43 protein-coding genes and 2 riboswitches (2 of these 45 running past the window's edge) are annotated in these 57,671 nt (G+C 40.7%); of the genes, 13 read left to right on the forward strand and 30 right to left on the reverse strand.

All coding sequences use genetic code 11. From position 1 onward, the window contains the following. The 4 genes in view from HQQ94_RS19640 to HQQ94_RS19650 are tightly spaced (at most 14 nt apart) and all read right to left on the reverse strand, a layout consistent with a single transcriptional unit that may run on beyond the window. On the reverse strand, positions 1-1,229 hold the 5' portion of the coding sequence (locus HQQ94_RS19640) for a LutB/LldF family L-lactate oxidation iron-sulfur protein (protein ID WP_173296007.1). The gene continues 217 nt to the left of window position 1, outside the view; 1,229 of the gene's 1,446 nt are visible here — the first part of the coding sequence; it begins with the start codon at positions 1,227-1,229; its stop codon lies off the left edge, out of view. A 1-nt stretch (position 1,230) separates the two neighbouring features. Beyond that, the gene (locus HQQ94_RS19645; RefSeq protein WP_173296008.1) at positions 1,231-1,983 is read right to left on the reverse strand and encodes a (Fe-S)-binding protein; all 753 of its coding nucleotides are present in this window, start codon (positions 1,981-1,983) and stop codon (positions 1,231-1,233) included. Between the two features lie 14 nt (positions 1,984-1,997). Beyond that, on the reverse strand, positions 1,998-2,186 hold the full coding sequence (locus HQQ94_RS22745; RefSeq protein ID WP_254304110.1) for an L-lactate permease: 189 nt from the start codon (positions 2,184-2,186) through the stop codon (positions 1,998-2,000). After that, the gene (locus HQQ94_RS19650) at positions 2,110-3,702 is read right to left on the reverse strand and encodes an L-lactate permease (protein ID WP_254304111.1); all 1,593 of its coding nucleotides are present in this window, start codon (positions 3,700-3,702) and stop codon (positions 2,110-2,112) included. Before HQQ94_RS19650 ends, HQQ94_RS22745 begins: the two co-directional genes overlap by 77 nt. A 334-nt stretch (positions 3,703-4,036) precedes the next feature. On the opposite strand from HQQ94_RS19650, the gene HQQ94_RS19655 reads away from it, so the two are divergent. Both HQQ94_RS19655 and ppiC read left to right on the forward strand, forming a co-directional pair. Then, on the forward strand, positions 4,037-4,939 hold the full coding sequence (locus tag HQQ94_RS19655) for a LysR family transcriptional regulator (RefSeq protein WP_173296009.1): 903 nt from the start codon (positions 4,037-4,039) through the stop codon (positions 4,937-4,939). 70 nt (positions 4,940-5,009) lie between these two features. Beyond that, on the forward strand, positions 5,010-5,288 hold the full coding sequence (ppiC, locus tag HQQ94_RS19660) for a peptidylprolyl isomerase PpiC (RefSeq protein WP_173296010.1): 279 nt from the start codon (positions 5,010-5,012) through the stop codon (positions 5,286-5,288). A gap of 25 nt (positions 5,289-5,313) precedes the next feature. Here the strand turns inward: ppiC and HQQ94_RS19665 are convergent, their stop codons facing one another. Continuing rightward, positions 5,314-6,195 carry a LysR family transcriptional regulator gene (locus tag HQQ94_RS19665; RefSeq protein WP_173296011.1) on the reverse strand — a complete coding sequence of 294 codons (882 nt, stop codon included), beginning with the start codon at positions 6,193-6,195 and terminating at the stop codon, positions 5,314-5,316. A gap of 108 nt (positions 6,196-6,303) precedes the next feature. Here HQQ94_RS19665 and HQQ94_RS19670 point away from each other — a divergent pair, with 108 nt between their 5' ends. Further along, positions 6,304-6,915 (forward strand): LysE family translocator, encoded by a 612-nt coding sequence (locus HQQ94_RS19670; protein ID WP_173296012.1) that lies wholly within the window; start codon positions 6,304-6,306, stop codon positions 6,913-6,915. 13 nt (positions 6,916-6,928) lie between these two features. Here the strand turns inward: HQQ94_RS19670 and HQQ94_RS19675 are convergent, their stop codons facing one another. From HQQ94_RS19675 to prfB, 8 genes are all read right to left on the reverse strand, one after another. Further along, on the reverse strand, positions 6,929-7,303 hold the full coding sequence (locus HQQ94_RS19675; RefSeq protein ID WP_173296013.1) for a PH domain-containing protein: 375 nt from the start codon (positions 7,301-7,303) through the stop codon (positions 6,929-6,931). A gap of 184 nt (positions 7,304-7,487) precedes the next feature. Beyond that, entirely contained in the window at positions 7,488-9,134 is a 1,647-nt protein-coding gene (locus HQQ94_RS19680; protein WP_173296014.1) for a M20/M25/M40 family metallo-hydrolase, read from the reverse strand. Between the two features lie 135 nt (positions 9,135-9,269). Next, complete coding sequence (locus HQQ94_RS19685) at positions 9,270-11,219, reverse strand: M4 family metallopeptidase (RefSeq protein WP_173296015.1); 1,950 nt, start codon at positions 11,217-11,219, stop codon at positions 9,270-9,272. Positions 11,220-11,712: 493 nt separating this feature from the next. Next, positions 11,713-12,393 (reverse strand): nitroreductase family protein, encoded by a 681-nt coding sequence (locus HQQ94_RS19690; protein WP_173296016.1) that lies wholly within the window; start codon positions 12,391-12,393, stop codon positions 11,713-11,715. A 15-nt stretch (positions 12,394-12,408) separates the two neighbouring features. After that, positions 12,409-13,200: a glucosamine-6-phosphate deaminase gene (nagB, locus tag HQQ94_RS19695; RefSeq protein ID WP_173296017.1), complete on the reverse strand. Its 792-nt coding sequence runs from the start codon at positions 13,198-13,200 to the stop codon at positions 12,409-12,411. 297 nt (positions 13,201-13,497) lie between these two features. Beyond that, on the reverse strand, positions 13,498-15,738 hold the full coding sequence (amt, locus tag HQQ94_RS19700) for an ammonium transporter (protein ID WP_173296018.1): 2,241 nt from the start codon (positions 15,736-15,738) through the stop codon (positions 13,498-13,500). A 205-nt stretch (positions 15,739-15,943) separates the two neighbouring features. Beyond that, positions 15,944-17,449, reverse strand: coding sequence for a lysine--tRNA ligase (lysS, locus tag HQQ94_RS19705; RefSeq protein ID WP_173296019.1), 1,506 nt, complete (start codon positions 17,447-17,449; stop codon positions 15,944-15,946). Positions 17,450-17,515: 66 nt separating this feature from the next. Beyond that, positions 17,516-18,614, reverse strand: a protein-coding gene (gene prfB, locus HQQ94_RS19710) for a peptide chain release factor 2 (protein ID WP_173296020.1) whose coding sequence is annotated in 2 segments (ribosomal slippage) — positions 17,516-18,538 and positions 18,540-18,614 — 1,098 coding nt in all. Because the reading frame shifts where the segments join, the coding sequence is not laid out codon by codon here. A 221-nt stretch (positions 18,615-18,835) separates the two neighbouring features. On the opposite strand from prfB, the gene HQQ94_RS19715 reads away from it, so the two are divergent. Beyond that, positions 18,836-19,819 (forward strand): ion channel, encoded by a 984-nt coding sequence (locus tag HQQ94_RS19715; protein ID WP_173296021.1) that lies wholly within the window; start codon positions 18,836-18,838, stop codon positions 19,817-19,819. Between the two features lie 9 nt (positions 19,820-19,828). Here HQQ94_RS19715 and chrA read toward each other — a convergent pair whose 3' ends face one another. Next, entirely contained in the window at positions 19,829-20,992 is a 1,164-nt protein-coding gene (gene chrA, locus HQQ94_RS19720) for a chromate efflux transporter (RefSeq protein WP_173296022.1), read from the reverse strand. 497 nt (positions 20,993-21,489) lie between these two features. On the opposite strand from chrA, the gene HQQ94_RS19725 reads away from it, so the two are divergent. Both HQQ94_RS19725 and HQQ94_RS19730 read left to right on the forward strand, forming a co-directional pair. Next, complete coding sequence (locus HQQ94_RS19725) at positions 21,490-21,882, forward strand: hypothetical protein (protein ID WP_173296023.1); 393 nt, start codon at positions 21,490-21,492, stop codon at positions 21,880-21,882. Between the two features lie 106 nt (positions 21,883-21,988). Next, complete coding sequence (locus tag HQQ94_RS19730) at positions 21,989-22,186, forward strand: cytoplasmic protein (protein WP_173296024.1); 198 nt, start codon at positions 21,989-21,991, stop codon at positions 22,184-22,186. 140 nt (positions 22,187-22,326) lie between these two features. On the opposite strand, the gene HQQ94_RS19735 is transcribed toward HQQ94_RS19730, so the two are convergent. The 4 genes from HQQ94_RS19735 to HQQ94_RS19750 form a co-directional block, all read right to left on the reverse strand. Beyond that, positions 22,327-23,946, reverse strand: a complete 1,620-nt coding sequence (locus HQQ94_RS19735; RefSeq protein WP_173296025.1) for a methyl-accepting chemotaxis protein — start codon at positions 23,944-23,946, stop codon at positions 22,327-22,329. A 384-nt stretch (positions 23,947-24,330) separates the two neighbouring features. Beyond that, a complete protein-coding gene (gene ahpF, locus HQQ94_RS19740) occupies positions 24,331-25,899 on the reverse strand; it encodes an alkyl hydroperoxide reductase subunit F (RefSeq protein WP_173296026.1) in 1,569 nt (522 codons plus the stop codon). 184 nt (positions 25,900-26,083) lie between these two features. Continuing rightward, the gene (ahpC, locus tag HQQ94_RS19745; RefSeq protein WP_173296027.1) at positions 26,084-26,653 is read right to left on the reverse strand and encodes an alkyl hydroperoxide reductase subunit C; all 570 of its coding nucleotides are present in this window, start codon (positions 26,651-26,653) and stop codon (positions 26,084-26,086) included. A 196-nt stretch (positions 26,654-26,849) separates the two neighbouring features. Further along, entirely contained in the window at positions 26,850-27,593 is a 744-nt protein-coding gene (locus HQQ94_RS19750) for a spermidine synthase (protein WP_173296028.1), read from the reverse strand. Positions 27,594-27,713: 120 nt separating this feature from the next. On the opposite strand from HQQ94_RS19750, the gene HQQ94_RS22920 reads away from it, so the two are divergent. Next, positions 27,714-27,845 (forward strand): hypothetical protein, encoded by a 132-nt coding sequence (locus tag HQQ94_RS22920; RefSeq protein WP_302051859.1) that lies wholly within the window; start codon positions 27,714-27,716, stop codon positions 27,843-27,845. Between the two features lie 1,270 nt (positions 27,846-29,115). Here HQQ94_RS22920 and HQQ94_RS19755 read toward each other — a convergent pair. Then, positions 29,116-29,364 carry a hypothetical protein gene (locus tag HQQ94_RS19755; RefSeq protein WP_173296029.1) on the reverse strand — a complete coding sequence of 83 codons (249 nt, stop codon included), beginning with the start codon at positions 29,362-29,364 and terminating at the stop codon, positions 29,116-29,118. Positions 29,365-29,599: 235 nt separating this feature from the next. Beyond that, positions 29,600-31,777: a winged helix-turn-helix domain-containing protein gene (locus HQQ94_RS19760; RefSeq protein WP_173296030.1), complete on the reverse strand. Its 2,178-nt coding sequence runs from the start codon at positions 31,775-31,777 to the stop codon at positions 29,600-29,602. A 222-nt stretch (positions 31,778-31,999) separates the two neighbouring features. On the opposite strand from HQQ94_RS19760, the gene rluA reads away from it, so the two are divergent. The 3 genes from rluA to HQQ94_RS19775 all read left to right on the forward strand — a co-directional run bounded on the left by rluA (position 32,000) and on the right by HQQ94_RS19775 (position 37,608). After that, the gene (gene rluA / locus HQQ94_RS19765; protein ID WP_173296031.1) at positions 32,000-32,677 is read left to right on the forward strand and encodes a bifunctional tRNA pseudouridine(32) synthase/23S rRNA pseudouridine(746) synthase RluA; all 678 of its coding nucleotides are present in this window, start codon (positions 32,000-32,002) and stop codon (positions 32,675-32,677) included. 164 nt (positions 32,678-32,841) lie between these two features. Beyond that, positions 32,842-33,303, forward strand: a complete 462-nt coding sequence (asnC, locus tag HQQ94_RS19770; protein ID WP_173296032.1) for a transcriptional regulator AsnC — start codon at positions 32,842-32,844, stop codon at positions 33,301-33,303. A 207-nt stretch (positions 33,304-33,510) separates the two neighbouring features. Then, positions 33,511-37,608, forward strand: coding sequence for a S8 family serine peptidase (locus HQQ94_RS19775; protein ID WP_173296033.1), 4,098 nt, complete (start codon positions 33,511-33,513; stop codon positions 37,606-37,608). Between the two features lie 356 nt (positions 37,609-37,964). Here the strand turns inward: HQQ94_RS19775 and HQQ94_RS19780 are convergent, their stop codons facing one another. Together HQQ94_RS19780 and lysC are read right to left on the reverse strand one after the other, a co-directional pair. Next, entirely contained in the window at positions 37,965-39,071 is a 1,107-nt protein-coding gene (locus tag HQQ94_RS19780; protein WP_173296034.1) for a succinylglutamate desuccinylase/aspartoacylase family protein, read from the reverse strand. Between the two features lie 16 nt (positions 39,072-39,087). After that, positions 39,088-40,443: a lysine-sensitive aspartokinase 3 gene (gene lysC, locus HQQ94_RS19785; RefSeq protein ID WP_173296035.1), complete on the reverse strand. Its 1,356-nt coding sequence runs from the start codon at positions 40,441-40,443 to the stop codon at positions 39,088-39,090. 135 nt (positions 40,444-40,578) lie between these two features. Next, positions 40,579-40,755, reverse strand: a riboswitch (Lysine riboswitch). 885 nt (positions 40,756-41,640) lie between these two features. On the opposite strand from lysC, the gene arcA reads away from it, so the two are divergent. Beyond that, entirely contained in the window at positions 41,641-42,360 is a 720-nt protein-coding gene (arcA, locus tag HQQ94_RS19790; RefSeq protein WP_173296036.1) for a two-component system response regulator ArcA, read from the forward strand. Positions 42,361-42,433: 73 nt separating this feature from the next. Here the strand turns inward: arcA and HQQ94_RS19795 are convergent, their stop codons facing one another. Then, on the reverse strand, positions 42,434-44,740 hold the full coding sequence (locus HQQ94_RS19795; RefSeq protein ID WP_173296037.1) for a S9 family peptidase: 2,307 nt from the start codon (positions 44,738-44,740) through the stop codon (positions 42,434-42,436). Positions 44,741-45,031: 291 nt separating this feature from the next. Here HQQ94_RS19795 and HQQ94_RS19800 point away from each other — a divergent pair, with 291 nt between their 5' ends. Beyond that, positions 45,032-46,021 (forward strand): class 1 fructose-bisphosphatase, encoded by a 990-nt coding sequence (locus HQQ94_RS19800; RefSeq protein ID WP_173296038.1) that lies wholly within the window; start codon positions 45,032-45,034, stop codon positions 46,019-46,021. Between the two features lie 204 nt (positions 46,022-46,225). Here the strand turns inward: HQQ94_RS19800 and HQQ94_RS19805 are convergent, their stop codons facing one another. From HQQ94_RS19805 to HQQ94_RS19835, 7 genes are all read right to left on the reverse strand, one after another. Then, a complete protein-coding gene (locus HQQ94_RS19805) occupies positions 46,226-47,449 on the reverse strand; it encodes a dicarboxylate/amino acid:cation symporter (RefSeq protein WP_173296039.1) in 1,224 nt (407 codons plus the stop codon). Positions 47,450-47,864: 415 nt separating this feature from the next. After that, positions 47,865-48,743, reverse strand: coding sequence for a hypothetical protein (locus tag HQQ94_RS19810; RefSeq protein WP_173296040.1), 879 nt, complete (start codon positions 48,741-48,743; stop codon positions 47,865-47,867). A gap of 29 nt (positions 48,744-48,772) precedes the next feature. After that, positions 48,773-50,014: a hypothetical protein gene (locus tag HQQ94_RS19815; protein WP_173296041.1), complete on the reverse strand. Its 1,242-nt coding sequence runs from the start codon at positions 50,012-50,014 to the stop codon at positions 48,773-48,775. Beyond that, a complete protein-coding gene (locus HQQ94_RS19820) occupies positions 50,014-50,637 on the reverse strand; it encodes a hypothetical protein (RefSeq protein ID WP_173296042.1) in 624 nt (207 codons plus the stop codon). The genes HQQ94_RS19815 and HQQ94_RS19820 overlap by 1 nt, the downstream gene beginning before the upstream one ends. Then, positions 50,637-54,332 carry an ATP-binding protein gene (locus HQQ94_RS19825; protein WP_173296043.1) on the reverse strand — a complete coding sequence of 1,232 codons (3,696 nt, stop codon included), beginning with the start codon at positions 54,330-54,332 and terminating at the stop codon, positions 50,637-50,639. Before HQQ94_RS19825 ends, HQQ94_RS19820 begins: the two co-directional genes overlap by 1 nt. 201 nt (positions 54,333-54,533) lie before the next feature. Beyond that, the gene (locus HQQ94_RS19830) at positions 54,534-55,925 is read right to left on the reverse strand and encodes a sodium:alanine symporter family protein (RefSeq protein ID WP_173296044.1); all 1,392 of its coding nucleotides are present in this window, start codon (positions 55,923-55,925) and stop codon (positions 54,534-54,536) included. 191 nt (positions 55,926-56,116) lie between these two features. Beyond that, positions 56,117-56,259: riboswitch (glycine riboswitch) on the reverse strand. Positions 56,260-56,598: 339 nt separating this feature from the next. Then, complete coding sequence (locus tag HQQ94_RS19835) at positions 56,599-57,300, reverse strand: DUF3581 domain-containing protein (protein WP_173296045.1); 702 nt, start codon at positions 57,298-57,300, stop codon at positions 56,599-56,601. Positions 57,301-57,625: 325 nt separating this feature from the next. On the opposite strand from HQQ94_RS19835, the gene HQQ94_RS19840 reads away from it, so the two are divergent. Continuing rightward, on the forward strand, positions 57,626-57,671 hold the 5' portion of the coding sequence (locus HQQ94_RS19840; protein WP_173296046.1) for a porin. Its footprint extends 1,142 nt past the window's final position; the window shows 46 of its 1,188 coding nt (coding positions 1-46); the start codon lies at positions 57,626-57,628; the stop codon falls past the right edge of the window.

Genomic DNA, 57,671 nt, shown 5'->3' on the forward strand with positions numbered 1-57,671 from the left:
GCGCCAGAGGCTTGACCCTTCAACGGCATAATATCTGCTTTAGGAGGATTTTTAGCGTGGGTACGTAGTCGCTGCAACATCTCAGGAATAGGAATACGTACTGGGCATACTTCACCACAAGCGCCACACAAGCTAGACGCTGTCACCAAATCTTTGGTTTTCTCTAATCCCATTATATGTGGCGAGATAATTTGCCCAATAGGGCCAGGATAGACAGTCCCATAAGCATGCCCACCGACACGAGTATAAACAGGACAATGATTCATACACGCTCCACAACGTATACATTGCAAGGTTTTACGCATTTCTTCATCTTGATAAGCCTGACTACGGCCATTATCTAATAAGACAAGATGCACCTCTAAGGGGCCATCTAGCTCGCCATTTTTGCGTGGAGAACTGATCATATTAAAGTAGGTGGTCACTGCTTGTCCTGTAGCTGAGCGAGTTAATACATTGAATAATGGGGGGACATCAGCCAAAAACTCAACCACTTTCTCTATCCCAGTAATGGCGATATGCACCTTAGGTACTGTGGTACACATGCGACCATTGCCTTCATTCTCTACCAGACAAAGAGTACCGGTTTCGGCAACGGCAAAATTAACCCCTGATAAGCCAATATCAGCATCATGAAATTTTTGTCTAAGATGGGAGCGTCCAGTTTGAATTAGCTCATCCACATCCACAGTCGGTTCAAAGTCATCTAAATGCAGCGCAAAGGTATCGCTCACCTCCTGCTTATTTTTATGAATAGCTGGCATGATAATATGGGAAGGTTTATCACCATCAAGCTGAACAATATACTCCCCCATATCACTCTCAAGACATTCAATTCCCAGCTTGGCCATCTCATGATTGAGCTCAATTTCTTCACTCACCATAGACTTACCTTTCACAATACTTTTTGCGTTATGCCTCTGAGCAATGCTGGCAATAATATCATTGGCTTCTTTATCATTTTCCGCCCAGTGCACCTCAATACCGTTTCGAGTACAGTTTGCCTCTAGTTGCTCAAGTAGCTGTGGGAGTTTACTCAAACAACGTTGACGGATAGCTGCAGATAGATCGCGTAGTTGCGCTTCTTCTACCGGATCAAAAAAAGCACTTTTTCGTTTGTCTTGCAGATAATCCATCGCGCCGCGAAAGTTTTGTCGCAGCTGCGGATCGCCAAGTGCAGACCGAGCTTGAGCATGAAAGTGCTCAGGACCCGCTGATGAATGACTCATTTTACTTGCCTCCTATGCGTTCAAGTAAAAAGCTAGCAAGATGACGCCCTTTCATCGACTGTCCCTGATACTCTAAGGCACCATTAATGTTTAATAAACAGCCCCAATCTGCACTGACTAACGCCACCGATTTAGTCTCTAACAAATGATGCGTCTTATCCTCCACCATGGCCTGACTGATAGCAGGATGACGTACGGCGAAAGTACCGCCGAAACCGCAGCACTCGCTCTCGTAAGCGTGCTCTTGAAGCGCAACATTGCATAATTGATTGAGTAACTGAGTCGCCGTCACATGGACATTCATTTCACGGCGTGCTGCACATGAAGTGTGCATCACCACAGAGGTGAGATCTCCCTTATCTTCGAGCTTAATACGACACACATTGACTAAAAACTCGGTCAACTCAAAGACACGATCGCAAAATTGCTCTACGTGTGATTGAATATTATCGCCTTGAAACATACGTCTATAATGGTGATGCATCATGCCACCGCAAGATCCCGATAATACAATCACAGGCCAAGGCTCTGTAAAGAGTGCCATTTGACTTGCTGCAACACGTTTCGCTTCATTCGTATAACCAGAGCTATAAGCAGGCTGGCCACAACAGGTTTGTTTTTCAATAAAAATAACCTTCAGACCTTGTAGCTCAAGTAAGTGGATGGCATCAAGCCCTGCCTCGGGATCAAACATATCTACAAGGCAGGTGCCATAGCAGTACACCGTATGAGGTTTGGCCGGATAAATGCGCATAGAATACTCACTCCTTAGCGGACTTGTTGGCTAACCATTAATGCATCGGTAATATGGAAACCATAGATCATTATCAACCCAATAATGCCAGTGAGCACAAGGTAATAGAAAGTGGGAATGACCGTTTTACGTAAAGTGGCCCCTTCTCGGCCTAACAAGCCTACCGTGGCTGAAGCTGCCACAATATTGTGGATAGCAATCATGTTTCCTGCGGCGGCCCCCTACCGCCTGTAATGACACCATGGCTGCACTCGACACAGCGAGAGTATGAGCAACCTCAAACTGAAATTGACTGAACATCATGTTAGATATCGTATTCGAACCTGCAATAAATGCTCCCAGAGCGCCAACTCCGGCACTAATTCCAGGAAAAAAATCACCCATTAAACCTGAAACGAAATTAGCGGTTGCTACTGGCATACTGGCTAAATCTCCGGCGTTAACACCTGAGTTGATGAAAATCCGTACCATGGGAATGGTAAACATCAGTACAAAGCCTGCACCTAATAAGGTTTTTCCCGACTCACCAAACGCACTGGTCATTGGCCTTACGCTGCCAGATTGCAGTAGCGCGGCCAATAAGGCCACAAGCATCAAAATACCACCAGGCAGATAAAGTGGCTGAATAGCCGCACTTAATCCGGCCTCCCCAAGAATATTATCAAAAGATAAACTCACCCCTTTCAATAAAGTTTTTAACTCTGAACTCACACGACTAGCAACCAAAAGGCATGCCAACAGGACATAAGGAGTCCATGCTAACATCAGGCTCATCGGCTTACTATTTTCTGTAAACTCCATCTTTAATGAACCTAACCACTCTCGTGGCCAATTAGCTTCATCTTCAAAATCCCATGTTTTTTTGGGAACAAATAAGCCTTTCTTCGCTGCAGACACCACAATAAACAAACTCACTAAACCACCAATGAGAGAAGGAAATTCAGCCCCTAGGAACATGCCAGTTAATGCATAGGGTATGGTGAAGGACAAACCTGCAAATAGCGCAAAGGGCAAAATATCTAATCCTTCGGTCCAGCTTTTTTTCTGTCCAAAAAATCGAGTCAACATCATGGCCATCAACACAGGAATAAAGGTGCCAACTGCAGCGTGAATGAAAGCTACATTGGTCGTGATTTCTTGTAGATAAACATCCCAGTTTTCACCACCAGCGACGAGTACTTCAGTAATATTCTGACTATCAAGCCCTTTATTTACACCAACAATAATCGGAGTTCCAATCGCACCAAATGAGACGGGTGTAGATTGAATCATCATCCCCATCAATACCGCCGCCATAGCAGGAAAACCGATCGCCACTAAAAGAGGTGCAGCGATAGCCGCAGGCGTACCAAATCCTGATGCCCCTTCAATAAACGAGCCAAAGCACCAAGCAATAATAATGGCTTGAACACGTCTATCCGCTGAGATACCTGTAAATCCATTTCGTATCGAACTTATCGCCCCAGTATGTTTCAAGGTGTTGAGTAAAAAAATAGCGCCGAAGATGATCCATAACACTGAAAACGTAATGGCTATACCTTGCAATGACGAAGCCAAAATACGGTTCACTGACATGTCCCAGCCAAATAGCGCGATAATAACTGTCGTTATAAAAGCAACGGGCATGGCTCGTTTTGCCGGCCAATTAAAGACGAGGAGAAGTACTCCTGCTAACACAATAGGGCTAAACGCAATTAATGCGAGTAGAGTTTGATTCATACTAATCTATCCTTTCATCTAACTATTGACCTAAGGAGCTATACTAAAACTGCCCCAAGATACTGGATCCAGTCAGTGGAAGTCGTTCAGGTATGAATGTCTATTTTGAGATCACAACACTAGGATCTGTTTATCATTCGAACTTAAAACTTATTCAATTTCAATTAATTGCGTTCAAGGTATCCTAGAGTGAGGATTAATGAGTTAAGTCAAGCGCGCACTGTTTCAATTAACGTATTCCCCCCTTTAAAAACACAAAGAAGTAACATTAACGCTTTATTTTTTAATGATATAGAGAAATAATGAAAAACATTATCTTCAAAATTGAACTAATATGACCAGAATTGATGACTTAATCTTATTCGCTCAGGTGGTTGAACAAGGGTCCTTCAGTCGAGTTGCTGAACAAAATGCTCTTAGTCATTCAGTGGTGAGTAAAAGAGTCGCGCGATTAGAGAAAGATCTTGGTGTCCAATTACTTTATCGAACGACCCGTAAATTAACACTCAGTGAAGCGGGGAATAAACTATACAAAAGCGCAACTAATGTTCAACAAGCAGCGACAGAAGCGATTAATACAGTCTCTGGATTTGGCGACAGCATAACGGGTCACATAAAAATGTCGGTACCGACAATTTCTGGCGATCTGCTGTTGGCTGATGCAGTAGCCGAATTTTGCTTCTTGTACCCAGGAATGACGATCGATATGTCACTTGAAAATCTATTTGTCGATCTTATAGAAGATAATTATGATCTCGTGATCAGAACAGGCTATTTAGACAATTCAAGTTTAATCGCTCGCCATATTCTTGAATCACAGTGGATTATTTGTGCGGCTCCAAATTACATCAAACGCCATGGTCAACCAACAGAACCGGAGGCGCTAATCACGCATAATTGCTTACAGTATGCCTATCAGACAAGGGGGGCGAGTGAATGGGAGTTTAAAGGTGACGAAGGAAACTATACTCTTAAGATTAAAGGTAATTTTAAGACTGATAATGCCGCCGCACTAAGAAAAGCGGCATTAGGTGGATATGGCATCGCCTACGTACCCCGCTGCTTGGTTTACCATGATCTGTTAAAAGGTGATTTAGTCGATATAATGCCGAATCGTGTCGCCAAAAAACTCGGTATTTATGCCGTTTACCCCTTCACTCGCCAACCACCTAAAAAAATCCGTTTATTGATAGAGCATATACGTCAACGCTATTTAGCCATTAGCGAGTATTTTTAATGAAGAGAATATGAATTTCCTCGGTATAATCTTTAATAAGCATTTATCTAGTCATTAAGAGTGAACCCATATGGCAAAAACCGCTTGTGCACTGCACATTTTAGTCAAACACAAGGAAGTGGCCGAAGACATTATCCAACAGCTCAATAAAGGCGTTAAGTTTGATGCGCTTGCTAAAAAGCACTCCAGTTGCCCATCGGGGAAAAAAGGCGGCAGTTTAGGTGAGTTTAAGCGAGGTCAAATGGTGCCAGCCTTCGATAAAGTGTGCTTTTCTGGCGAACTTATCACGCCACACTTAGTCAAGACAAAATTCGGCTGGCATGTGATTAAGATTTTATACCGGACGTAAACAATAAATAATCATTTATAAAAAACTAGATTTTCCTGAGTGACTCTTGAGGAACACATTCAGCCAATGCATTTTGCAGCCAAGTGGTAAACTGATCTTCTAACAGAGTCGACTCTCCTTCCTGCTTCAACAGAACATAGTCATGATCTGATCGTATAAAACCAAACGGTGCCACTAAGCGGCCTTGCTTTAAGTCATCGACGACCAAAGGATAAGATCCCATAGCAGCACCTAATCCATCGATTGCAGCCTGAAAACAAAAGTAAAAATGATCAAAAAACTGTTCATTATGACCAAAATCTAAATGAGAAGCTGCAGAGCCTAACCACGTCTTCCAAGCCGCCCTCCTGCTTTCACTGTGCAGTTTAACGATTTTACTATGATCTTGGTTAACACTCTGCCAATACTTAGGAGCAAAAACAGGACCGACCCACTCTTCAACCAATTTAATTTTTTGATGAGCATGATGTAATTCAAAATCATCACGACGAATGGCCATAGATAATCCTGTGACGCCTAAGATCACAGGACCACCCGCAGTAGATAACCTAACATCGCCATGAGTGGTGCGATGAAATTCAGACAAACGCGGCATCAACCAACGCATGGTCAATGTGGGCTCACAAGAGACCTCTAAGCATTGCCTATTTTCATGACGTACTCGCTCAACTCCTTGCTCGAGGATCTGAAATGCCTGTTCGGTATAACCCTTCAGCAGCTCACCTTCCTTAGTCAAATAGACATTCCTCCCTTGTCGATAGAACAAGGGCTGGTCCAGATAACTTTCTAGCACCTTGATCTGCTTACTCACAGCGCCATGGGTAATAGAAAGCTTGTCTGCTGCTTCTCTATAGCTCGTCGATGCTGCTGCAATATGGAAAGTATAAAAAGCTTTCAGATGTCTCATTGGTGAAAATAACTCACGTATTAGAAGAGATTTAATCGATTATAGCTAGCATAAAAACTCGCTACAATATTTTTATTAAAACACATTAACGAATCAGGAATACATAAAATGGAATGGTTAAGTATGGCTGTATTAGGGCTATTAATAGTCATCAGTCCTGGAGCTGACTTTGTATTAGTCTTAAGAAACAGCTTACATCAAGGACGAACAACAGGTCTTTGGACTGCTATAGGAATAAGTTTAGGGATCACAGTACACATCTGTTACTCCACACTTGGAATTGGCTACTTAATTTCACACAATGAATTATTATTCAATGTGATTCGTTACGCTGGAGCAGGCTATTTGATCTATTTAGGGATAAAAGGGTTATTATCAAAAAAGCATGCTATCGATATATTAAACACCCCCAGCCAAAGCAGTACTAAGTTCAATGCCATGGCGCAAGGTTTTTTCTGTAATGTATTAAATCCAAAAACCATGTTGTTTTTTTTGAGTGTATTCAGCCAATTACTCACACTAGATAAAACGAGTCAATTTGAGGCTCTTCTCTATGGGCTCTATATGGTTATATTGCACGCTTGCTGGTTCGGTATCGTGGCAATTCTTTTTACATCAAGGCCACTACAAAATCAGCTAAACCGAATGCAGCAGAAGATAAACCAAGCTTGTGGTGCAGGCCTCGTTATCTTCGGTATTGTATTAGGGTTGAAAACTTAATAGCAAAATAAGATTAAAGGGAAAAATTAGCAATTGTCTTTTGAATGCCAATCACATCGGTTCCCTTTTTAAGTTCTTTAATCAGTGGATCTTTTTGACCTGAGATCCACAGCTTCAGCTCTGAATCCATATCGAACCGCCCCGCTGTTTCGACTTCAAAATGCGTAATTGCCTTATAAGGAATGGAGTGATAGCTAACTTTTTTGCCTGTCACACCCTGTTTATCAATCAAAATAAGTCGCTTATTAGTAAACACAAACATGTCTCGAATGACTTTATACGCTAAATGTAACTGCTCATTATCACCCAATATTGGGCTTAACTCTTCTGTTAATTCATCTAAATTAACTTCCGATGCATTACCCATCAACGAATCTAATAATCCCATTTATTATCCTTAAATCATCAAATACTAAATCTACAATGAATGTATTCTAAAATAGCATAAGCTTACAGCAGCTTTAAGACATTATGGTTAGAATCCGAAGAAAAGTCTTGATGTTCAAAGTTTATCTGAACACCAATTACATTAAATAAGCCTAAGCATACTCAAGCTAAACTCAATTTTCACTCTAATGTTTAACCATAAAGTCAGCTGGGCATCTAGCCCCTTTACGCCATACGTTGGTATAAATAGCAGGCGATGCACCAGTTGACCACCAAATTGCTTTGTACTGATAGCCTTCAAAGGCAACCTTATCACCCAACCAATAACTCACTGATGCATCCCACTTAGCAAGATCTCCACATGTGCCCCCTGCTGACACAGAAATATTTTGGCTTTCACTATCCGAAGTGCCATTGCTATCACTGACAGTCAGCATCACTTGATATTGGCCTGCTGCAGAGTAAAGATGACTCGGTGATACCTCCGCACTAACACTACCATCACCAAATTTCCATTGGTAACTTGTCAATGCTCCTCTAGAGGTTGATGAATCAAATTCACACGTTAATTCATTGCATTGCGAAGTAAAATTTGCCACTGGATCAGCTGGTTCTCCACCCGCATCAGGATTACCCATTTCGATAGCAAAACTCAATGCTAAACGAGCAAAAGGCACCGAATTAGCCGCTTCACTATCGCTATTTAATAATGTGTCATGACGAGAGTGGATATTCGAGTTGGAATCATTAAAACGTGATTCAAATGGCATTGTTGCTGGGTACCCTTGATTGTACCAAGAGGCATGATCTGAACAAGCATAGCCGCATCTGTCATTGCCATAAACTATCGTCGGTTGATAAGTATCAAGCAATTGCTTCATATAATCAGTAAAACCAGTATCAACATAGTCGGTCATAAACACCATATCTTCAGCCGAGCCATGATAATTAGTCATGTCTAACTGCAGTGCAGCTAACACTTTTTTACCGCTCCCTTTATAAGCCGCTGCAATTTCTTTTGATCCCCTTAAACCGACTTCTTCAGCGGCATAACCTATGATGTGAATGCTGCGCTGAGGTTGTTCGCCATTACTAAGCAACACATTAGCGACACTCGTCAGTGACGCGATGCCAGAGGCATCATCGTCAACACCAGGTGCAACAGTACCTTCACGTGTTCCCCGACCTGCAGTGGAATCAAGATGGCCACCCATGACTAAAATATCATCAGGATACACACTACCTGTGATTTTTAATATCACAGAGTCTTGCCCCCAACCGCCATGATTATAAGGCTCGACACTTGCCCAGCTATGTTGACTGGCAAGTTGCCCCCAATGGCTCGCTAACCAATCTGCTGCCTGCTCGCCAGTATCAGTGGTGTAATAGCGATTAGTAAAGTTGCTCAGCGACTGAATGGTCGCTTTAATATTGCCAGCCTGAATTTGTGGCAGCAATGCATTTACTTTGATCCTTTGCTGAATAGGAGGTGCTACAAAAGCTTGAATCACCTTTGGCCCCTGTAAGGCATCCATTGCCTCTTGGTAACTGCTATGAACAATATAACCCCCGCAGCGATTTTTCTCTTCATGCATTAACTGAGTTAAATGTTGCAGCTGTGATTCATCTGCTTGATAGATAAGCACTGGAGTATCTGCAGTATTGCGCCCTTGTAATGCTGGCGCTAAAGTTGCACCCACTTGAGACACTTGAAGCGCAGCATCATTACCAACAGTGATCCATACTTTTTTATCCTCGGCACTAACAATAGGCGCTGCAATTAAGCAAGGCAGTAAAAAATGAATGGCCAACTTTTTTGAATATGTGTACATAGCAAACATCCTTTTAGATTTAAGAATTAAACATCTCCGACGTTCTAGACATAACTTGCCATCGATAACGCTATTGGTAACGACAGACTTGTTAGCCTTATTGATCGAAGCGCCATTGACGCTTCTACTAAAAACTTAGCCTCCTGAACACTTAGCTCCTTTAGCCCACACATTAGTGTAAAGTGCAGGTGATGCCGCCATTGACCACCAAATGGCTAAGTACTGGTAACCTTCAAAGGACACCTCGTCACCTATTTCATAGAGAGTTGCAGTATCCCAAGCAATTAAACCATCACAATCTGTTGGTACTTCACCACCGCCAGTGATTGATAGCGGTAGCGTCTTAACATCACTTAGCCCTTCAGCATCTTTCACCGTCAGTGAAACCATGTAAGAACCTGCTACTGTATAACTGTGTAATGGACTCTTACTCGTGGATGATGTGCCATCCCCAAAGTCCCATTCATGGCTCACAATACCTTTATCATCGGTTGATGAATCGGTAAAAGTAACCATGAGTTCATTTATTGAATAACTGAAATTAGCATCAGGGTTTCGATTCCCCACCCCGCCACAACCAGAACCGTCTTTAACACCACTATTGTTTACCCCTACAGCTTCAAGTGATGCCAACACATCATCGACACAATACCCTAAATCTTTGGCTGCGTTGTAGACACCACGGCCTGCAGAATCAAAGCTCGAATTCGCATTCCAATAAAGCTGATTTGCTTTAACATAAATGTCAAAAGCTTGCCGTATATTCCAGCCTTGAGTGGTCGACAACACATAAAATGCCTTGTTATAGATCCCAGAGCTGAAATGCACATTCATCCCTGAGGTATAATCTTGAGTATGATCGATTGAACGGCCATCCTGTGGGGGATTATCCATATATCGCATAGCACCACTGCCTTTCTTTATCCTGTCTCCTATCTGCCAACTAAAGCGACCTTCGAGATAATAACTGGCTGCTGCCGCTGCAATATCAGAAAAAGATTCATTAAGGCCACCTGATTGATTTTCATAGGCTAAGTTTGAATTTTGCTGAGTAAAACCATGACTCACTTCATGAGCAACAACGCCTAATCCAACCAAAGGATGGAACGTGTTTTTCCCATCACCAAATGTCATTTGTGTTCCATCCCAAAACGCATTTTCATAATTGCGATCATAATGAACACGCATCTTAAGCTTTTGGGTAATAGGAGATTGACGATACCAATTCTGGTACATATTAAAGATAACTTGACCAAAAGCGTGTGCATCATTCAACGCTGAATAGCCACCATTAACTTCACGAGAAGTATTTTCAAAACAAGGGAAAGTATGAATGCTACCACCAAATTTTTGATGGTTCATATCATGTGTTTCAACATTGGCACTATCAAGGCGACAAGTATTACCACTCTCCATCACTTCAAAAGCCGGGTACTTATCACCGTAAATATATCGACCAGTTCTATCATTACCACCAGGGCCAGTAGCCTGAGCAAACGTCATGCCTTCCCAATGATGTAACACTTCACCGCTATGGGCATCGATAAACTGATAAGGACGACTTGGTTGTTCTCCATGGGTATCAACATAAGAAATCAACCAGACAAGATGAGCCTTATTTTTCTTATCTAACCAGATATAAAGCTGACTATCAACGTTATAAGCCTGTTCTTGAAGTCGTTGAAATTCGCCTCGCTCAAATGCAACTTTCATTGCTTCATCAAGAGAGAAGCTTGGTTTCACCGAAATGACATCGCTGTCAATCTGGGCGATATGCATACCAAATACATCATAAAATACATTCATTGCTGAACGACTTGCTACCACACTGGCACCAAAAACAGGTACGCCTTGATAGAATTGTTGATAACGAGCACGAATATCACCACTGGTTGAGGTAGCAGTAGCTGTGACTTGATATGTATTAACTTGGGTGGCTGAAAGTAGGCTCTGAGCTGTTAGCTCGCCACTGGAAAAACTCATCATTTGTTGAAAATCGATTTGCTCAGCTGAAAGTGCATTTCCACTCAAAACTGCCGTGACTGAAATTGCGCACATTAATATATTTTTATTAGTTGTAAACATTTTTAGTGTCTCCATGTCTCTGTTGGATAATTGATATAGCAATTAATCCCGACACGATGAACAACATGTAATTCACAAAAATACAGTTACAACTCAGCCAGTTAAAATATGACCACCCTATCTACAACAATGAATAACATAAACATTGTGTCGACAAAAAATAACTACAGCATTGAACGTTCTCTTCTATTGAGGGAACTTATTATATTGTTAGTATAGTGCGTATGAACTTTTTAACCATGTGAGCAGAGTTAAATATTCATAAAAAGTTCATAAAAACATTTATACTTTATAAATCAATATTTAATGAAGAAACATTTAATAAGATAAGACAAATCACTTCCCGTTTAACAACAGAAAATAGGATAAAATTACAGCTTATGTTGATAGGCGAACAAACATATTTTTCGGCCGACATTCGCTATGCAGCGCAAAAAATTAAGCGTGTATAAACAATACTCTCGACAAGTACATACTCGATTATTTTTATCATTTACATAAAAGTACAGATATCTTGCATCGACTTCTTCTTCAACGCATGGGCTGGAACACTTGCTCCAACATCAGGGTAGCCTGTAACAATCAACATATAGGGGCGATCGATATCGTTATCACGACCACAAATCTTACTTAGAAAAGACATGGGTTTAGGTGTGTGAGTTAACGTTCCTAAGCCCGCTTGATGCAATGACTGAAGTAGAAATCCTGTCGCAATCCCCACAGACTCATGCACATAATAATTAGCTTTATTATCATCATGTTCTATACCACCGCGCTTTTGTGAAAACACCGCGATAAGCCAAGGAGCACGTTCTAGATAAGACTTATTAGCATTCGTGCCTAATGGCTTTAATGCCTCTAGCCATTCCTTACCGCCACGTCCGTCATAAAATGAATGCTCTAACGCTTCGGCTTCATGACGTATTTGCGACTTTACATTAGGATCGCTTATCGCCACAAAATGCCAAGGCTGATGATTAGCACCACTTGGAGCCGTTGCGGCAGTTTGAATGCATTGAGCAATAATAGCTTCAGAAACGGATCTATCTGAGAACTGTCGAATACTGTGACGACGCTTAATCAACTGATAATAAGCTTGCGCTCTGGTCAGCATCTCCTCTTCACTGTATTCAATAAAATCAATGAGGGGAAAGTGATCTTCAGTTTCTATCATAGCTATCCTTATTGTCTATTGTGCTAAGTGAGCTCTCAATTTTTGATTTTCGATTTCAATGTGTTTATAAAAATCACGGTTTGATAATTTGGAAGCCGCCGCGTCATCAATAACCAACACGACATTTTGATGAAACTGGAGTGCCGACGCAGGACAAGAGGCGGTTAATGCTCCCTCAACTGTGGCTAAAATGGCATCTGACTTACTCTCCCCCGTAGCTAACAGTACCACCTTCTTAGCATCTAAAATAGTTCCTATTCCCATAGTAATAGATAAATGAGGTTGATACTCATCAAGCGTAAAGAAACGGGCATTATCTTCAATCGTCGCTTTAGTTAAGGTTTTAACTCGAGTTCGAGACATTAAGCATGATGAAGGTTCGTTGAAACCAATATGCCCGTTACGACCAATGCCTAACAATTGAATATCTATTCCACCTTTCGCTAAAATCATATTCTCATAATCTAGACATGCATTAATGGGATCTAGAGCATCTCCTGATGGCACAAAGGTTTGTTCTTTATTGATATCTAAATGGTCAAACAGCTTTTCATTCATAAAGTACCGATAACTCTGCGGATGACTCCCCTTTAAACCTAAATATTCATCTAAATTAAAGGTGGTAACATCTTTAAAAGAAACATGATGAGCTTTATTCGCCTCAATTAAACATTGGTACAGAGAAAGAGGAGTCGAACCAGTAGCTAAACCTAAGACTGAATTTGGCTTATTTATTAATTGCTTAATAAAAATATTAGCACCGTATTTTGCAACTTCAACGCTGTCTTTTAAGATAACAATTTGCATAATGTTAAACTCATCCACTCATAAATTAATGACACTAGAATCAACCAAGCCTTGTTTAATAGCACTTACATTTTTAGCAGTACTATCCACACAATGGTATAAATTCAACTCAGGATTAGACGTATGCCTATCACTCTATAGTATGACTATACCCACTTATGACAACGCTGTCATTAGTGGGTGTAGTAAAAAAATAAATAATCAAGTCCATGAAGTGTTGGCCTTTATTCTATTACAATATCGTAGAAAAGCGCGTACTGGACACTCATATACCTAAGAAATGACTTGCTAGTGCCTTCAATCAGCGCGGGGAGTCACGGGGAAAGTGAGAGTGAAAAGTGTACAAACATTGGGTTCACTTACACATTTAATATCTCCACCAAGTGTTTCTGTGGCTAAATTATAAACAATGTGTAATCCTAAACCACTGCCACCTTTCCCATGCTTGGTTGTATAAAATGGTTCAAAAACATGCTCTAAATTAGTGGCAGAGATCCCTGAGCCATTATCTTGATAAGTAATACAAACTGTACCAGCTTCTAAGCTAGCTTTAATCTCTATCATGCCCTCATTTATCTCTTCAAATCCATGATGAAGTGAGTTCATTAAAAAGCTTGAAATGATCTGAGACAAGGCCCCTGGATGACTAAAAATAACAATACCTTCAGGGCAAGAGACATTAATCTGGTGTTTGGTTTGCCGGAATTTTGGCTGAAGACTCATTAATATTTCATTAATATAATTTTTTAAATCAAACTCTCGATATTTATCTGATGATTGATCCACTGACACTTTTTTAAAACTCTTAACTAACTCTGTCGCTCTATGTAAGTTTAGTAATATGATCTCACTCCCTTCTTTCGCACCAGCAATAAATTTTTCAATACTGTCTTCAGATAATTCACCCTCTAAATACTGAGCTTCGAGCAAACTAACCTCGTCTTTAAGAAATGAAGAGGCTGTCAAACTAACCCCTAAGGGTGTGTTAATCTCATGGGCGATACCTGCAACCATACCGCCTAAAGATGCCATTTTTTCAGACTCAACCAATTGTAACTGCGCATCTTGTAAAAGTTTAAATGAGTTCTCGAGATCTATATTCGCTTTATTACTATTTTCCATCTCTTCAGTCACAATAGACAAGACTCGATTGTACTCCTTGGCTATCTGACCCACTTCAGTATGAGGCTCCTCAATAACTCTTTCATCAAAATCACCTTTCTGTTTATGTTTTTCCATCGCTTCAAGTAATTCAACAACTTCATTGTTGGCGCCGTGCTCTGAAATATTTAATCCTCTAATTTCATCCTCTGATGTCACTCTTAATGGGATAACTCTATTGATGAGTTTTAGAAATAAATAAGTGGGGAAAAAAGCCCACGTAAAACAAATAACAATGCCAAAAATTTGTACTGTGATTTGCTCAGAAAAACTAAGTCCAGTGTTCAAAATATCAGCGCTACCAAAAAGTGCAACACACAATGTTCCCCATGCACCACACAAACCATGAACAGGAACCGCCTTCACCACATCGTCTATCTTAAAATGCTCCAATGCTCTGCAACCCGCTAAATAAATAGCACCTGCAAATAGACCAATAATAACAGCTTGGTAGCTACTCACTGAATTACAACTAGCTGTAATACTAACCAAACCAGCGATAGCACCATTAAGCACATGTAAAACACTTGGTTTCTGTTTACGAGAGCCTGTAAGTATTAACGTTGCTATTGCACCACAACTGGCTGACAAGGTGGTATTAATAAGAATAAGTGGAATTGTGTCATCGAATTTTAGTGCACTGCCACCATTAAACCCAAACCAACCAAACCAAAGGATAATGGTTCCCACAGTGGCCATCGGGATATTATGGCCCTGAATCGGTGGCAATTCTTTAACAAAACGACCAATACGTGGTCCTATCACCATTACTGCGGCTAGCGAAGCCCATCCACCGACCGAGTGCACAACACTGCTTCCAGCAAAATCAACAAAACCTTGTTGCTTTAACCAACCGAGATTAATGCCTTCAAACCCTCCGTTCCAAGCCCAACGCCCAAAAACAGGATAAATAATACTAGAAACAAAAAAAGCAATACATAAGTAACCCACAAAGGTGGTTCGCTCAGCCACAGCACCAGACATAATAGTCGCTGCAGTACCACAAAATACCAATTGAAAAACAAAAAATGTCAGCAGCATAGGGGAATTATCCCCTTGCAAAAATAAATAATCATAATTAACAAGCTGGTCAGCTGAACTGTACATAACAGCAAAACCAACCGCCCAGAATAGGGCCGAAGCTAAACAAAAATCACAGAAGTTTTTAACAGCAACATTAATACTATTTTTCGATCTAACTGAGCCAGCTTCTAGAAAACAAAAACCAGCTTGCATAAAAAGCACACTACCTGTAGATATGAGTATCCACATGATATTTTGCGTCTCAATAACTTTTGCTAACTCTAGTTCCAATGGAACACCATAAATAGTCTCTACACAATAAAGGTTAAAATAAGCACATGGCCATAAAGACATTGCACTAATACTTTATGTACGATCTTGAATAATGTTCAATTGCCTATTAGGCACACTTGATCATACGAACAAGTAAATTATAGCTCAAACATTTAACTTTCTACTGAACAAAAAAAAACCAGCATAATCGCTGGTTTTTTTAATAGAGAAGTAAAACAACTGCCGAATAAAAGTCAGCATGCAATTGCCATTACAAATCAGAGACTTATGCTTGGGGCCGCATAGCTGGAAATAAAATAACATCACGAATTGTATGGGTGTTTGTGAATAGCATCACTAAGCGATCAATCCCAATACCTTGGCCCGCAGTAGGAGGTAAACCATGTTCTAACGCTCTGATGTAATCAGCATCATAAAACATCGCTTCATCATCACCTGCATCTTTGGCGTCAACTTGCGCCTTAAAACGGTTATCTTGATCTTCTGCATCATTAAGCTCAGAGAAACCATTTGCAACTTCACGACCACCAATAAAAAACTCAAAACGGTCAGTGATAAAATGGTTATCATCATTACGACGTGCAAGTGGTGATATGTCAGCTGGGTAGCCAGTGATAAAAGTAGGCTGCATCAATTGAGTTTCAGCTGTTTCACCAAAAATTTCTTCAAGAAGCTGACCACAAGTCCAGAACTTTTCAATGGTCATACCAAGACTTTTCGCCAGTTCACGCATAAACTCAACATCTTTAACTTCTTCATAAGTCATAGACTGAATCGTCGCATTATCAGGATTATACTTTTTAATCGCATCAAGCATACTAAGGCGCGCATATGGGCCACCAAAATCAACAGTATGCTCACCATACGGAAGCTGTGGAGAACCACATAGTTCAGTAGCAATAGAACTTAACATCTCTTCCGTTAAATCCATCAGATCATTAAAATCAGCATACGCCATATAGAATTCCATCATAGTGAATTCAGGGTTATGACGAGGAGATAATCCTTCGTTACGGAAGTTACGGTTAATTTCAAACACACGTTCAAAACCACCAACAACCAAACGCTTCAAATAAAGCTCAGGTGCAATACGCAGATACATAGCAATATCAAGTGCGTTATGATGTGTCTCAAAAGGACGAGCCGATGCGCCACCAGGAATACTGTGCATCATAGGAGTTTCGACTTCCATGAACTCTTTTTTTACCATAAAATGACGAATAGCTGAAACGACTTTAGAACGCATGATGAACGCATTACGAGAATCTTCATTCACAATCAAATCAACATAGCGTTGTCGGTAACGAGTCTCTTGATCCGTTAAACCATGGAACTTCTCAGGCAGCGGACGCAAGGCTTTCGTCAATAACTGATATTCTTCCATATTGACATACAAATCGCCTTTACCTGAAAGATGAAGTTGACCAGTAACACCTATAATATCACCAATATCAAGGCCCTGAAATTTATCTTTAAGATCTTTTTGAACATCTTTACCCGCATAAGCTTGAATACGACCGCTGACGTCTTGCAGCACCAAAAAAGGGCCACGCTTTGCCATAATACGGCCAGCAATACTGCGCTGAATGCCCATACCTTCGAGATCTTGTTTAGTTTGGTGACCAAACTCTGCCTGAATATCTGCTGCTTTATGTTTACGGTCAAAATTATTTGGGTGACCATTTGCAGGACAATGGGTTCTAATATGCTCCAACTTAGCACGTCGCTCTGCAATTAATTTATTCTCATCAGGTAATACTTGTTCAGTCATTTTCTTTTCTCATCAATGTGACGGATCACACGTTAAAATTAATTCGCTTGCTTAACTCAAACATACTTATAAACCAGACTTTAAGCTGGCCTCAATAAACTTATCTAAGTCGCCATCAAGCACGCTCTGAGTATTTCTATTTTCAATGCCAGTACGTAAGTCTTTAATACGCGCATCATCCAGCACATATGAACGAATTTGGCTGCCCCAACCTATGTCTGATTTCGCATCTTCAGCCTGCTGTTTGTCAGCATTTTGTTTAAGCATTTCTAATTCATAGAGTTTTGCTTTCAACTGCTTCATCGCTGCGTCACGATTCTTATGTTGTGAGCGATCATTTTGACACTGCACTACAGTATTGGTTGGAACATGAGTAATACGGATCGCTGATTCCGTTTTATTGACATGCTGACCACCGGCACCTGAGGCACGATAAGTATCAATTCTCAAATCTGATGGATTGATATCAATCTCAATAGAATCGTCAATTTCAGGATAAACAAACACTGAACAGAATGAAGTATGACGCTTACCCGAGGAGTCAAAAGGAGATTTACGTACTAAGCGATGCACTCCCGTTTCGGTACGTAATGAACCGAATGCATATTCCCCAGTAAACTTAATTGTTGCACCTTTAATGCCTGCAACGTCACCATCAGTCACCTCAATAAGTTCAGGCTTATAGTCATGTGCATCGCCCCAACGCAAGAACATACGTAGCACCATGTTGGCCCAATCTTGTGCTTCAGTCCCACCGGATCCTGATTGAATATCTAAATAACAATTTGCAATATCATGAGGCCCTGAAAACATGCGGCGGAACTCAAGCTCTTGAAGGCGTTTCTCCAAATCATCAAGTTCACGACTGGCATCAGTAAAAGTGTCTTCATCAGCTTCTTCAACAGCAAGCTCAACTAAACCTTCGATATCTTCAAGACCAGAATCCATATCGTCAATTGTTTTTACCACTAACTCTAAAGCAACGCGCTCTTTACCTAACGCTTGGGCATTTTCTGGATCACTCCATACTTCAGCACTTTCAAGCTCTGCACAAACCTCTTCTAGACGCTCTTTCTTAGCATCATAGTCAAAGATACCTCCGCAGTAGAAGGGTACGCTCTGCAAGGTCTTTGATTTTAAATGTAACCGGATTTACTTCAAACATGACGCTTCTACTCAAATTAGGTTAGATGTGATTGCAACCCGCTATTTTAACCCAATAGTCATATTTCCACTAGAGCTACAACATGATGAATTGCGGTTATTTCAACCTTTTTTTACCCCAATTAAGCTTCATAGTGATGATCCTAATCACTGCTTATTTACCCTTTTTATCAAAAAGTAATAAAATTCACAAATTTCACACCTCATGTCTATACTTTCAACATGAATGAAAAAACACCCACATGTTGCTATCACGAAGATGAGGGCTTCTCTTGCGATGAGCCAGCTGAAGCCTCTGGCTTATGTTATTGGCACGATCCTCAAATCACCAAAAATGGCCCTGATGATGCGAAAAAGCTTGAGAAATTTGCACGTGATGGTGGCATGTTACGGGGAATATCACTTAAACGAGCCAAATTAACTGGAATTGATCTTGTCAGACATCATCAAAAAGTCGGTTTTGATATGACTCACGCTGAGTTATATAGAGCAGATCTCCAAGGCGCTCATCTTTTCAACCTCAATTTAAGCAATGCAAGTCTGATGAAAGCGGATCTCAGAGACTCAAACGTTCACTGTGCCAATTTATTAGGTACCAATTTACTGGGCATAAAGTGGGGAGGAGCAAAAATTGAGAACATCACAACAGGTAAGAAAATCAAACAAGAAATACAGGCGTTAGAAGCTGAGCACTTAGGTGAGCGAGAAATAGCGAATGATTATTTTGAACAAGCCGAAGAAATCTATAGAGATTTACGAAAAGCGGCTGATCGAGAAGGGTTATTCGCCATGTCTGGCGAATATATCCGCAAAGAGCTCACTATGCGGCGTCATCAAATGCCTCAGTACAGCTACCCACGAGCCGTCTCTAAGGTAATCGATATTTTCTGTGGTTATGGCGAAGCCCCAATGCGCGTAATAGGGTTTTCTATGGGGCTTATTATTGCCTGTGCAATTCTCTATTTTTTCACCGGTTTACGTTATGGTACGCAGTTACATCAATTTCAAATGAGCAATGACATCTTGACTAATTTTTATTTATTTTTCAACTGTATATACTATTCAGTTGTAACTTTCACAACGTTAGGATATGGCGATTTTACCCCAGTAGGATTCTCTAAAGCCATCGCTGCAATAGAGGCCTTTACCGGTAGCTTTACCATTGCTCTTTTCGTGGTGGTTTTTGTTAAAAAGATGACCAGATAACCCCATCCCCTATGCAAATACTCCTCCAGCAACACCAAAACTCAATACCAAGAAAAAGACATTTGGCTTTATTATTTTAAATAAACCGAAACCTATAACAACCAGTACCATATCGATATTATCGATCACCGCACTAGTAAAAATGGGATGATAAAGGGCCGATAACAAAAAGCCAACCACAGCAGCATTCACTCCAGCAATGACTGATGTGATTCCTGGGCTAGCAATTAACGTATGCCAACTTTTTAGGGCCACCAACATCAATAAAAAACCTGGAAGGAAGATAGCTAACGTGGCAACCAAAGCCCCTACTAAAGGTTGAGTGACCCATATCTGTGCACCTAGATAAGCAGCAAGCGTAAACATAGGACCGGGAATGGCTTGAGCTAACGCATAACCCGTTAAAAATTGATCATTACTGATACTATTACCCACGCTCGATTGCAACAGCGGTAAGACTACATGACCACCACCAAACACCATACTTCCAACTTGATAAAACTGACCAAAAAGCTTTAATAAACTAGGCTGCTGAATGAACACGTTCTCTGAAATAGCAAAAATAGAGCCTGCAAAAAGTAAAGTAAAAAGACTCAACCAAAAATAATTAAGGTTAATCCTCGGTGTTGTCGATGCTAGGGTTTCAGGAATACTCGATAACCAATATCTACCGACAATAGCCGCCAAAACCAAGAGACAAAATTGTATCCATATGCTGGGAAATAATAAGACTAAAGAAAAACTTAACAACATTATTAGTATGGCAGGAGGGCGCTTGCAAAATTGATTAAACATGCTCCAAACCGCATCCGTAACCACCACGACTGCCAATAATTTAAGCCCATGAATAATCCCCTGTACCAAGGGATAATCAAACCACTGATAACTGGTTACTGCAAATAAAAATAGCAAGAGAAATGAGGGTAAAGTAAAACCCAAAAATGCCATTAATCCACCAAGTAAACCGCCTTTATGATAGCCAATCGCAAAACCTATCTGGCTCGAACCCGGCCCAGGTATAAACTGACTCAAAGCCACCAAACTGGCATACTTCTTCTCATCTAGCCAAGCTAATTCTTTAACGAATGTTTGTCTGAAATAACCAATATGCGCAGCGGGTCCACCAAAAGAAATCAAACCTAATGAAAGAAAACGGATAAAAATTTGCAGCATAAAATAGCTTACTCATAGCAAAATGTGAACGGATCATAACATCTAAAAATGACGCTTAGATGAATTTTCATGGTTAAAATTCAACCTAAAATTAATATTTCAGATCAAATATTAGCGCTATACTGTATTTCATCTGGAATTGTAACCATTATATATTTTTAGTTAGTCGCTTTTTTAAAAAGATGTCACACTCACTTCTCCATTACCCAGTAACACTAACATCACTAAATGTTGAGAATAGGATAGGTAAAATAAGCTCATTAAGTAAAGTGAGAGGATCGCATTATAGCATTAGTGGGCATCAAATTATTATGAGTGTGGGTATAATCAAAAAATCGACAACCAGTCACTCAAACTTAGTATTATAATCAACAGAGTAGCAATTTTCGTCGTTGATTTTAACTCTGTATTATCTTGAATTGACAATAAATTCCAAACATAAAATTCAAAAAAAGCTGTTTTTAAAAGTACGTTAAAAATTAAGCAGGGAGTCGATAATGAAAGTGATAATAGCTGCCATATCGATATTGGCAATAGGTAACGCTACAGCTATTTGTGATCCAAGCGTCCACATGCTAAACATTCCTTACCCTAAAAATAGTTCACACTTCCCCAATACCTATTCCATTAAATTAGATGCTATAGGTCAACAACATAAGAGTAAAACTGGATATCTGCTATTAGAATTTCAGGTCCAAAAAGAACAAATAAGTGATGAGTTGAGAACATATAATTTATGGCTAGCACAGCGCCGAATTGATAGAGTAAAAAATCACTTAATTAATTCAAATTTCTCAGCCCCTGTGATTACAAGGATTTTTACTGAAAGTTTATCCGAACAACGAAACATTAGCATAAGCTGGTGCTCATTGAATCAACCAAAAATCTAATGAATACTGCTCAGCTTACAATAAAATGTAAAAAATAAACTATAATAATGACTCAAGTTCATCGCACTGCAGCCGATAAATAACTGAACCAACATAAGGAGTAGTTATGCCAATTACAGTAGGTACATCTAACCTAGAACCAAATTTAATCAATGGTAATATTGGGGTCAGAGTGGCTCAAATAGCCAAAGACCAACAAAAAGTTGAAGGAGAAATTGCACTGCAGTTAGTTACAGCAACAAATGAAGCACCTCAAAGTAGACCGATAGGTAATAGTGGGCACAACATTAACACTAGCGCCTAAATGCTATTCAACATAAAAAAGCCTTCTTATTGAAGGCTTTTTTATGTTGAATAAAGCTTTTTTCTTTTAATATCGTTAAGCTAGCAACAACTTATCGAAGATAAAAAAGTATAAAGAGCCCCTCCCCTAAATGATATCGACTACAACCTAAACTGTGATGTTGAACGCTTTAAATCATCAGCAAAGTTAGATAGCCCTTCTGAGACATCAGTAACTTCTGATAAAATTAACAACGTTTGCTCAAAAGAAGCATTCATCTCAACGACATTATCTACCACTTGTGACGCAACTGAGGATTGATCATCTGTTGCCGTCGCTATCTGGGTATTCATACTATTAATATTAACAATATGCTTTTGTATAGAGTCTAGCGCTTCACCTGTATTTTGTGCATTCGCTTCGTTCTCGCTAGAACGATTCATTGCATTATCCATCATAGTAACTGATGATTCTGCAGCAACTTTTAAACGAGATAACACCTCTCTAATTTCCTTTGTTGCATCTGCAGTTTTTGAAGCAAGTGCTCTGACCTCATCAGCTACCACAGCAAAGCCTCTTCCCTGCTCACCGGCTCTAGCCGCTTCGATTGCCGCATTTAGTGCTAATAAATTTGTCTGTTCAGCAATCGAGGTGATCACGTTTAAAATGGTATTAACACTTTCAGTATCTTTAGCTAATTCATTGATAGCCCTAGAAGCTAATTCTATTTCCTTGTTTAATTCTTGGGAAATATTGATGGTTTTTTTAACAACAGACATCCCCTCTTGCGCTTCACCTTCAGCTATCTGAGCTGCATCCGCTGCTTGATTAGCATTATGAGATATTTCCATAACAGAATGCTTCATTTCTTCCATTGACTGCTGAACAACACCAGCATCGCGACTTTGATTTTGTGTTGCTGTTGAAGCTATTTCCATTTTATCTTGTAAAGTATGGGCACTTTTAAGCAGAGGCTCAGTCACATTAACCACTTGCTTTATGGAACTGGCTAAAAGATTCAAAAATCGGTTAAAGTTATTAGAAACTTGTCCTAATTCATCATTACCTAAAACAACCAATTGATGTGAAAGATCCCCTTTACCATCTGCAAGTTCGGCTAAAGAATTAGCAACACTTTTTGCTGAATGGCTAATAACCCTTGCTATCACAGTGGTAACCCCCCCCATCACACACAAAAGTACAACTCCTATGGAAATGGTTAACCATAAGCTTTGTTCAGAACGTTCGCTAGCTTCATTTATCGCATCTTTGAATTCTTTAACTTTGTCTTTTTTATAAGCTTTGACTTTTATCAGGGTTGATTCATACGCCTCAGTTTTATCTTGGATAATCTGACCTATATTGGCCATATCGATTGTACCTTCGAGCATTCCTTTGGCTAAATTTAAGGTAATATTGTTATAAATATTTAATTCTTGGATGAGTAACTCTAACGAGCTACCGCTAGCAAGATCTAGTTTTTGCAGTTTTTGCATGTTGGCGGATAATGATTCATAAGCTTCGATGGCTTTTGTTAAAAGATCTTCATCAGCTAAAGACACAGATTGAGTATATATTTCATCAAGCCTTTGAATAAACATGACATTTTCATTAGCAAGCTCAACTCGTTGATAAATTTTATCTCCCATGTAAGTGAGCGTTTCCCGATTTTTATTGATGGAGACAATACTAATACTCAAAGTAGCAACAAATATGATGACAGAAAGGACAAAAACGGCCCCTACTTTTTTAAAGATGGAAACATTATTAAACCATTTCATTCTCAACCCCTGTTCAGACTAGAGCGCCCCAGCCTTCAAGCTTATCTCAATTAACATGCCTTCTCAGTTCAACCTGTACGTTAACGCTGTCGTTTACTCTATTAATAATAGCTAATAAATTTAAATTAGATGTCACAGACTGCATTACTTGCCAATTATTTTAAAAAATCGACCTTACTACCTCTAAAAATTGATATTTTTAGGACTTCGCAGGTTTAATGTTTACCTAAGGATGAAATGGCCTTGTAGCAAGAGTTTTACAGAAAATAAGGTTGGCAATACGATGGATAATCATGGTCTAGCAACATGCATATCTAGTCAATCTCAATAACGACAAAGCCAGTCTGATGACTGGCTTAATAAAAGAGGGAAATACGCAATAAACTAAGCTGCCACTCGTTTTTCCTCTGGCACACTGTGTCTAATGAGATAATCAAAAGCCCCTAAAGACGCTGTAGCACCACTGCCCATGGCTATAATAATTTGCTTATAAGCAGAGTTCGTCACATCACCTGCTGCAAATATACCCGCTAACGATGTTTCACCTTTACCATCAACAATAATTTCGCCTCGAGGGGTTAACTCAATGGTATTTTCCAGCCATTCTGAATTAGGGATTAACCCTATCTGAACAAAAACACCTTCTAGTTCAACATGATGATTTTCACCAGTTGCTCTATCGGTATAATTGAGTCCATTAACTCGCTTACCATCTCCAAGCACTTCTGTTGTCATCGCCTGAGTCATTATCGTAATATTTTGCATCGATGCGGCCTTACGTTGCAAGACCTCATCCGCTCTAAGCACGGTATCAAATTCCAGTACAGTGACATGTGCAACAATATTAGCGAGATCGATTGCCGCTTCAATACCTGAATTTCCACCACCAATCACTGCAACACGTTTACCTTTAAACAATGGGCCATCACAATGAGGACAATAGGCGACACCTTTACCACGATATTCGTGCTCACCTGGAACGTTCATTTCTCGCCATCTAGCACCTGTAGCAAGTAATACGGTTTTACTTTGCAGCACTGCACCATTTTCTAATTCAAGCTCAAACAATTCACCAGATTTTAGGCTCAACGCTCGCTGATTATCCATAATATCGACATCATACTCATGAACATGAGCTTCAAGATTGGCGACTAATTTAGGCCCTTCGGTCGCTTTTACTGAAATAAAATTTTCAATACCTACTGTTTCAGCAACTTGGCCACCAAACTTATCAGCAACAATACCAGTACGTAGCCCTTTACGCGCGGCATAAATCGCAGCAGAAGCACCAGCAGGCCCCCCGCCAACAACCAAGACATCAAATGGCTCTTTTTCAGCCAAAATTTCCGCTTGACGTACCATTGCACCCGTATCTATTTTATTTAGAATTTCGGTTAAGCTGATGCGACCTTGAGAAAAAATCTCACCATTAAGGTAAACTGAAGGGACGGCTAAAATATCACGCTCAAAGACTTCTGTTTGAAATAAAGATCCATCAATCATCACGTTAGTGATGTTTGGATTAAGTGCCGCCATCATATTCAATGCCTGAACAACATCAGGACAGTTTTGACAACTGAGAGAAACGTACGTTTCGAAATGGTATTGCCCGGGCAAAGCCTTGATTTGTTTAATCACCGCAGCATCTAATTTAAGGGGGTGACCTCCGGTATGAAGCAATGCCAGCACAAGTGAAGTAAATTCATGTCCCATAGGTAAGCCAGCAAAGGTGATATCGGTTTTCGTTTCCACATTGGTCACTTTCATCGAAGGCATACGCTTGCCTTCTTTTTCAATAAGACTCACCAATGGCGACAGACTTTCAATATCCTGCGCTAAGCTTCTAAGCTCTTGAGCTTTAGGACTGCTATCTGCAGACACGACAAGCTCAACTGGGCGCTTGAGGTTTTGCAGGTAGGTTTTCAGTTGCGCCATAAGATCCGTATCTAACATGATAACTCCTAGGAATTGATGCTGATATTGTTAAGCATCAATCGTAAAATCGGGAAAATAATGAGCCCAGACTGACAGGGGGATCTGCGCTCATTTGGAGATAAAAAATCACTGAAGTGTCAATTAAATCCTACACTTCAGTGGCTGGCAGTTAAGATGAAATAGCCACCAGCAGTAGGTTAAATTAAATTTTACCGACGAGATCTAATGATGGTGCTAGCGTCTCAGCACCTGGCTGCCATGCTGCAGGGCACACCTCACCATCATGAGTCGCTACATATTGAGCTGCTTGAATTTTACGCACTAACTCAGCTGCACTACGGCCAATCCCTAAATCATGAACCTCACTCACTTTAATTTGACCTTCAGGGTTAATCACAAAAGTGCCGCGTAGTGCTAAGCCATCTTCCTCAATCATCACGCCGAAATGACGAGTGATAGTCCCTGTTGGATCACCAATCATTGGATACTGAATTTTGTTGATGGTATCAGAAGTATCGTGCCAAGCTTTATGAGTAAAATGGGTGTCCGTAGAGACAGAGTAAACCTCAACACCCATCCCTTGTAATTTCTCGTAATGATCAGCAATGTCACCAAGTTCAGTTGGACATACAAATGTAAAATCAGCTGGATAAAAGAAAACAACTGACCACTTCCCTAGTAAATCTTGTTCTGTAACAGGGACAAACTCGCCCTTATGGAATGCCGTTGCAGAGAAAGGCTTGATGTCAGTATTGATGATAGATTGGTTCATTTAACGCTCCGTAAAAGTAATTAATTCACCTGACATAATGTGCAGCTGTCAGTTTATTTTCGATGTGAAGATAATAACGAGGAACTTAAATTAATTATAACGAGTAAAATCTATCATTCTAATCGATTTATTAGAATGGTGAGTAACAGAAAAATATAACCAACACCAGGTAGCACTATAACCAGCCTAGATACAGTTACACCCAATGGTCGAATCGAGTTAACGAACGGCCTAAGGTAAAATCTAATTGCTGAGATAGGCAGTGAGCTTTAGCTTTCATGCCACTGATGCTGAGTTCTTTTTTCACCTTGCTAGCCAATACTACCCAGTTACCACCGCCGGTCAAACAAGCCCTAACATCGTCAAAGTGTAACTGCAATAAACTTAACAAAGTACGATTTTGGCTGTGTTCTTTCCAACAATTTAAGACAAGATACCCATCTGCTTTAATCATTGCTGCTGCATTTTTAATAAAACACTCAGACAATTGGCTCTCATCTACCCCATCTGCACCATAAATATCAGCAAAGATGACATCGACTTTCTTATGATCTGCTTGTGCTAAAAACTCTGCGGCATCTTGATGAATAAGCGTCAACTTTTTACCTATCGGCAATTGAAAAAATCGTTTCGCTATGTCGATCACGTCAGATCTTAACTCAACTGCCGTCACCTTAATGCCAGTATCGTAATGACGGAGTGCATGGATCAATCCTCCCCCCCCTAAGCCAAGCATGATCACTCGCTTAGGTTTGATAAAAAGTAATACCAATAACATGGCTTGCAGGTAAGTATGTTGCGGTAAATGAGGTTCAGCTTTAAGTAATTTGCTTTGTTCATCGTTGTCGCCAAAAGAGAGCACGCGCATATGCTTATCCTCTAACACTAACAAAGGTCCATACGCATCTTCACTCTGATACAATGTTTTAAATTCTGACATGACGGCACACTCCAAAAAATTAGCAGCCTAGTATGCCCTAAAACACACACAAAAATAGCAATAAAGCAATCCAATTATCTAACAATAAAGCACTGCACATGAGTAATAGGTTTGAGATACATGCGAAGGATCGTGGAGCGGATTGTAAACACTGATGACGGCAGCGTAGCCTTAATATCTGGAATCGAAGAGTATTGGCAGCTTAGTCGTTATCTCGATAATGACATTGCCGCTGCAATTTTCATTCAATAACAGGCTTGTTATCACAATCAAATAAACGGCAAAAAAAAAGGAGTGCTCAAATTAAGCACCCCTATGTCTAAAGGTGGATGACTATATTCTAACAACTTACTTTCAATCATTTAAACTTAACTTAATCAGTCACGAAACTAAGTAAGCTCAACGGCATAAAAATAAAATCTAGCTAACTTGATTGAATATAACGCTAGCGCTAGCAAACATCCTTTACTTGACAAAACTTCACTTTGGTATAAAAGGTTCAGTATATAAATTAACAAAAATAGAGAGACAGGCTAATCCCTAGTAAATTTAGGTATACGCACTAATAACCCACTAGCTTCAACAAGAAATACATGCGCACTGAATAAGCCACGTTAATACTGATACTAAGTTAACTTTTCATTCAGACCTAACTCAGATCTAAAAGCTAAACCTAACATCTGCACTATACAACTACCTCAACTGTGGACCAGACAATGAGATATATGACCGACAAAATACTGCAACTATTCCTTTGGTGTTGTTAAAAATAGCGGTAAAACCCAGGGTAAAGTTTGAATTAAAAGTTAAGCTAATTGCTAAACTTACCGAGTTAACCTGTCTGACCACAAATTTACAACTTTAGATTATCTCAGGTCATAATAATAACATGATGAAAAGATGATTCCCTTTACTTTCAATAGATTATAAAAAACCAAAAAACTATCTTTATTGTTACTTCTCATTTACTTAATGATTTTTATCAATCTAAACACTGAACCTAAACACTGATAGTCATTACAAATATGTTATTTTATCAAGTATGGCCATAACAAATATGGGATACCATCGGGCGAGCATCAATCTGGTGCAACAGCCACAAGATTCAATACCGATTGGTTAGTGCATAACATTATCGAGTAATTCAAAAATACCCCCAGCCAAAGGCCGCGGTAAGAAACAAAAGATGAATGCAATGATAACACTGATTGTATTGTTCCAGTGGCTAGCTGCAGTATTTGATGACTCATATCCCTCAATCTAAACACTGCTTAATTTTGATGCCCTTTAATATCAAAAATCATCATAGGCAACAATAGCAGTTACAATAATAACTTAGCTAATCAGACAAAAAGGAATGATGATGGCGGGTTTAATGAGAGCATGGCTATCGGGGAAGCAAGGTTGCTAGGAAATGATTATAATAACAGCTGAAATTATCACTTCCCATTAACAAGCCAATATCTGGATATAAAAATATCAAGCATGTGCTCAGTTTGAGCACATGCTTAAACATGTAACATTAACCCATCATCATAGCGATTCTCTCTTGATTACAAGGCCATGAGCCACAGCCTAGAGTTCTTATTTCCTCTTCTGTATTCTCTTCCTGCTCAGACTCGTCATATTTAGTTTGATTTGGATTTTTCTCTAAAACAAATTGACTCCCCATGTGTCTCACAGCGGTATCATTGACAGCTGTCGCAGCAAAAGTCGCCACAGTGCACACTAAAGCAGTTTTTAACAACAAACTCATTGTTGGAGTTTTCATTTTTATATTTTATCCTTGATTCATTGACTCGCACCTTAATACCTATTTATAAGGTATAAGGTATAAAATGGTTTTATCACCATTAGCTTGTCTCACTGGCTATTTCACTGGCTAGTAAACTACTCGCTAACAGCCTTAAATGCAGCATAAAAAAGTGATGAAATAAATCACTTTAAATTTCAATACTTTAAATAATTTAAATGTTATCAGAAAACGCTTTTAGCTGTCATCAAGCCTACTCATCGAGCTTAACAATGTTAGTATTGCTCTCATGATATACCCCCAAATACATATTTTCCTCACCATCCACGGCAATCGAAAGGGTTTTTTTACCCTTAAGGGCATTAATACTCACCACCTCTCCAGTATCTAGCTTCACACGGTCGATAACGGTACTACCGCCACGATAGGCTAAGTTATAAGCATAATCACCAACTAACATCCATGACATGTCAGTCATAACATTAAACTCTGGTTGAACCAGTTTTACTTCACCATTTTGCAACGTCCACAGACCATTTTTCAACCTTTTAGTAAAATATAGCTGCCCAGTATTAGAAAACTGACCATAATCAACCCCCTCAACTAAAACCTCAAATACTTTCCCCGAGTTAATATCAACTAACCTCAGTGAAGGTTTACCTAAACTATCAAATGTCGCTATAATTGTATGCTTATCTGGCCCCCAGGACACACCAAACACTTGATGCTCACCTTGAATATCAATATTGTGAATTGTAGCGCTCTCAATATTATAAATAAAAGCTTGGCGGTTATTTCGCCCCAATATCTGGGTGCCATCGGCAGAAAAATGAATATCCCGTATAAAGCTGATATCGGTAAAATGGGTCAGTTGCACCTCAGGGCCTCTTTTGGGTTTTAACCACACTTGCGGCGTACCGGTGCGGGTGGAGATAAAAACTACATATTTGCCATCTAAACTAATCGCTGGGCGCGCATCAGTGCCATTGGAGGCGATAAAGCGAGAAAAGTTGAATGCTTGCTCACCATCTTCCACTCTTTCAACTTGCTTAACCTTAAAAGGTGAGGCTAATCGCCACACCTCAGCATCAAACAATTTACCCAACACCGCCACAGTATCACCATTTTGATTTGAAATCGGTGAGATAATCGGTTGCAATATATTGGTTAACTGAGTGTGAGTGTGCAACTCAATATTATAACGCGTTAACTGGGCATTTTCAGCGCGGTAAATGAGTGACTCACTGTCCCCGCTCCAGGCCACTGAGTATAAACCTAAATCGAGGGTAAACAACTCTTGCCAGTTACCGGTATCGAGTGACAACAGCATCATTTGCACCTGATACCAGCGCGCGTCTCTCACCACTGCGATATAACGCCCGTTTGGTGACAGGCTTAAAGTATAATCCCCTGTACCAATCGAGTAAGGCTGACTGAGCTGCTTTTTATTGGCGCCATTAATATCGACAGAAAACACCATTCTCTCACTCAAATAATTTTTTTGCTGATCTTGGTCGGTATAATAAATACTCTTACCCGAAGGGTGCCAGGCAATCCCCGTACTTTGAATCATACTTTGACAATCGGTTACCTTACTTATCTCACCAAACTGACCTTGATGTAAACTCACTCGATTGATTTGACAACCGCCAGCGAGATTAAACGACAGGTAGGCCAATTGACTGCCATCTGGGCTAAAGGCGGGGTAGCCTTGGCTGTCGAGCGGATCGTTCAGTAATGTTATTTCACGGGATGTTAGATCCATTAATGTGATATGCCAGTTTTTTGCACCTAACTCACGCCTAGCAAAGCTTAAGTACTTGCCGTCAGGTGACAGCACCGGAGAGAGTTTTTGGTTATCAGTGTACGTCAAACGGGTCAGCTGAGTATCGATAACCCCTTTGGGCTCTATAGGTGTGTGGCCAAATTGATACACGCTAAATAACAATAAACACAAGAGTACCGTCAGCAATAAGCCTGCTTTACCGGCATGCTGGTATAAGGTGGCAAACACATTTCGTTTCAAGACGTGGCGTTTATGCTCAGGCGTATTAAGCTCAGATCCGGCAATCACTTCAGTGATAAATTTTTCGTGTTTGGTCACCTCTTGAATTAAGGTGACAGGCGCGATTAATATATAGCCTATTTTAGGTAAGGTTTTGATGAAGCTTGGCTTCTTAGCATTATCACCTAATTGATTACGTAATAGCCCAATAATGCGATTTATGGCGTTATCGGACACTTCACCGCCTGACCAGACTTCATTGAGCAACATATCCCGACTAACCGGTTCACCTGCGTGGTTTATCAGGCACAATAGCACCTGCATAGCCCGCAACTCGACTTTGAGTACATTATCTTGATTGAGAATGGTGCATTGGCCTGGATCGACGACTCTATCTGCCAATCGATACCGATTTTGCTTTAACATGAATGGTCCGTTTTATTAGCTTGATAAATAGACATAACCACCTGCAAGTCGAAAGTACAGGTAAACACCTTAAATTAGAACAAGATACGAGACTTAAATCAATGTAATTAATATTAAATTTCTTCATTACCGTTAACTGAGTAACAAGATTATTGATTTTTACTTGCCCATCCTTCCCTCAAACAGGTATCTTGGCAGCGCATTTTTACTGAGGCACTCTTCATGTCTGATTTTATCTACTGCCCCCCCACACTCCCTTGGCTTGACATTCTTTATCAAGATAAGGACATTATCGTTATTGATAAACCGTCAGGTTTACTCTCTGTCCCTGGCCGAGATCCAGCCCACAAAGACAGTGTTTACGCTCGTGTCTTGGCTGAATATCCGAACGCACAAGTCGTTCACAGGCTCGACATGGCGACATCTGGTGTGATTGTATTAGCACTTAGACGTAATGCCGAAAAAGAGTTAAAAAGGCAATTTAGGGATAGGGAAACCAAGAAAACCTACTACGCGCGCGTTGCTGGCCATATAAAGCACACTACCGGCACTGTTGAGCTGCCACTTATCTGTGACTGGCCCAACCGCCCAAAACAAAAAGTCGACCATTTGCTAGGTAAACCTTCACTGACCCATTATGAGGTTATCAGCAAAGCGGCACGCTCAACCTTAGTTAAACTCACCCCAATCACGGGGCGTTCTCATCAATTACGCGTCCATATGCTCTCCATAGGGCATCCAATATTAGGCGATAATTTTTATGCCGATCCGCTCGCTAAATCTTTAGCCAGTCGATTGCTGCTACATGCACAAGCATTAACCATTAAACAGCCCTACTCAGGAAAAGAACTCAGCTTTACTAGTCAAGCTAGTTTTATCGAGCCTGATCCAGAGCAATAATCCGCTAATAAAACCGTAATGTGTGTACGCAATTCAACCTAAATATGAATGATTAATTTTTAGATTTATATATAGATTAGCTAACAATTATCACTTTTTAATGGCTATTTACTAATTAGTTGAGTAAGTTAATGGTCAATATTTAATTTATTAAGCTGTTTACTATGGATGCATCATATCAAAGAGATCAACTCGACAATCAAATTTTATCTGCATTAATGAGCGAGGCAAGAACACCGTTTGCCGAATTAGCTAAACGCTTTAGCGTGAGTGCAGGCACCATACATGTACGCGTTGAAAAGATGAAGCAAGCAGGGATCATCACTGGCGCTCAAATTACCGTCGATCCTCGCGCCCTAGGTTATGACGTATGTTGCTTTATCGGCATCAATTTAAAAAGTGCTGGTGATTACCCCGCCGCGATCTCTAAACTCAATGCGTTAGAAGAAGTCGTCGAAGCCTACTACACAACTGGCAATTACAGCATATTTGTCAAAGTCATGTGCCAATCCATCGATGGCTTACAGCATGTGCTGATTAATCGCATTCAATCGATTGATGAAATTCAATCAACGGAAACCCTAATCAGCCTTCAAAATCCAATCGTGAGAGCCGTTAAACCATAAAGTCAACATTAAGTAAAGCGTTTCCTCTCTGATCTAGACTCAAAAAATATAAATACAACTTACCTCTATAAAAATATTAATTATGTGAAGCTTTTGTGTTACAAGATACTTTGAAACATCATAGTAACAACAAAAAATACAAACATATAATTATAACAATAGTATAGCACTCAAAGTGCTATGCATTTAGTTGACAAGGAAGAAGTTGTGAGAACAAAACTATCGATAGCTGTAACAGCCGCACTGGTATCTAGTACTGCTATGGCAAGCAGTGAATTTACTGTGAATAAATTCTCTCCAGAAATTACGTCTGTAAACGCTTATAAAAAAAACCAAGTATCAAATTTAAAGATTTCATCACCACAACGATTTATTGTTGAGCTAGAATCGCCAGCCATTGCTAAATACCAAGGTGGCATACTAAGTTATTCAGCTACTGCACCAGTAAAGAAAGGTCAACGCGTTGATACTCAATCCGCCCACGCTAAACATTACGCAAGTCATCTGCACAATGAGCAACAAGCCTTTAAATCATCTCTATCGAAAATGGCTTCTAACGCTAAAGTTGAACGTAACTTTAAAACCCTATTTAACGGGGTAACACTTGTCGGACAAGGATTGTCACTCGAAAAAATCTTAGCGATGCCAGGTGTAAAGTCTGTTTACCCTGAGACCATGTATGAAGCAAACATGGATGCTTCGCATAATGTAATCAATAAAGCTGCAATGTGGCAAGCTGTATCTGGCATGGAAAACGCGGGGAAAGGCATAAGGGTGGCGGTGATTGATGGTGGTATTCGCCCAGAAAACCCCATGTTCTCAGGTGAAGGCTTTGCTAAACCAACAACAAATATGCCAACAGATGACTACTGCTCTACTGTCGATGCGAGTTTCTGTAACGATAAGCTTATTGTCGCACGTTGGTCAGCACCAACGTCACCAGTCTGTAAAGATGAATACATGAGTCCACTTGGTTTCGGTGGGCATGGAACTCACGTCGCAGGCACAGCTGTTGGTAATAGAGTGACAACGATATTTAAAGATATAGAAGTTGAACTATCTGGAGTTGCACCAGCCGCATACTTAATGGCATACAAAACACTTTATTCTAAAGCGGATTGCTCTGGAGGAACTGGTAGTAACATTATGTTAATGGAAGCGTTAGAACATGCAGTTAATGATGGGGCTGACATTATCAACAACTCATGGGGTGGAGGACCAGGTGAAGATCCAGCCAGCAGTCCTTATAAGACGATGTTTGAAGCGGCTGAAGCGGCTGGAGTCATTGTTGTCACCGCAGCAGGAAATGATGGCAACGGTGCTAAAACGATAGGTTGTCCGGCATGCATAGAGTCCGGCATATCTGTTGCTAACAGCACAACAGGTAGGTTCTTTGCCAACTCATTCAATGCCGGCGCAGATGACCTTCTGGCTATAGAAGCAAATAACAACGCTCTAACGGCAGATATTAATGCCCCAATCATAGCCGCTGTTAATCTAGATGCTGAAAATTACCAAGGTTGCTCTGCTTTTCCTGATAATTCTTTTAAAGATAGCATCGCGCTAATATCACGCGGTTCATGTACCTTCTCGATTAAAGCGGCTAACGCAGAAACTGCTGGCGCTAAAGCCATGGTTGTTTATAACAGCAACGCAGGTGCACCGACCAGTATGTTTATGCCTGACGCAATCTTGCCATCCGTAATGATTTCTAACGCTGATGGCACTGCTGTTATTGAATCATTAGGTGAAGAAGTCACCATTGGGGCCATTGCAAAAGAAGTACAACGTGTGGTCTCTAAGTCGTTTACTGATTTAATCAATTCATCAAGCTCCAGAGGGCCAAATGGTAATGGGAATATTCTCAAACCAGACTTAGCCGCACCAGGTACTAATATTTTATCTGCTTTTTCACCTGATGATGGTGGAGAAAATTTCAAGATAATTTCCGGCACGAGTATGGCCAGTCCTCATGTTGCAGGTGCTGCCGCCCTAATGCGACAATTACACCCTAAATGGTCTGCAAATGACATTAAAACGGCATTGACCTCTACTGCACATATGGATGGTGTGCTTGATGACGATGCTATAACACCTGCATCACCTTTTGCTATGGGCGCAGGTCGCATGGATCTCGACGCTGCCGCTAAAGCCGTGTTAACATTTGATAAGCCATCGGTGGCTTCTGACTTATGCGTGGGGTCTTGTACTTTCACTCGTACAGTCTATAACAAGAGCGAAGATACAACTTCATGGACCCTTTCTGCATCATCTGAAAGTGCTGGGGTTAGTGTTTACCCATCAACTCTTGAGCTAGCACCCGGTGATTCCGCTGAGTTTACCGTTGTTGTGGATTCTGCTTTCTCTGAATATGGTGCTTGGATCTTTGGTAACGTAATGATTAAGAGCAATGAAGGCAGGCAAGATGCACACCTACCTTTAGCTATCATGGCCAAAGAATCGAGTGACTCATCACTGATTTCTACAATGACCACTGCCACTGATATTAAAGCAAGTGATGCATTTCCAATTAAGGCTATAGTTAACAACTTTATTTTCGAAAATACAGTCACAATGACAGCCAAAGCACCCGAAGGAACAACATTAACTTCTACAGACGATGTTAATGTCTCTATGAATGGTGCTCAACAAAATGGTTTTGACATCAATGAAAAATTAGGCCTAATCACTTGGGTCGGTAAAATGAATTTACCTAAAATGTCTTTTATCAAAAATAGCAAGAGTTTCCCGAGCATCATCAAGTCAGGAACAATACCTTTGGTTTGTAACGATGGTTGTGATGACACTGCGATAACCTTGAAGAACCTTTCATCATTTAAATACCACGATAATACTTATGACAGTATTACCATAAATGCTAATGGTTTAGCAGTCGTGGGTGGCGGAGAGACACCTAATTCTTATGCAAATAAAGAATTACCGAGTGATTCACTCCCTAACAATATCATGGCACCATTCTGGTCAGACTTTGATCTTTCAGACACATCGGGCACAGATACTGGTGGTGGAGATATGGCTGTCGCCGAAGTTACTGGCGCTGATGGAACGGTTTGGCTTGTACTTGAGTGGAAAGATGCACAGCTATACAAGGATGACACTAACACTCAATATACCTTTAGTATTTGGATTAAAACAGGTGATGAAGAGTTAGTATTATTTAACTATATAGACGTGCCAAACATGCCTAATAAACTAACCATTGGCGCAGAAAACGACAATGGCTCTGTAGGAACAACACTCTACTTTAATGGTCAAGGAGCTAGGGTAAGCAGTGGTGATTCAATCGCGCTTAATTCGACCGCTGCAGGTCGTGTTGAAATTAGCTATATCGTCAAAACAACTGAACTAAATGCTGGCCAAAATGATGTAGTCGAAGCAGTAGAAGAAGAGAGTATTTTGCTTGATGTATTAGCTAATGATACCAAAGCGGATCAAAAAGTGGCTAAAGCATCTATTACTGGTGATGGTATAACCGCTAATGCCCAACGTTTGATTGACATCATGCCAACTGATAACTTAGGCAACATAAAAATTGCTACTACACCGATAAATGGTACCGCTACGATTAATTCTGAAGGGCAGATTGTCTACCTTCCAAACAAAGATTTTTTTGGCAAAGATAGCTTCACTTATACCTCTGAAGATGCTGATGGAAACACAGGTAATGCCGCAACGGTGAATGTTAATGTGACTAATGTGAACGATGCTCCTGTTGTTAGCCCTACAAATGTCACCGTGGTAGAGAATACATCTGTAACCGTGAATGCTAATGGAACTGATGTTGACGGTGATGAGCTAACTTATACTTGGACTCAAAATCACGGTACAAACGTCGCGTTCAATTCTATCAATAATGGTGCAAGCATTAACTTTACGGCTCCCACAGGAGCGGAGGTTCTGACTTTCTCTGTTGTTGCAACTGATGGAAAATCAAGCAGCCTTACAGAAAGTGTGAAAATATCATCAACGGTTAAAGAAACCACTCCTGACAGCCCTGATAATACTGACAGTACTGGTAACCCAGACAATACTGGTAACCCAGACAATACTGGCAACCCAGACAATACTGGTAACCCAGACAATACTGGCAACCCAGACAATACTGGTAACCCAGACAATACTGGCAACCCAGACAATACTGGTAACCCAGACAATACTGGTAACCCAGACAATACTGGTAACCCAGACAATACTGGTAGCAGTACTCGCCATTCTGGCGGATCTCTAGGTTGGTTAACTATGCTTCTTCTACCATTTGCAATGGTACGTCGTCGTAAGCATTAATGTTGAGGTTTAACAAACTATAAATGAAAAGGGAGCCTCATCTGCTCCCTTTTCTCTTCATGGTTTTCTCTATTTTAAGACTAGGGTCTCTTTACATTTTGAGCTTAAACTTTGATCAACCCCAATGAGTTTAGTGTAAGGCGTCGGGCGATGAGGTAGTACAGCAAGAAAGCCATTGAGATGAGCCATAGGCAAGGTTTGTTGACCCTTTCTACTACGTTGTCACTTGTTGGTGTAGAATAACTAGACGACACAAGTCCTGTCTTGTATAAAAAATAATGCCTTACAAAGGCAACCATGAAAGATAAACAAACAAACGTAATACAACCTAATCGAAGAATAAAAAATGTGGTTAGCTATATTTCAAACACATTCGTCATCACCTTATAAAGCTCGGTGCCTTGATATACTGAAGCCGACGCAAAGTGAAGAATGGGCACACAATCTTGATTCAGGCTAAGCTGGGTTAACGCTTTGTCTGTTCCATAGAGGTCAATACGCAGAATATTGGCCAAAGGCTCTTTGGCAGCTAAAGGCTCACCAACTTTAGCTAAATATTCAACCATCCCGCCAAGAGGTGAGTGGTATTTTTTATAATCTGTTAAGTGACAAGCATAACGTGGCATATCCACAGGCTCTACTTTCTCTGCAATCACTCCTCGATGACTCAAATAAGCTAGGATACCCATCGCATCGGCCAACGCATCTTCAAGATGAATATTTTCTTGAGAGCCAAGCTCAAGCGTAAAAGCTGAAACAGGCACATCCATCTCTCGCCCTGTTGATTTCATATGTTCACTCAGCTGCCACCAGGGACAAAAAATAGATTCATCCATCGCCCCACCAAAATCATTAGGGATAAGCAAGGTATAAGGAATAGAGAAGTAGGATGCTGCTTGAACGTCGTATTGCGGGCAGTAGAGATGTTTGCATGATTTAGGACCAGTATGCAGATCCAACACAATATCGGCTTGGTGGGCCATCGATTGCAACATAACCGCTTGCTGATGACCGGTAGTGATCCCCCACTCACTTTGTAAACGTGATTGACACGACTCGAGCAAACATTTTTTATAGGCGTGAATTAAATCAGTATCGTTAAGTGTTTTATTGTTCTGATACCAATCCACAAGATCGATATCATGTGCTAAATATTCACGATTCCAATTGACCCCAGTGATAGGATCGAAACGGCCTAAGGTAAACTCACCACTTTTTTGATTAATCCCTAGGGGGTTAGCCAAAGGAACCAAGGTAATATCACCGCAAATATTGTATTGTTCAAGTCGCTTCATGAGCTGATAGATAACCGCATTTCCCTGCACTTCTGCCCCATGAACATTGGCCTGAATATATACACTCGGCCCACTTGCATGCAAAGCTTTAAGCTTAAATATCGGTATAGTTAGGTCTTGACCTGTCGCCAGCTCGCCTATTTTTAACGACTCTTGGAAAACACGCATTATCTATCCTTTAATGTCATTCAGTTTCAAATAGGTTTTTATGCAATGCGCTGACCACTTGAGCCGCTTCAGCTTCCGCCACCAATACACATAAATTATGTGGGCTGGCCCCTTGGCATATCATCCTCACATTATGAGGTTCTAGCACCTCAAACACACGGCGACAAACCCCAGCTGTAGAAGCAATTCTATTGCCAACAATGGCAATTAAAGCCAAACCGTCTTCAACTCTCACTCGACAATGTTGCGACAATTCTTGTAACAGCGCTTCACTCAATAAACCATTGCCAGCTGAATCGGATCCGGTTTTATCTAACGTTAAAGAAACATTAACCTCTGAAGTCGTGATCAAATCGACACTGATTTTATGCCGCGCAAGAGTGGCGAAAGTTTCGGCAAGAAAACCTTGAGCGTGGAGCATCTGCAAACTATGAAGATTGAGTAAAGTTTGATCTCGACGAACAGCAACGGCTCGATACACAGGAACATCTTCAACTTGATGACGTATCCAAGTCCCGCCACGTTCAGGCTCCCAACTTGATCCAACAAATACCTGAATTTTTTGTCTTACCGCAGGTAAAATAGTGGCAGGGTGTAATACTTTAGCCCCAAACGTCGCCATCTCAGCCGCTTCGTTAAAACTGATCTCAGCAATCGGTCTCGCCTCAGGCGCAAGACGAGGATCGGTAGTATAAATACCTGCCACATCAGTCCAAATTTCCACCGCTGTAGCTTTGAGTGCTTCTGCTAGTAATGCCGCAGAATAATCACTGCCACCACGCCCTAACGTAGTCGTTGCACCTAACTCATCGGCACCAATAAACCCTTGAGTAACAATAATTTGTGAAGTAAGTAAAGGAGCAAGATGTTCGGTTGCAAGATGAGCAATGGTTGCAATTTGGGGTTCAGCACGCCCAAAATGGCTATCGGTACGCATGATCTGACGCACATCGAAGGCACTCGCTGTGTTACCTTTCTCTCTCAATACTGCAGCAAAAAGGGCTGACGAGCATTGCTCTCCTTGAGCTAATAGTTCATCTATCGTCGCTTTGCTTCTATGGCAATTTAACGATTCACTTAAGGAGGTAATACGGCTTAACACGGCATCCAATCTGGCTGCCACTTCCTGCGGATTGCCAAGATCGTCTAAAATTTTATATTGAATATGAGCAATTTGCTTAATGAGCTGTTTACTACGTTCATCACTGATATTTTCTTGAGTTAACTCAACAAGTAAATTTGTCACACCGCTAGATGCACTCACTACCACAACGCGAGTATTGGGGTTCGCGATAATAATATCGGCACAGCGACTCATGGCACTGTGATCGGCAACCGATGTACCGCCAAACTTGGCAACAATTAAGGACATTAAACTGCCTCCACAGGAAGTAGACACAGGTAAGAAAAATTATTTTTGAACATTAACATTATCACGCTCCGAACACACTACGTTCGAAGAGCCTGGTGCAAAGATTACGCACCCCATAGAAGGGAAACAGATATCATCACCAGAAGCTCTCCACCAATAAAACGGTGACAATCGATTGGATTCAGCCTAATCGACCGATATTGTGTTATACCAAAAAACATCAATACCTCGGCGTTAATCTCCCTCATAAGCCATCATTAGAGTTTGGACTCCTACAGCTTACTACCTAGCTAACGCTCCTCTTCTGCACATTACCTTGCCGTATAAAAACAAACATGGTTAACATTAGAAAAGTATCAAATTCAGAGTAAACAAGTCAATGACTAAATAAATAATCATCATTAAAGATTCGCCTACCAGTCAACGATAAGGTCGTTACCGTTTTACAGCACTATTATTGAAGCTTCCTATCAAAAAGACGATGTTGGCATACACAAAGAAACAGCCCTCATGGGCAATGCGTAGTAATGATAGCAAACAGCAGTTCAGCAAAAAGCGTACAATTGAGCTGCAAACGTGTATCTTGATAACCCTCATAAAAGCGGTTAATCAACACGCTCATTGACATCATATCTCCCTGTTATCTTCAATAATATTGTGTTCAGTCGAAGTGGAAGCTTGTTTTTTGTGATCTAGGTCACTCTTTTTGAATTTTCACTTTTATTTAAAATCAATAAGTTAGAAAAACAAATGTGACACAGATCACGGCAAAGAGTTTATTTGTTAACATTTCATTTGTTAACAAATGCCTAAAACGAGTACAATAGCTATACTTGGTTCACTGGTCATTGCTAAAATATAGTGACTTTTTTGTTAGCCTAGTATCTAACACTGATAAAGAATCAGTCAGTTTGACTGCATAAAGATGTGAACCAAATAACATTTCGCATTTAATTTTTATTTTTATTTATTATCGTGGGGAACTAAATTCCACTATTATTAATCGAAGTGAATGTAGTCCGCGCTTCTATTGAATGAGGAGCGCATGCGTTAGCTAGTAGAAGTGTATTGTTATATATCAGTCCAGATTTGGAAGCACTTACTAGCACAGTAAATAGTCATCATGACGAGCTCGAGCGTTACAAGTCACGTACGCTTTTAGAACAGAACAGAATTGAATAAATTAGGTAAATTAATATGCAAAATCCGCACATTCTGATCGTAGAAGATGAAGCCGTTACCCGGAACACACTACGAAGTATTTTCGAAGCCGAAGGATATGTGGTAACTGAAGCCAATGATGGCGCTGAAATGCATAAAGCCATGCAGGAAAACAAGATTAACTTAGTCGTTATGGACATTAATCTTCCTGGTAAAAATGGTCTTTTGTTAGCACGTGAACTTCGTGAAATAAACAATATCGGTCTTATTTTCCTAACAGGCAGAGATAACGAAGTTGACAAGATTCTAGGTCTAGAGATAGGTGCTGATGATTACATCACTAAACCTTTCAATCCACGTGAACTAACAATCCGTGCTCGTAACTTATTAACTCGCGTTAATAGCACAGGTATTGAGTCTGAAGAAAAAAGTACTGTTGAATATTATCGTTTCAATGGTTGGAGTCTTGAGATAAACAGCCGTTCTTTAGTTAGTCCACAAGGCGAGTCATATAAACTGCCACGTAGTGAATTTCGCGCGATGCTGCATTTTGTTGAAAACCCAGGCAAAATATTAAGCCGTGCCGATCTTCTTATGAAAATGACAGGTCGTGAACTTAAACCACACGATCGTACAGTGGACGTAACAATACGTCGCATTCGTAAGCATTTCGAAAGCTTATCTGATACACCTGAGATCATCGCAACGATCCATGGTGAAGGTTACCGTTTTTGTGGTAATTTAGAAGTGGCGTAAAGCTCACGCTTATGCTCTTTACGGATAAAAGCCAGTCTAATGACTGGCTTTTTAGTTATTATCCCCTGTAAAATTACTTCAGCTCTCTTTCAAGAAAATCCGCCAGCGAACGATATAGATGGGTTCTTATTTTTTCACCACGCATGGAATGCTTAGATCCAGGATAATCGATCATCTGAAATAGCTTACCCTCATCCTGCAAGACTTTATACATTTTTGTGCTATTTTCGAACAACACATTATCATCCGCCATGCCATGGTACATCAACAACCCTGACTGATAATGCTTCGCATAAGGCATGACACTACTGGCTTCGTAGCCTTTGTTATTTTTATCAGGATGGCCTAAATAACGCTCAGTATAATAAGTATCATATAATGACCAATCAGTCACTGCAGAGCCAGCAATCGCCGCTTTGAAATAATCAGGGGCTTTAAATATCCCCATTAATGCCATATATCCACCATAACTGTGACCATAAAGAGCAATATTATCAGCATCCACATAAGGTAAACTTCTTAAATAATCAACGCCAACTTTCTGATCACTGACTTCAGCCTCACCGAGATGATGATAAATCACATGCTCAAATTTAGTTCCACGATTAGCAGAACCGCGATTGTCCAGTTGAAACACAATAAAACCCTGTTGTAATAGATACTGAGTAAAGTAGTCACTCTCACTCCAACTGTTCACCACAGTCTGAGCGTGGGGACCTCCGTACACCCTAACAACAACCGGATATTTTTTATCTTCACTAAAACCGGTTGGTTTAAACAATCGATATTGTAGCGCTTGACCATCATCGGCCTTTACTTGACCAAACTCAGGAACTTGCCATAGACCAAAGTAAGGATAAAGTGGATGACTCTTATCTACTTTATTCTGCTCAACCCAAGCTAAATGTTGGCCTTTATCTCCATGTAAACTCACTTGAGGTGGCTGTAGCACATTATTGAAATAATCTAGGTACACGGCTTGATTATCAGCAAACACGATAGAATGCATACCCCGCCGTTTGCTAACATCCTGAATTTCTCCTCCAGCTAATGACACACGGTAAAGGTGCTTCTCTACTACCATTTCTTTACGGCCAGTGAAATAAATCCACCCCGCTTTTTCATCGACAAATTCAACCTCGTCAACCACCCACTGGCCTGAGGTTAATGGCGTGATGACTTTGCCATTTAACCCGATTAAATATAGATGTTTATAACCACTACGTTCAGACCCCCAAATAAAGCTATTTTGTTGCTTTAAAAAGTACAAATCATCATTGAGATTAATCCAGGCCTGACTTCGCTCTGCAACAATATTTTTACTACTGCTTACATTATCAATATCAACAATACGTAAGTCGAGCTGCTGCTGATCACGGCTTTGCCATTGGTAAGATAGTCGTTGGCTATCCGGCAGCCACTTTACACGAGGAAGATAGATATCTTGTTCTTTACCTAAGTCAATCCATGCCACCTTATTGTCACTGAGTTTGACAACGCCTAATGCTATTTTTACATTATTTTTCCCCGCATAAGGATAGCGCTGTTCAACTAACTTTATGCCATCAGCATAAATCTCATTACGGGTCACGAGTTCAACATCAGACTCATCAATACGGGTATAAGCAATAGCAGTCTCATCCGGAGCCCACCAGTAGCCAGTCATACGCCCCATCTCTTCTTGAGCAACAAACTCGGCCATGGCATTTTTAATAACACCACCACCATCACTTGTCATCGCCGTTAGCTTCATGTCACTCAAATTAAGAATAAAAAGGTTCTGATCTCGAACAAAAGACACAAAATGTCCTTTTGGTGACAATCTAGCATCGGTAGCAAAACCCTCACCAGTTGGCAGTAATGTCACCTTATTGTCGATTAATGAGTAATAATACAACGCACCAGATGCTGGAATTAATAATGCTTTACTGTCCTCAGACCAAAAGTATTCCATGATCCCTTGACCATAGATCCGTTGACGCTCACGTCTCGCCTTCTCTTCATCGGAAAGCTCACCTATGCTCAACTTATCTGCATCAAGCAAGATAGACTGCTTGCCAGAGGCCACATCCATCTGCCATAAATCATAAAAATGCTGCTTGTCTTTACGCCCCGCTAAATAAGTCACTCTCTTGCCATCGGGAGAGAGTTTTAAGCCCGTAGGGCTAGTACCAGCTAAAGCAGGTGAGGCATTCATACGCTCAATTGGAAGGGGGGTTTTACCCGCTGTCAATAAAAGCGCTTGTGTCTCACTATCCATAAGACCTAGATTCATTTGATTTTGGCTTAACTGAGTATTCACAGATTGAGAGGCTGACACAGGGATTGAAACTAGCATAGGTACCGCCATTAGGGCTGAGGTGATCCATTTTATTGTCATTGTTACTTCCTAGAACTATTACTATTGTTATCTTTCTAATATTCATTGGTCATCGCTGCGCCTTATCTTATCGATTGAGCAGTGACAACTGTCAGTAAATGTCGAATATCATTGTGCCTGAAAATCAAATAAAACAACAACGCTCTATCATCCAACCAAAATCAACGCTGAAAAAAGGCGCGTTCTCAGGTATGATGCGCGGATATTATTAAATAACTGCAAATCTCTATTTAAGAGCTATTGTACTCGTTCGCTCTCAAGTCAATACTTGAATTTGTCATAGGAAATAACATGCAAACCTTGGCTCAAAATCTAGCTTCACAAGAGGTAGATGCCTCTCTGACTCAGCTTATCCACACTTTAGCTAATACCTCAAAAGCAATAAGCCATGCCGTGCGCCATGGCGCACTGGCCGGTGTACTCGGTGCAACTGAGCAAGAGAATGTTCAAGGTGAAACGCAAAAAAAGCTCGATGTGATCACCAATGACATGCTCAAAGAACGCCTAAAAGATGACAATACCGTGCGCGGGTTGGCATCTGAAGAAGAAGATTATATTGTTGAAGTCGGTGATAAAGGTCACTACCTAGTGTGTTTCGATCCCCTCGACGGCTCATCAAATATCGATATAAACTCTTTGGTTGGAACGATTTTCTCGATACTTCCAGCACCCAGTGGTGAGCTCAGTGAAGCGAGCTTTCTGCAAGCAGGACGCAAACAAGTCGCTGCAGGTTATGTCTTGTATGGCCCATCGACTATGCTGGCCTTAACCACAGGTCAAGGTGTTCAACTATTTACGCTAAATCCAGACACCAATGAGTATCTACTGACCAACGACGCCATGAACATCTCTAAAGACACTGGTGAGTTTGCTATCAATATGTCTAATCAGCGTTTCTGGGAAGCCCCTATGCAGACATACATCAGCGATCTGCTACTCGGTTCTATTGGGCCTCGTGAGAAAAACTTCAACATGCGCTGGATTGCCGCCATGGTCGGTGATGTCCACCGTGTTCTATCACGCGGGGGAATTTTCACTTACCCAACAGATAACAAAAATCCACATAAGCCATATAAGCTCAGGTTAATGTATGAAGCTAATCCGATGTCTTTCTTGGTTGAGCAAGCAGGTGGTAAAGCGTCAACTGGTTATGAGAACATCATGGACATTGAACCAAGCGAGATCCACCAGCGCGTAGCCGTGATCTTAGGATCCGCTAACGAAGTTGATGAATGCCTAAGTTACCATGGATTAGATTACAGCAAAGAGCCACTGGTTTAATGTCAAGCTTGACGGTCTATTGACTTTCGTTAATTTGAGTTTTTCTCAAAACATCAAAAAAAGTAAAGAGATCTCACAACATACAGGGACAAAGCGTCGTTATTTACGACGCTTTGTCTATCAATAACGATGATAGAATTGGCCATCTGCATAAGCAAGCGACTAAGACGATATTCTCAGTCTCCTAATGACCTTTACTGACGCTTATCGACCTTTCTCTGTGGCATCGACAATCGTTAACACCGCGGTGTCACCCACTACGTTACATGAGGTCAATACCATGTCTATCAACCTATCTAACGCTGCAACAATAGCAAACGCTTCAATCGGTAATCCCATTTGATGAATAAGCACGCCTATCATCACCATTCCACCGCCTGGTACACCACCCGCCCCAACTGAAAGTAGGAAGATACTGAACAGTAACGCTGGTAGCTGTTCTGTCGAAATCGGCGCACCAAAGGCATTGGCCACAAAGAAAATAGCAATGGTGATGTAGATAGATACACCGCCCATGTTCATCGTCGCACCGAGCGGCACACCAAAACCTGCAATAGAACGCTTCACACCCAACTTGTCGGTTAAGGTTCTCATTGTCACTGGAATGGTCGCATTTGAACTCGCTGTAGAAAGCGAAAACAAAATTTGCTCGCGAGTTTTAGCACGGAATTCTTTGGCTGAAACGGATGTAAAGGCACCAACAGCAATTGGATAAACGATAAATATCCAAGCAGTTAACAGGCCTAAAATAACCACCAAATATTCTAATACACTGGCAAAAATATCAGCCTCAAGTGTGGCTCCCAGTTTTAGCATCAAAGCAAACACACCAATAGGGGCAAGCTGCATCACCACAGTAATCAGCTTCATCATCAACTTATTACTTTCCTGAAAACCTTGTTGTAATAAAGGCACTGCATCACCAAGAGACTTGATAACGCCACCGACTAACAAAGCCATGAAGATAACTTGCAACATATTACCTGATGTAAACGCAGCGACTGGATTACTAGGCACAATATTAACCACTAATTGCACCAAGTTAGGTAATTCTGTTGCAACAATATGCGCATCAATGCCACCAGACATATCCACGCCATGTCCCGGCTCTAATAATAGCGCCACAACCAATGCCGCAAAGATAGCAACAAGCGTGTTAATAATATAAAAACCGAAGGTTTTTCCACCTAATCGGCCAAAACTTTTCAAATCTTTAAGCTCTAAAACCCCACATACAATACTGACAAACACCAAAGGGACCACTAGCATCATGATCATATTAACGAACATGGTACCAACACCCGTTGACATTTCAACGATTGTGCCTGAGAAAAACCCAATATCTTTTAAAAAATATTGGATAATAGAACCTAAAATTAACCCGGAAAACAGACCAATAAAGATCCGTGTTGAAAGTGATTTAGTCATTTACTTGCCTTCAAATTAGTACGTCTTGTAACAACTTTTAATAAACTAACCTCTAATACATTGAGTATTAATGCCTTTTCACCAAAAGAAGTACTCTATTTTGACAAAGATAGTGAATCAAACAAGGAGTAATTTCAATGTCTATCACTATCAAGATAGTGACAACATAAATACAACCAGACTAAATAACTATAAATAACAAAAACCTAACTAATTATACAAAGACAATAAAAAACCAAAGTTTTACAAAATAAACGTAAACCAAACAAGGATAACAGATGAATCATCATAAAAATAAAATAAAGAGCCATCTAAAATATGTAAACGAAGTTAAAGCACTTAAAATGTGACATTGGGCAGTTGCAAAGGTTAATTGATATACGCAAGCGTTAACTCACACCGTCTAAAACCTAGCTTATAACTCAAACAAATCTAACGCTAAGTCGTGAGACAACATATGTTCTTGTTGTAGCGTATGGTGCTGAGTTTTCATTATGTCGAATGCTAATTGGCATTGTTTAGGCAGTTGAGCTTTGGCCTCAAGATAGGTGATTGCCCCTTTTTGATCAAACCACTCCTGTTCAACCCCTGCTAGCTGTTTATTCTGCCTAATTTTAATCGCTTGTTCGCACTCTAGTGGGGAGAGCCAATACTGGGCACCGCTGGTCATGGCTATCTGTATTCCTGCGGGATCTAAATCGCTAAAACAAATCAACTGATGATGGTCAAACCGTCTAAAAAGCTCATAGGCCATCCCCGTTTGCTGCCCAGCGTGAACATCGCCGCGATATATCCACAACGCCTCCTTTAAACTGCTAGGTATCTTTAATGACGCTAGATTCGCCATAAGCGTTAGGTTTTCGACCAACACTATCTGCCGATGTTCGATGGAGATAATCTCATGCGCTTTTATCGAAAGCCCTAACGAGGTAAAAGGTGATTTGGTATACACCTCGCCATTGAGTCTAAAATCATCAAGAGTATTAATCAGCACGAAATCACGACTCACCGGGTAGCTATTTAACTTCTCGTCTTTATGAGTATTGGCAATATGCTCTCGGCTCTTTTTATCAGGATAGGGGCTTAACAGATCTAAGCAATCCTTAAGTCTGACAGATTCTATCAATGACAATCGATCCATAAAGGTAAAGCTAAGATAACCCTTATCTTCGGTACCAAAACCATATTCATCACGTAAAACTTTAAGATATTTTATGTCATCAATTTTAACTTTGCCTCCAGTGGGCATCTCACGCAGCAAATCTTGAGTAGACTTAAATATTTTTGCTTTCAAAATCATCCCCCGTATCACTCAAGATAAGGTTATCTTAGACAGATCACCACATCACTATAACTGTAGTTATCCGATGTACCTGCCACCTGCACACCTTTCATTTTAATCTCAAATGCATCTTGCTGTTCACTGGTTAATGAACAATACGCACTAAATACCAACTCAATCCAAGCTTTAGGGTCAATAGTTTGTAATTCATCTTGCCACTCGACTTGTGACAAACTCCAAAAAGCAATGGCAGAAACAGGGCTGCTGTCACGGATAACCAACTCGAACAAAAGCTCGGTTTGTTGGTCAAAAAAGTCCACTTGATAATTCACTTTCTCGACTGGTATTAGCGTCACTTCACCACTATCACGTACCTTTACAGGTGTGCTAGTCACTTGTTTACGCAAAGCTTGAACAATGGCAACCAATGATGCCTCGTGCTCAGTGTTATGGGTTTCAACATAGCAACTTAATGGCATAGGTGGGGCAGATTTTAACGCTTCAGGCAGTGCTGGATCTTCGAAAAGATTATCATGAATTTCAAATTCTGGATGCTGACGTAAGAAACGTGCCATATTGCGCAATTGGCTGGCTTGCTTTTCATCTCGACGTAATCGAAATAAACTCAAGCGCATATTATCAATAATAAAACGCAAACGAAGTAATACCTGATTAAACCAGTAAATAAAGCCGGTGATCTTACGAGCAAATTCATTAGGGCAAGGCCAATTAATCCACTCATAGCAGGCTTCCGGATCAATTTGCTGTAATTCCGTCAATAAACTTTGTGCATGGTTTAAATAACGTTCATTCTGCCTGATTTTATTGGCTAAGGTACTCACAAAACCAAATTGACTGACAATACCATAATGCATATTGTCTAGGTTGGTATTAAGACCATCTTTAGTTTCATACAGAAGATCGTCCAGTTGATCTAGGTAGAACTCCGCGTCGTCATGTTCCTGTAATTGCACAGACAACTGGTAGTCTTTAACGGTTTCATCAAGTGCCTCGATCACTTTACCCATGTCGGTTAGCTGACGATAACTACTTTGCTTGCGCATCAAACGATTGAGCATTCGCTTAAAGTCGGTGGTCACTCGAAACTCACCAGGCTCATCGTCTGGTCGCAACAGCCCAGCTTTATGTAACGTACTAATGGTCTTAGCATCTTGCTCATCGCTCACCACACTACCAAACACATAAGCATTGGCTAGCAGCTCGTCATTTGCGCCAATTTTACGCAACAAAGCAGCGACTTGCCCCGCATCAAAGCCTGCCATCAGAAAAGTAACTCATCTTGTTGAACTTGTGGGTCATTGGGTAATTCAACCCGCTCAGAATCATTTAAAAACTCAATCAAAGTATAAATAATATCGAAGCGTGCGGTCGCGTAAAAACGGCTACTGCCTGGATTTTTACGCACAAAATAATGCATCTCTTCGAGTTTATGAAATAGCGTCGCCAATTGCTCGCGAGTCTCCTCTTTATTGGTTTTAAAAGGTTTAATTGAGGTTAAACGACGTAACTGATCACGCAAGGTCTGATCTTGTTCGAACGGCTCAAATAACTCATTAATATTGACCACCGACTTACCATGGATCGGTAAATCGGCATTGCTTGCCGTTAACAATAGATCCAAAAATTCCACTAAAGGCCTAAATGTGCTGCGCATGTCACTAAATAGCGCCGTGAGCTCAGCAGCATTGCTACTATCAACTTTGATGAAAGTACAATAATACGCATCCGCACTTTCATGGTAAGTTAATTTCCGCTCAATATTTTCCAAAAAATCATTCACCCGCTCAAACTCAGCAGCGAGTTTTAAATATTGAAATTCTTCAACATATGCAGTCTCGCAAATAATCGCGCCCGTCAGTAATTGTTGTACCGTTTGTGTAAACATTAACTTAACTCCTGCGCCGTAACGCTCGCTTGTTTTTGACTTGCACGTAGCGCCAGTAATTCATCGAGACGGGATTGAGGTATTTCAGCATGATAAATCTTATTATCTTTAAGCTTATAATGACGCTCATATAGCGCCAGAATATGGCGATCGGTTGATGGCGAGGCAGATAAAATACAAATATGGTTATCGGCAAACATGTGCAGTAAGAGCGCGATATTTTCCGCCGCTAGCTCTCCCAGTTCATCCACGGGCAAAATAATTTGACTGCAGTGCTTGCTGTCTCCTCGCAACATGCCAAGAATGCCGGTAAACAATGACAGCATCGCCAGATAAGATAACCCAGTTGAACTGACTTTTTTAAGCTGGCGAGCATTTCTGGCATGTTTCACCTGACCTTTTTCGGTAATGGTAAATTCAATATCAAACAAGTGACTGTGACTCAGCATAAAACCTTCGCTGGGCAAATAAGCCGATAGCTTTTGCATCGCATACACCAGATCATCAGGAATTTCACCTATCCCTTCACGCAGTTGATCACGGTATTGCTCGAATACTTTAGCAAACGTCTGCAAAGGGCCCCAATACTCCAGTTCTTCTTGTTTCATCACTGTGGTGACATTGATATCCGCTAAGGCTTCAAAATGTGCAAGAGCTGTAACCTTGCTCGATAGCTGCTTACCAATTTGTTTAATTCGACGACCAAAATTTTCAATATGCTGATAAAACTCATTGATCATAGTGGCATTAACAGACACTAATTGATAAGTACTCTTTTGTTTTTGCGCTGCGCTACTGAGTAGATCGGCAATGGGTTCACGGTATTTAAATAATATTTTAGCTGCCTGATAACGATCATTTTCAGCCACTAACTTTTGCCAGCTTTCATAGAGTTCACTGCTGGCGTGCTTTTTCTGAAAATCATTATTAAATTTGGTTATCTGATCGCTCAAGCGTTTTTCAACTACGTCAAATTGGCTCATCCAATCGGCGCAAAAACTCACACTCAAATCAGCCTGATTACTTGGCTGCCCTTCGGCGAATTCCACCTCAATGCCATGCTTGACACAGTTATTCTTACTGTCGTTAAGATGGTTAAGTAACTCATCCGTCGCGTGCTTTTGCAGGTTGTATTTTTTAATCAACTGCCGCAGGGCATTAATCTCATTGGTCTGCGCAACCTTGACCTCCTCCAACTGATTTTCAACACTGCGCTTTTGAACCATTCGGCTCTGATTCTGTTCAACTAACCCATTACGATGACAATATCTATTTGTCATAAAGTGATGGTATTTATGCGCTTTTTGCTCAAATTCGGCACACTTTTGTAACGCAGAGACTAAATGTTTACGCTCGCCAACGCGTTTATCGACTTCACCATCGGGATCGAGTTTGGCAACATCAACATGTCGCTGCTTTTTAAGTGCTTTCAAACGTTGCTGATAGTTAACATCAAGCTGAACATGTTCTTCGCTCAACAAGGTTAATTGCGTATCACGATCACTTTCAACCACCATGCGTTTTTCGAGCACTTGATTATGCAAATCGTTACGTTGTTCTTCACAACGGTCATTAAACAACGCTTGCTGCTTAGCATTATCCTTTTTATCATTTTCAAGCGATCTAAGCAGCACATTAATCTCTTCGGTATACGCTTTAATGGCTAACTGTTTTTTTACCGTCAGATTGTCAAACTGTACACTAAGCTGCTGCAAATTAAGTTCATTTTTCTGTAAATCATGTGCTTCGCGAGTGCTATCTAATTCAGCCGTGGTTATCTCTTTGCTCTGCTGGTTAATATGTTCATCAAGTTGTGCTATTTTGTCGGTTTGAATTTGAATATTTTTAGTAATAAGATCACGTTTTTCACGCAGTTGTATTTCATCTAAAAAAAGTGAATCATTACTTTGTAGCTGCTGTAAATCGAGCGCTAATCCATAAAAACTATCACCGCCAACCCATTGCGGATCAAGATCACAACGCGTCAATTGCTCACTGGTCAATAGGCGACCGATATTGTGTTTCCAATCGCTAGCTTTAGGCTCATTATCAAGATAATGTTGTAACGACCCAGAAGCTGGGATCAATTGTGCTTCTACTTGGGTATATTCGACTTTTAACCCGTCGAGCTGACGGTTTTCTTGTTGATGTCTGGCGAGGTGTTTATCACGCTGTTGGCGTAGCGTTCTTAATAAGGATTGTGACTGCGCTTGGATTTGATATAACTGATTTTGCTTATCTTTCGCATCACTTAATGCCTGCTGATTCTGTTCGATATCGTGTAATAAACTAGGGTCGAGTTGAACATGGTTTAACGCAGCTTTCGCACTGTGCAATTCATGTTCTATATGTTGTTTTTTAAGCTGTAATTCGAGATTTTTTTGACTAATCAGCTCTTCTAACTCTCGATGTTGTTGCTGATGCACCGCCTCAACTTTCCCTAGCTGAGCTGCAGAAGCGACACTTATCTCGGCTGATTTTTTTTCATTTTCAGCCTGTTCTTTGACATGTTGAAATTCCAACTTTTGAATTAAATCAGTAAACTTTTGTTGTACCTTAGTCAGGTTCCCTTCAAAAGCATCAATGATAGCATTGACTTCATTGAGTTCATTTTGAATATGCGGCGCTTTATCTGCTTGAAGCTGATAATTGGGCGCATCGTCGTCATCAAAAATCATTTTGTCATCATCGAGTAAATCAATATGGCTTTGATCTCTATTGATTTCAGCTTCAAAATCATTGATCTGCTGATTTAAGCGGGTCACTGCATCCTCGAGCTGCTTCTGCAGTTCAGCCAATTTTACCTGACTGTCTTGTTTCGCCTTTGAACAGACTGTTTGTTTATCTTCGAGTCTGACTTGATGTTCAATGATTTCAAAATGTAGATGCTGCAATTTAATTAATAAGCTGTCTAAGGTTGCAAAGTCACTTTGCCATAAATCGATTTTATCGGCCACTTTTTGTACCGTACGGCTGGCTTGAATATCTGCCAACCAGCTAGTGATCTCTTCTTTATTGAGGGTTATTTGCTCTTTTTCTTCAACATTGTTACGGGCAAGATGATCGCTAGCAATGGCGACTAACATGCGCTTTACTGCTTCAAAGTCGAGATTTTTTTCTATCGTGCCATTGATCACTTTTTCGATATGTGGACACGGTAATTCACTAAATGCATAGCGACTTTGTAATTGACGAATGTCTTTTAACTTACGGCCACTGCGCAGATTTTGGATTACTTGGCGGTATTTATCGATCCCTAAAAAACTGGAACGATCACAGCCCATCTGCCGATAACATCGGTCAACCTCAGATACGCTGTAAGGCTTATTATCATCACCAATAAAGTGCTCGCTATGATAAGCCCCATCGATAAACTTGAAATGTACCCCACGGCCATCACTACTGGCCAATACCATGCAGGTTTGACCGTAAGGACGCTGATATTCATACACCAACATACTGGAATCGCGAGGCAAATAATAATCAGCAAAATTACGAGCTTGATCGACCTTACTCACAATGTCACTGGGGCGCATCCCATAAAAAAGTGGCAGTAAGCGCATAAGAGACGTTTTACCAGCGCCGTTGGTTCCTTCCAATTGAGTATGACCAGTTAAATCAAGCTCATTGACTTGGCCCTTCCAAAAACTGTCGATGATAATAATGCGCAGCAAAGAATAGCCTTGTTGAACCATGATAAACCCTTGTCTGAATGATTTTTCGAATAAATAAACGATAGAAAAGAACTAACCAGTGAATCTATAAGGAATAGCCAGTATTGTCGATAGTTATTGGTCCAGTTAAGGCTTTTTATCACAAAATAATGACAGCGATTCAATTAACCATCGCTGTCAAATCAAGTATCCTTATTAAGCACTCGTTATCCCGAGTTTTGCTTAACGAACATCTGTGTGTGTTTTCATTAAAGACCCACTCGCCATACGAGCAAAATAGTTAACCGTTTCAGTGCAAATAACATGACGTAAACCTATCATTGCGATTAAGTTAGGGATCGCCATTAACCCGTTCACCGTATCGGCAAGCAGCCAAATCATATCCAGATGAATAAATGATCCCAGTGCAATTAAACCTAGAAATACCCCCTGATACACACGCAAAAGACGATCGCCCATCAAATAATACCAGCAACGCTCACCATAATAGTGCCATCCCAAAATAGTCGTAAATGCAAAACAGACTAATGCAAGGGCCACAAAATATTGACCGACCACCACTGAGCCACCACTGCCAAATGCCAAGCTTGTCATCGCAGCACCTGCAGTATCGCCGCTCCAAACATCAGTGATTATTAACACCAGTCCTGTCATCGTACAGATAATAATGGTGTCAAAAAAGGTGCCCGTCATACTCACAAGCCCTTGCTCGACAGGTTCATTAGTCTTAGCCGCAGCCGCTGCAATGGGCGCACTCCCCAGTCCTGCTTCGTTAGAAAATACCCCACGTGCAATGCCTATTTGCAATGCCTGCGCGACTGTCGCCCCCAGAAAACCACCTGCTGCAGACAGCGGCGTAAAAGCTGACTCCAAGATCAACTGAAAAGCAGGCAGTATTTGCTCACTAAATATAATAAGTAGCCAAAAACAAGCAAATACATAACCTAAAGCCATAGTGGGCACTAACTTTTGTGCCACATTTGCAATACGCTTAACGCCACCTAAGGTCACAGCTGCAACCAATATGGTCAGTACTGCAGCCGTTAACCAAGCCGGGATATGAAACGCTATCGTCATGGCTTCACTTATCGCATTCACTTGTGCAAAAGTGCCGATCCCAAAGAAAGCGACCCCAACACCAAAAATGGCAAACAGTTTCGCCATCCAAGGTAAACCCAGCCCACGTTCGATATAATACATCGGCCCGCCGGCGATCTGACCTCTAGCATCTGTGATTCGGTATTTAACTGCCAGCATGCACTCAGCATACTTAGTCGCCATGCCAAAAAATGCGGCTATCCACATCCAAAACAATGCTCCAGGGCCACCCATTTTTATCGCCGTTGCCACCCCAACAATGTTACCAGTGCCGATAGTGGCAGACAGGGCAGTACACAGCGCCGCAAATGAAGAAAGATCGCCTTTACCACTGGCAGGCTTAAACAGTAACGTCAGCGCAAGTGGCAAACGAAAAACCTGAATCAGCTTAAGTCTAAGAGTAAGGTAGAGCCCTGTACCGACCAGAAGACACAGAGTAATGGGCCCCCAAACAATGGCATTCACATTCGCCAAGAGTGTAGGCAGTATATCGGTAGTTAACACGTTAAAATTCATGTATTCCTCAAAATATTAAACAACTTAATTAATAAACGGAGGAGGAAAAGAAATGGCTGTATAACGTCCAGAACGCAGTAATAGCCAGCTGTATTTACGCTTAACACATGCAACAATACTCACTATAGCCAGTGAAATACACGCGAAGGTAAATATCAGCCACGACAACAAACGACAGGGACTGTGCAGTCATCCTCTCCTCTGTCCTTTTGCCTGAGCGTTTCGCGCCACAATCAAACATTGTGACACTTTCGCCTTCGGCGCCGTAATATGCTGTCAAGATTAGCTCAACACTAGCCAACACAGCACTTACGATCTCTCCAGAGGCTCGTCCAGTAACAGTCCACGCCAATCACTATTGGCACCTGAAAGAGTATTTAGGTCCTACTTTAATACTTAGCGTAAAAGTAAAATCTAAAGTTGCCTCGTCGGTATGGGGGCAATTCCCCACTCTCCTGCTACCTTCATCCGAACGGATTGCCGGATTAGATCCGACAGGCGCGCACAATGAAGCAATCTTGAGATGAACTCAAGCCATCTAAGTCACATTTCTAGCTTAAATTAAAAAAAAGTGTTTTTTTGAGCAATAAAGTAAGGCGCTAAAACAGGAAGGAGTGCATACGCAAGACCCTGAGGTAAACTCAGGATCACAGAACATCACCGGCAAACGCCGCTAAAAGCCAGTTCTACGCCCTTCATAGGCATCACACATTTCTTGCACTTTATCGGTTTCATATGGACGAAGACCACTCATGACCAAGGTTTTCAGCCCTGTTCCCACCAATGTATCACCATTGTGTAGTTCGAACTTTAACGTGACATTACCGCGTTTACCGTCGACCACTAGCTCTTGCTCTACAAGAGAGAGTTCTACCTTAGTAAAATCAAGAGTGATGAGATCAAAAGACATACTTTCATAAATAACCAAAGGGCGAGCAGGGTTAATCATCACTTGATGTTGCTTCATCATAGGCACAAGCACATGAATAAAGTTCAAACCAGAAAATGAGACATAACTGCGAATAAACGACTCTATTTGACCTTCGCAACGACTCACCTCACCATGACGTTCAACGTTCAAATAAAGCTTATCTTTATCATCATGTATATCAAACCGCTCACCGATTGAGTCAGCAAATTGCAATTTAACCCCATCGCCAACCATACCTTGAAAAGTAAAACTCATTTGTTGACTTAAACCATACTCTCCTAAAACCAATGAAAAAAGCAGATCACCGGGTACACAAAAACGTTTAGCCCCAACATCATGAATGGGATTGAAGTCCTGAGCCACCAGCTTCGCAAAATCACTAGCCTGAGATGGGGTGATCGAGATAGAAAAGTGTTCTTTTTTAAAATATGGAGTTAGAAACATATTTACTCAGTTAAATTTTAATACATAAAATAATCTAACAGTTTATCGTAATTGGCTAAGAAAACTCACCCGATGACTTAAAAAACTCATTTTTACCGTAAAAATGAATAAACCTTCCCCTCGCCACACTCAGATCCCTCTCACCATATACAAAACATGAAGCAAACCTATCACCACAAATAACAACATATGCACAACCTATACAAGCATAAAATCACAAAATATAGGTCGAACTCAAAAATTGAATGATAACAATTTGCATTATTAGTTTCAGTTGTTAAAATCCACAAAAAATACTTCCACTTAAATAACAATAGAGAAGAGAATGATGATGAAAAAGACATTACTTGCAACAGCGTTAGTTGGCTTAT

Source organism: Shewanella sp. VB17 (assembly GCF_013248905.1).
Taxonomy (GTDB): domain Bacteria; phylum Pseudomonadota; class Gammaproteobacteria; order Enterobacterales; family Shewanellaceae; genus Shewanella.

Coding starts and splice junctions, on each gene's coding strand:
- HQQ94_RS19835 (WP_173296045.1), bottom strand. CDS start 57,300: ATGTTTCTAACTCCATATTTTAAAAAAGAACACTTTTCTATCTCGATC.
- HQQ94_RS19685 (WP_173296015.1), bottom strand. CDS start 11,219: ATGTTTACAACTAATAAAAATATATTAATGTGCGCAATTTCAGTCACG.
- HQQ94_RS19715 (WP_173296021.1), top strand. CDS start 18,836: ATGAATGAAAAAACACCCACATGTTGCTATCACGAAGATGAGGGCTTC.
- ahpC (WP_173296027.1), bottom strand. CDS start 26,653: ATGAACCAATCTATCATCAATACTGACATCAAGCCTTTCTCTGCAACG.
- HQQ94_RS19735 (WP_173296025.1), bottom strand. CDS start 23,946: ATGAAATGGTTTAATAATGTTTCCATCTTTAAAAAAGTAGGGGCCGTT.
- HQQ94_RS19820 (WP_173296042.1), bottom strand. CDS start 50,637: ATGTTTACACAAACGGTACAACAATTACTGACGGGCGCGATTATTTGC.
- HQQ94_RS19725 (WP_173296023.1), top strand. CDS start 21,490: ATGAAAGTGATAATAGCTGCCATATCGATATTGGCAATAGGTAACGCT.
- HQQ94_RS19755 (WP_173296029.1), bottom strand. CDS start 29,364: ATGAAAACTCCAACAATGAGTTTGTTGTTAAAAACTGCTTTAGTGTGC.
- HQQ94_RS19665 (WP_173296011.1), bottom strand. CDS start 6,195: ATGAGACATCTGAAAGCTTTTTATACTTTCCATATTGCAGCAGCATCG.
- HQQ94_RS19750 (WP_173296028.1), bottom strand. CDS start 27,593: ATGTCAGAATTTAAAACATTGTATCAGAGTGAAGATGCGTATGGACCT.
- HQQ94_RS19815 (WP_173296041.1), bottom strand. CDS start 50,014: ATGGCAGGCTTTGATGCGGGGCAAGTCGCTGCTTTGTTGCGTAAAATT.
- arcA (WP_173296036.1), top strand. CDS start 41,641: ATGCAAAATCCGCACATTCTGATCGTAGAAGATGAAGCCGTTACCCGG.
- HQQ94_RS19690 (WP_173296016.1), bottom strand. CDS start 12,393: ATGATAGAAACTGAAGATCACTTTCCCCTCATTGATTTTATTGAATAC.
- HQQ94_RS19650 (WP_254304111.1), bottom strand. CDS start 3,702: ATGAATCAAACTCTACTCGCATTAATTGCGTTTAGCCCTATTGTGTTA.
- HQQ94_RS19655 (WP_173296009.1), top strand. CDS start 4,037: ATGACCAGAATTGATGACTTAATCTTATTCGCTCAGGTGGTTGAACAA.
- HQQ94_RS19805 (WP_173296039.1), bottom strand. CDS start 47,449: ATGACTAAATCACTTTCAACACGGATCTTTATTGGTCTGTTTTCCGGG.
- HQQ94_RS22920 (WP_302051859.1), top strand. CDS start 27,714: ATGCGAAGGATCGTGGAGCGGATTGTAAACACTGATGACGGCAGCGTA.
- ahpF (WP_173296026.1), bottom strand. CDS start 25,899: ATGTTAGATACGGATCTTATGGCGCAACTGAAAACCTACCTGCAAAAC.
- HQQ94_RS19670 (WP_173296012.1), top strand. CDS start 6,304: ATGGAATGGTTAAGTATGGCTGTATTAGGGCTATTAATAGTCATCAGT.
- chrA (WP_173296022.1), bottom strand. CDS start 20,992: ATGCTGCAAATTTTTATCCGTTTTCTTTCATTAGGTTTGATTTCTTTT.
- nagB (WP_173296017.1), bottom strand. CDS start 13,200: ATGCAAATTGTTATCTTAAAAGACAGCGTTGAAGTTGCAAAATACGGT.
- HQQ94_RS19760 (WP_173296030.1), bottom strand. CDS start 31,777: ATGTTAAAGCAAAATCGGTATCGATTGGCAGATAGAGTCGTCGATCCA.
- rluA (WP_173296031.1), top strand. CDS start 32,000: ATGTCTGATTTTATCTACTGCCCCCCCACACTCCCTTGGCTTGACATT.
- ppiC (WP_173296010.1), top strand. CDS start 5,010: ATGGCAAAAACCGCTTGTGCACTGCACATTTTAGTCAAACACAAGGAA.
- HQQ94_RS19780 (WP_173296034.1), bottom strand. CDS start 39,071: ATGCGTGTTTTCCAAGAGTCGTTAAAAATAGGCGAGCTGGCGACAGGT.
- HQQ94_RS19795 (WP_173296037.1), bottom strand. CDS start 44,740: ATGACAATAAAATGGATCACCTCAGCCCTAATGGCGGTACCTATGCTA.
- HQQ94_RS19825 (WP_173296043.1), bottom strand. CDS start 54,332: ATGGTTCAACAAGGCTATTCTTTGCTGCGCATTATTATCATCGACAGT.
- HQQ94_RS19680 (WP_173296014.1), bottom strand. CDS start 9,134: ATGTACACATATTCAAAAAAGTTGGCCATTCATTTTTTACTGCCTTGC.
- asnC (WP_173296032.1), top strand. CDS start 32,842: ATGGATGCATCATATCAAAGAGATCAACTCGACAATCAAATTTTATCT.
- HQQ94_RS22745 (WP_254304110.1), bottom strand. CDS start 2,186: ATGATTGCTATCCACAATATTGTGGCAGCTTCAGCCACGGTAGGCTTG.
- HQQ94_RS19730 (WP_173296024.1), top strand. CDS start 21,989: ATGCCAATTACAGTAGGTACATCTAACCTAGAACCAAATTTAATCAAT.
- HQQ94_RS19675 (WP_173296013.1), bottom strand. CDS start 7,303: ATGGGATTATTAGATTCGTTGATGGGTAATGCATCGGAAGTTAATTTA.
- lysS (WP_173296019.1), bottom strand. CDS start 17,449: ATGACTGAACAAGTATTACCTGATGAGAATAAATTAATTGCAGAGCGA.
- amt (WP_173296018.1), bottom strand. CDS start 15,738: ATGTCTTTATGGCCATGTGCTTATTTTAACCTTTATTGTGTAGAGACT.
- lysC (WP_173296035.1), bottom strand. CDS start 40,443: ATGTCCTTAATTGTTGCCAAGTTTGGCGGTACATCGGTTGCCGATCAC.
- HQQ94_RS19645 (WP_173296008.1), bottom strand. CDS start 1,983: ATGCGCATTTATCCGGCCAAACCTCATACGGTGTACTGCTATGGCACC.
- HQQ94_RS19830 (WP_173296044.1), bottom strand. CDS start 55,925: ATGAATTTTAACGTGTTAACTACCGATATACTGCCTACACTCTTGGCG.
- HQQ94_RS19800 (WP_173296038.1), top strand. CDS start 45,032: ATGCAAACCTTGGCTCAAAATCTAGCTTCACAAGAGGTAGATGCCTCT.